Raw genomic sequence first — 57,671 nt, forward strand, 5'->3', positions numbered from 1 at the left:
CACCGAGCACGATATGCGAGTGGCTGTTGATGAACTAAAAGTCGCACTGGTTGATGAAAGTAGTTTTGAATCAACACGTACTGGCACGGCAGGTCTTCCTTTACTTGTTGGTGGCCTAGTCGCTGTCGTTGCGGGTGTAGTGGTATACGCTTCGGTGAATCAATTTAGCCAAGTGCAGCGTGCCTCTGATGCTATTGAAGCACTACCAGAATTAAGCGCAAAATTGGCCAGTGGCAATGGAAGTAATTTAGGGCCTGAAGACGTGGCTAGTTTGGCATTGGCCATTCGTCAACGCCTCCGAGAAGCCCCTGAAGATGATACGGGCTGGTTATATTTGGGGCGGTTGATGTTAAGCCTAGGCCAAGAAGTGCAGGCCATTGAGGCGATAGATAAGGCCGTTGCGATAAAACCTGGGAATACATCTCACCAAATTACGCTAGCACAAGCTTTGATGACTACGGGTGATGTGAATAACCTCAATCGCGCACAAGGTGTGCTTAAGGGGTTACTACGCAGTTCGCCAGAAAATGATAATTTAGCGCTAATGATGGCGGTGGTTTCTGCGCAGCTAGGCGATTTAGAAAACCTAACCCGTTATTACGGGCAAGTTAAAGATAAGCTTCCTGCGGGTAACGATATTGGTCAGCGACTTGCCATGCGAGAGCAAGAACTTCAAGCGCAAGAAGGACTAGTGCTTGTACAAGATAGTAGTCCCAAAGATGAATCATCTGGTACGCAAGCGCCCGCGAATGAAAAGAGGACTAGTACGAAAACAGGTTTTAATATAACCGTTAATGTTTCTGATGAAGCCCGTTCAGCCCTACCGCAATCTGGCTTTCTTATTGTGTTTGCGCAAGATGCGACCTCCGAAAACAGAATGCCGGCGGCCGTGGTTAAGATCCCGTTACAAGATTTTCCTGTCACTATTGCATTAGATACGGATAATGCAATGATGCCACAATACACATTAGACTCACTCAGCAAAGTTACGCTTACCGCTCGAGTATCTTCTGATGGCGATGTATCTGTATCGCCTGGGGAATGGGAAGGTAGTCAAGTTACCGAGGTGGCACCTCAAAACGTGAAAGACATCAACGTGATGATAGAGAAGGAATTATTGTGATTAAATTTTCAAAATGGGTCTCGGTAAGTGCGCTTTTATTAGCGAGTTTGCTAGGCGGGTGCGCAAGTCAGCAAGCGTCTCAACAAGTTGAACAAAATAGTGCATCCGTTCAAGATACCAGTGATCCTAGAGATCCCCTAGAGCCTGTGAACCGCGTGATGTGGGATTTCAACTGGGAAGTATTAGATGCCTATTTACTGAGACCCATCACAGTAGGGTATGTCACGGTTATGCCTCATTTTGCACGTGTTGGATTGTTTAATGCTGCAGAAAACCTTCAAGAACCAGCAAACTTTATGAATAATATGTTTCAAGGCAAGGTAGACGACGGTTTAGATAGCCTTGCTCGTTTTGTGCTTAATTCGACCGTTGGCCTATTCGGTACTATTGATGTTGCTAACCATATAGGTATAACTAAAAAAGAAGAAGAGTTTGGTGAAACCATGGGAACATGGGGTGTAGGAACGGGGCCATTCTTAATGTTACCCGCGCTTGGCCCAAATGACCCACGCAGTTTTTCCGGTAACGTTGTAGACGGCATGGTATATCCGATGGCGATTATCGATGGGCAGTTTGCTATTGCACGGTATTTGGTTTCATTATTGGAAGGGCGAGCTTCATTAATTGACCAAGAGCAACAACTTGAACAGTCAGTCGATGACTATGCATTTGTGAAAAATGCGTACTTCGAAAACCTCGCATTTAAAGTTACCGATGGCAAAAGTGGTGATAAGGCATTAGATGAAGAGCAGCTTGATGATTTTGCTGAGTTCGAAGCCATGCTGGAGTATGAAGAAACGGATGTTGAAGATAACACTTCGACAGATGAGCCAGAAGAAGATGGCCCTCAGGGAAACTAGCTTTAACGAGAAGTTACCCTAAGGGGAAAATAGCTCCTGGAGCTAAAAGGTAATTAGCTCTAACGTAGCTTTTAACTTACACAAAGAATAAAGCCCCTTAACGAAATGCCGTTAAGGGGCTTTTTTAGGTTCAGTATTCGGTGCTTGCACACTTCACTTCACGGAAGCAGCATAATGTCACTAGCCTTTAGGATAGCCTTGAGGGTTTTGTGATTGCCAATTCCATGTATCTGCACACATGGCCTCTAAGCCTTTCTCAGCGTGCCAATTAAGTTCGGTTGCTGCCTTAGTAGGGTCTGCATAACATGCAGCTACATCGCCTCCACGGCGCGGTGCTATAGCGTAAGGGATCGTTTTACCTGATGCTTTTTCAAAGGCTTTGATCATATCTAACACTGAGTAACCTTGACCGGTTCCCAAGTTATATTTATCAAGGCCCATATTCAAAGCAATTCTATCAATCGCTTTTAAGTGCCCGTTAGCCAAGTCTTCAACGTGAATGTAATCACGTACGCCTGTGCCATCATGGGTGTCATAATCATCACCAAATACACTCAGCTTGGCTAATTTTCCGGTAGCGACTTGTGAAATATAAGGCATGAGGTTGTTTGGTATACCGTTTGGATCTTCACCAATGCTGCCTGATGCGTGAGCGCCTACTGGGTTAAAGTAACGAAGTAGCACAATGTTCCATTCGCTGTCTGACACAAACAAATCAGCCAACACATGCTCTACCATTAACTTAGACATACCGTAAGGGTTGGTTGGGTGTCCCGTGGCCATGTCTTCGCGTAAAGGAAGGGCTGCAGGATCGCCATATACTGTAGCAGAAGAGCTAAACACAATATTCTTAACGTTGTGCTTTTGCATTGATTTACACAGGGTAAGGGTGCCATACACATTGTTTTCATAGTAAGACAGGGGCTGCTGAACCGATTCTCCTACGGCTTTTAGGCCCGCAAAGTGAATAACCGCATAAATCGTATGCTCGCTAAATATACCATCAAGCACAGCAGTGTCGCGAATATCACCTTGAACGAATGTGACGGATTTTCCTGAGATAGCCTCAACACGTCTCAGTGACTCTGCGCTCGAGTTCGCCAAGTTGTCCAAGACAACAACGCTGTAATCTTGTTCGAGTAGTTGAAGTACAGTATGACTTCCAATGTATCCTGCGCCACCGGTAACCAAGATGGTTTTCATGCATGCTCCTTGTCTGAATTAGGTGCCAAATATTTAGCACAGATAGAATGTTGTATAGGCTTAACTAAAAGCGGGTACAGAAGAAATACGAGTCCCGCCCACAACAGTGATGTCCAGTTCGATGCGGTTTGTAATATAAGCACAAAAGCGGGTATGAAAACCAGTAGCTTGAGCACGTTCATGAGTGTTTTTTCTGGAACGGTCATTCGTGAAGCTGCTCTGTCTAAACGCTTAACGCGTTCAGTAAGAGGGAGACCTTTTAGCTGAGGAATATTTCGGGTGGAAAAATAAAATTTCATAGCGTACTCAAATAAAAACCGCCGACACATATTGTGTAACGGCGGTTATTGTAGGTGATTGCAGGAAAGGTTCAAACCGTAATTGGTCTAATGAGCTCTTTTCAACAAAAATTTAATCACCTGTTCCTATTTTTACTAATCAACTTAGGCTTGCGACTCAACGCCAGCTTTTTCCCAAAAACGTGATTTTAGGCTAAGTAGGGCAATCACAATACCGATAGCGATACTAAACAACGCGATTTGTAGGTAAAGGTTAGGCATTTCAGCTACATTCTCAGGATCGAAATTACCTGACAATAGGCCGGCAATAATGTTACCGATAGAGTAGGTTAGAACGAAAACCCCCATCATTTGACCGGCAAAACGCTTAGGCGATAGTTTACTTACCGCACTAAGTGCAACGGGGCTTAAACATAACTCACCAACAGTATGTAAGAAGTAAGTTGTGACCAACCACATTGGGGCTACTTTTAAACCTTGTGCAGCGTACTGAGAGGCCATAAACATCACCAAGAAGCCTGTTGCCATAATCACAAGACCAATCGCACACTTAAGGGTATATGAAGGGTCAATCATACGCTTAGCAAGGTTAATCCAAAGCGCAGCGAAGAAAGGCGAAAGGATAATAATAAATAGCGAGTTTGAAAGCTGGAACCATACGGTTGGAATGGTTGATAGCCCGAACCATGATGTGAAAATTGAACCAGCGGATAAAGCTCTGTCGGTATAGTTTTGAGCGAACAAGTTTAAAGATGAGCCGGCTTGCTCAAAGCCTGACCAGAAACAAGCCGAGGCAATACAAACTAAAAATAATGCCCACATGCGTCTTTTTTCATTGTCGCTTAGTGCGCCTTTGAAATAGATAAAACCAAAATAAGCAAAAAATACCACAGTGAAAAATACAGCCACTTGCTGAGCGAGAGCAAGTGGGTCAATAACAATTGTGCCCATGTGGGCAAGCACAATAACAACGACAGCTAACGCTACGGTTGCAATAACGGCTGTCCACGCGGTTTTCTTAGCGCTGCCTGTGTAAGGATTAGTTGGAGCCGTTGAGTCTGACGCTAGCGACGAGTTGGTGAAGTAATATTGAATAAGACCAATAGCCATACCAATCGCTGCCGCACCAAAGGCATAGTCCCAGCCCCAGTTTTCTTGTAGGTAACCCGTTACCAAATAGGCAATTAGAGAGCCGATGTTGATACCCATATAATAAAGGGCATAACCACTGTCCCGGCGAGCATCATCATCGCCATATTGCTGCCCTACCATGGCCGAAATATTAGGTTTTAATAGGCCAGTCCCTGTTGCTACAAGGATTAAACCTACAAAAAATAAGTTTTGTAAGTCGATAGCAAGTACTACATGCCCTAAGAAGATGATAATACCACCGTACCATACGGCTTTTTTACCACCAATGAGACGGTCAGATAACCAACCTCCTGGTAAGCCTAAAAAGTAAACTGCGCCGGTATAAAGGCCGTAAATTGCCCCCGCGGTGGCTACCGTAAAACCAAGCCCTTGCGTTTGTAGGCTGGCTGTCATAAATAAAACAAGAAGGGCACGCATACCGTAATAACTCATGCGTTCCCACATTTCTGTGAAAAACAGCGTTCGAAGGCCCCCTGGATGGCCGAAAAAGCTGGTGTCGTTAGATTTTTTTATAGTCACGTTATCATTCCATATTAATTATGGTTGTTATAGTAGAGCCCTTAATTTACGAACTCTTTTGATATAGGTCCAATAAAGGATAAGCCGTTATACTAAAGCTAAGGTAAAGACACAAGATTTGGGCGACAAACTTCGCTTATAAGGCTGTCAAAAGGGATGTTTGGTGGAAAAGTGAGCGTTGTTTGAGCTACGCATATTGTGCATTAACGCTAATATAATGGGAATATGAGTGTGTTGGTGGTTTTAAAGACTTAAGGTTATCAATCTTAATATCGCCAGGTCGTTTCTCTTTCTTTTGCTACCTTTTTTATTAATGCCTTTCTATTAGTACTAGAGAAGCCGTATTGCAGTAAATTAATTAAAGTGCAATACGGCTGATCTTTTCTCGTTCGCAGCTATCGCTTTCACGATAGTGGTCTCGAACTATAGCTCTCTAATTGTGGCCAATACAATTCGAATGATGCCATATAGTAATAGAAGTACCACGCCAAATAACACCAAATTGTAAACCACTGTTGGGTACTTATTGTCATCTGGCAGGGTAGGAGACTCAATCGTTACCAAGTGCTGTAATTTCTGATAGGTTTCTACTCGGGCATTTTCAAGGGTAATCAGTGAAGAAGAAAATGCTTGTATAGCTAACTGTAACTGAACCTGTAGGTTGCTGTATTGCGCCATCAGTTCACCTACGGAAAGGTCAGTATCAGCGCTATCTGGATCAGTAGTACTAATTTGCTCTTTGCGCTTATTAATTTCACGCTGCAATGCACCGATTTCCCGTTTGATGTTAATCACCTCAGGAGCAGCATCAGACATCATGGTTGAAATGGTGCTCAACTCCGCTTTCTTTTGTGCCAAGGTGGCTTCTAACGAGAAGGCAATTTGCTGGAAAGCCGCGCCTTCTGCGGTGGGGTCAAGCACATTATATCTAGACTGAAAGCCTAAAATTTCTGTCTTGGCTTGTTGAAGTTTCTGCTCAACAATCTCGTGCTCACCCTTAGCAAATGTTAGCTTTGATTTGGCCAGATTGTTGTTAATATTGTTTATAAATTCTTCCGCTTTTACCACAATAGCTTGGTTTATGACTTGCGCGAATTCGGGGTTAAAAGCGCGGGTACGAAGTGAAATAACAGAAGACGCTGAATCTACACTCACCTCAACGTGGTCTAAGTAAAACTGATAGAAGCTTTCTTGCTTATGAGAACTTGGTAAGCCGCTAAATAAGTCGGCCTCGTCAGACATGTAGTGTTCTCTTAAGTTAATGGTTTCGTCTAAGTACTTAATCATATCTGCAGACTTGATATAGGCTTCTACCAACTGACTCTCGTTGCTAAAACCACTTGACCCCATGCCAGCCGACATGAGTAAAGATGAAGGGTCGAAACTGCTACCGCCATCACTTGATTTTACGATTAACTGACTTTGGCTTTCGTATTGAGGTGCAGCCCATACAATGAGATAGAAGGCATATAAAAACCAAGGCAGCACAAGCAAAAGCGTTTTATGCTGTTTCATCAGTTCATTCAGCTTAGTAAGAGTTTTTTCCACGTTTAATAAACCTATTTTAACGATTTTTTGTTAGCTGCATCTTGCGTGTACACGTCAATGCCTTCTTCGAGATCAGCGTAATACGATAATTTGCCGTCATCGATAATAACGGTAGAGGTACAGAACTCTCGAATTTGATCGAGTTCATGACTTACCATGATAACCCCAGCAGTTTCACTTTTTTCTTTAAGTGACGCCCTGGCTTTTTTTCTAAAAAGTGGGTCACCCACGGACGTAGCTTCGTCAATAAGATAAATATCGAAATCAATATTCATACAACAAGCAAATACAAACTTAGCGCGCATACCTGATGAGTAAGTGCGAACGGGTAAATCGAAGCGCTTATCTAGTTCAGCAAAAGCTTGAACCTTCTCTTCGTATTCCGGTAACGACGCCACGTTATTGATACGACCGATGAAACGTGTGTTCTCACGGCCTGTCATTTGGGGATGTACGCCCGTTTGCAGTGCGACTGGCCATGACATCGCTTTATTGGTAAGTACACGCCCTTTATCGGGATATTCACTTTTTGCCAACATGCGAAACAAGGTAGATTTACCCGCACCGTTTTTACCCAATATGGCTACGTTGTTCTCGGTTGGAAAATCAAAGTTGAGATTTTTAAATATATATTGGGGACCCATTTTACTCGGGTAGCTCTTTGTCACGTTCTCTAGTTTGATCATCGTGACAATACCTTTTTCCACGTAATGTGATAAAGAGAAAGACTCAAGAATAAAAATGCAATGGTAATTTCTACCACAAAGCTAAACGATACCCCTTTGTGTCCGTAAGACTCAAAACAAGCATACCGAGCAAGCTCGTTAAAGTGGACTAATGGATTCCAAGTAAAATACGGCCAGAGGTATTCGGGCATATCTTGAAGGCTGAAAAATACACAGGAAATAAACATAAGGGGGCGTGTAAGCATTGATTTTATTTTGTCTACTTCAGGAACGAAAGCAAGCGCAATACCAAACACTAAACCAATTGAAACAGAGAATAACCAAAGTAGGATGTATAGCGTAATCAACAGCAGTGGATCATGAATCTCAAAGCCATCACCTAAAAGATAAAGTGATAAGGCAAGGAGTCCTATCACTACGGTTTTTATCGATAATTCGACAAAACCCGCAGTGACAACAGCGGCAAGCGGTTGTACTTGTCTGAATGCATATAAAGGTTTATTTCGTCGAATGGATGTTGATACTGACTGAAGATTGGTGGTCAGTGTCTGAAGGCCTACTAACCCAATCATCATAAATATGAATAACGGTATAGAGTGCACATCGTCGCCGCTGATCAAGCCCCTCACAAACGAAAGCAGAGCAATGAAAATAAAAGGCTCTATAAAAGCCCAGCTGAGCCCAAATTTATCATTGAACTTGCTTTGAAACTCACGCAGGAAAAGTGCGAAAATCACACTTCTCCAAGCGTAAACTTGTTCTTTGAACGTTACCATAATTAGTCTGTGGCTACGTTCGCAGCAATGGCGATTTGATAGACAATTTGCGTAATATCTTTTACTGCCTGAAGCACCTTGGTATCAATAGCCGGCAGTACAATGATTTGATCGCCAGGTAATAATTTAGCACCACTCCCGTTAGCCGTTAAAATACCATTATCAATATTAGCAAACGCAACGTTGCCATTTTTGCGCACAATCAAGATACGCTCATCTTCAGCCCGTTCGGTAAAACCGCCAGCCCATGCAATATAATCTTCAGTATCTGCATCAGGGTTAAATACAACTGATTGAGGGAGTAAAACTTCGCCACCAATATGAATAAGATCCGTAATTTCTGGGATCACAATTGTATCATTAGGTTCTAAAAGAATGTTCGCAGTGTCGCCATTTTCAGACACAACCACACGGCCTTGGGGTTCAACTTGGCGTGCTCTGGCAATAAAGTCAGCCACAAGTTGAGCTTCCTGTGCGCGAATAGCGCCTTCACCGGTAGAACTGATAGGAGCAGTATACATACTGCGCTCTAATCGCTCTAAGCCTTGCTCGATAATTTCTTTTTGCTTTATAGCAACACTTTCTCGCAGAAGATAAATATTCTGCGTATCGGACAAGGTTGTATCAGCTTCAATATGATCAAGCACATCAAGCAAGCGTGTACCTTTGTCTACCATCAATTGTGATGCACCTGAAAATGCGCCAGCTACATTAATACGATAAATTTGTGCTTCGTTATCAGCCACGTACTCTACTGTATCGCCAGCTTTTAAAGGCAAGCTTTCAAAGTCGGTTAAACTTAAGTATCGCGCGAATTGTTTATTATCTCTTACGCCAGCGACAGAAGCATGAGAAGCAAATTCACCTGGTCGTGCAAAGTAGTTTACTACCTCGCCAGTGAGTTCCTCATCTGAAAACTCAAAGGTGAAACTATTTCTGGCACCGGTTTCCACCACGATAGTATTGCCGATAGGGCGAACTAAGATGGTGTCACCATCTTTAAAAGAAATTTTTGGAAGCTTGCCGTTTCTGAAAAATGCATATAAATCAGCGGTTGCAATAACTTCGTTGTTGCGAATAACATCTATTTTACGGAAGCTACCACGTTGAAAATCGATACCTCCCGCCCGTTTCAAGTAATATAGAACACTATCAGATGCTAAGCCCGCATATTGCCCTGGACGTAAGATTGGACCAGAAACATAGACTGCCACAGGTGTCGAAGTAAGTAGGTTGACGTATACATTCACATCGTTGGTATAAACCTGACGAATTTTACTACTGACTGTCTGGTTTACTGAACCCGCTGGCGTGTTAGCAACCCGAATTGGGCCAATATTGGGTATAAAGATATTGCCTTGGTTATCAACAGTAGAAACATCTGAATAATTGATTGCACCCCAAAGCCATATAGAAATTTTATCCCCAGGGGCAACTAGGTAGTTATCGTTTAAACCTGTGGTTCTCTCTGATTCGAAGCCGCCAAGAAAAAGGTTGGCAGCAAACGGTGGGTTCGCCATTGCTTTTTGTTGGGGGAACACACTTTCAATAGTTGGCTCACCCGGGAGTGAAAGGCCGTCTCTTGGCTGAGTGCTAAATTGCCCCATTGTACTTTGTGCGCTACCTGCGCCGGGCAATGTACGTTGACTCTGAACGCTGAGAGGGGACACGCCAGCTGCAGTACTAGCGCTTGATGACGAGCCTGTTTGTTGGGCGCGTTGTCTTAACTGTTCTATTTGTTCCGCACTCTGCGCGTAAACAGTTTGAGAAAATAAACTGATTGAAAGTACAGCTGCAGCGGTAAAAGAAACTAAATTTAACAACTTCAACTTATTCTCCTCGTGATTGAGCCGAGGCTACTAATGGGCTCAAAACAGACCAAGCTCCGTCGCGTTTACAAACGGTAAGCTTGTCTTTGGTATCTACATTTTTGGACTGGGTGGCAGAAAGCGTAGCTTGGAACCGAATGCAGTCGTTACCGGTTGCCGAGGTGTACAATTTAGTTGCCTCGTAATCAATGCCTTCAAGCATAATTTGAATGCTCTGCCCCTGACTAAACGAAGAATTTAAATCTGGAATGCTTATTGCTACATCTTCTTCGGCAGACAAAGAGTATGCTAGCGAAGCGTGTACTAGTGGAATATCGGCGGTTGTCGATTTAGGCACATTACTGCACGCCGCGAGCAAGCTGGTAAGCGCAACGAGTAAGAAAGCCCTTTTTTGCGTATTTAACATTGACTGTCATATCCATATAGCAATTTGGCGCTAGGATACCATAAGAATAAAAAAAAACATGCTTTCGTCACGGGTTCGGCATGAATTGTATTTTGATGGATGCTTATTTGCTCTAAAGACAATGTTCACAAGGCATTGTGTGTAAAATTTGTTCAAAGCGTTGTGCTAATTAGCCTGGATTCATTCTGTTACAAAAGTTTTTGCTACTAAGGGTGGTTACGACAAGGAATGTTTATTATGATAAGAGGGGTTTTCCTATCCTGTTTAAATAAAAGAATGAAACCCTCGGTAGGTCGTTAAAGGACGTTGTTTTAATATGGACACTAATTTGGTTCACATGTCACACTTTAGAAGAACACCTATCAGTGAAGCACTGATTGTTGGTGGTATGGGCCGTGGTGGCACGAGGTTTTGTTTAATATGTTAGCGTACCTGCAGTTTGTTCCCCTTTTTACTGCGTTTTTTGTGGCACTCATTTTGTTAGTGGTGATGACACCGTTAGCACATCAATTTGGCTTGGTTGATCAACCTAGCGCAAGAAAGCGCCATGCGGGCATTATTCCATTAACTGGCGGCGTCGCCATTTTTATGGCTGTATTAGTTGCGAGTGTTGCTACTGATGTGTGGATGAAGAATAACCCTTTATTCTTTACTGCTTCTGCTTTTGTTGTGCTTCTTGGTATGCTCGACGACCGCTTCGACTTAAGCGCCAAAGGGCGTTTGATGTGTCAATTCGGTGTGGCTTCAATTATGGCGTGGAGTGCGCAAAATTATGTCACCTCGTTAGGTAATATTTTTGGTAATGGCGATATTGCGTTAGATATAAGTGGGTATTTCTTTACTGTTGTTTGCGTTGTGGGTGTTATCAATGCCTTTAATATGATTGATGGTATAGATGGCCTTGCAGGAGGCATGAGTTTGGTCATTCTGCTAACTTTAGCGGGGTTTCTTACTGCTACTGGCAACGGTACTGCCATTATGGAACCGTTAATTATTGTGGCTGCCATCGTGCCTTTTTTAGCCTTTAACTTAAGTTGGAAGGGTTTTAAAGGAAATAAGATATTTATGGGTGATGCGGGCAGTATGTTCGTGGGCCTAACGATAGTATGGTTATTAGTCGACCATACCCAAGGTACTGGTGCTGCATTTAGGCCAATTACCGCCGTGTGGTTGGTTGGATTGCCATTAATGGACATGGCAGCCATCATGTACCGCCGTGCACGCAAAGGGCAGTCTATGCTCCGCCCCGACCGCCAACACTTACATAACATTTTTATGCGTGCTGGGTTATCGAGTCGTCAATCTCTCATCGCGATACTATGTATGGGTGCCTGTTATTGCGTAATTGGGATCTTGGGTGAAATATACCTTGTGCCTGAATACGTCATGTTTTGGGGTTTTATTTGTTTACTTGTCTTGTATAGTATCGTCATTCAGAACATTTGGAGCGTACTTCGCTTTATCAAAAAGCGTTAGAGTAATATTTCTAATGCGTTGATAAATTGAATGCTAGAAACAAATTTCGAACGCCGGTGTAATAAGATTAGAAAGCGCTTTTCTTTTACTTTCCCATGTATCAACGCTTTAAAATTGGTAATTCTGTTTGGACTCAAACCTTTCAATTCTTCACAACAACTATAAGAATAAACGTGTTGAAACCTTAGTCGCCATGGCGGTTTACGGGGGAGACAAGGTTGAGTGGGTAGAGCAAGCAATCGATAGTATCCTCAATCAGACCTATCAAGACTTTGTCTTTATCATCGTAATTGACGGGGAAATCACCGTTAAGATGATGAATAAACTCAAAGATAAAGCCTTTTCTGATCATAGGATTGTACTAGCTCAAAATGTGGCTAAACCGGGTTTGGCTAGCTGCATGAACAAAGCAGCCGAATGGGGATTATCGTTGAACCCTTCCTACTTCGTAAGAATGGATGCGGATGATATCTCGATTTCTACTCGACTCGCACGGCAAATAAGTTATTTGCGAAAGCATGCTTATATATCAGTACTGGGTTCGGCACTGACAGAAATAAACGAGCACGGTGAAAAAGTGGGGGCGCGAGTCATGCCTTCATCTCATAAGCAAATTGTCAGCATATTACCACGGCGGTGCTCACTGAATCATCCAACCGTAGTAATACGTTACACGGTGTTTGAACAGGGTTATAGATACGACAGCAACCTAATGAACACACAAGACTACTTTCTTTGGGTAACCTTGGCTTCTAACGGCTTTGTATTTAGAAACCTTAAAGATCGTTTATTGAACTTCAGACGCGTAAACAACTTTTATAAGCGCAGAGGCTTTAGTAAATCACTCAACGAATTTAGAGCAAGGTTCAATGCCATGCTTAAACTAAAAAAGTTAACGCCTTACAATGCTGCATATGCATGTGGTGTGCTAGCGCTTCGATTGATGCCAGGGAAAGTCGTTAAATTAGCGTATAAACTCGATCGTCATTTATTGGATAGGTTTGGTAAACATTGAACTGTGGAATTGTCGTTGTACTTTATCACCCTGATATTCAACATGTGCAATCACTTATCGATGGGTTCATTCACTGTGAATGGCCGATTGTATTAGTCGACAATTCTTCTGAAAAAACTGTCTTATCGCTTTCTTCTCACTGCCAGTACTTCCATTATCCCGAAAACGTAGGCATTGCCGAGGCTCAGAATGTAGGCCTCAATTATCTATTTGAAAATGGTCTTTCACATGCGGTAGTGCTAGATCAAGATAGTCTATTTTCGGTAAATATGGCAGTAGACTTATTAGCTCAGTACCACGAGCTTGAGCAATCCCATAAAATAGCGGCACTTGGCCCTTCAATACATTGTCAATTTACTGATAAGGTTGCCGTAGGCCGAATTCAAAAGGGACGTCAAATCGATAGCAAGGTTAGAGAAGTAAAACAAATCATTGCTTCAGGTATGATGCTATCTTCTTCAGCATTTTCAACAGTCGGAAACAAAGAAACAGGGTTATTCATAGACGGTGTGGATCATGAGTGGTGCTGGCGCGCCAATAAGCTCGGTTTTTCTATATTTCAGTCTTTATCAGTATGCATGCCGCACCGTCAGGGCGATGACCGTGTAAAGGTGCTAGGCCTAACATTTAAGCAAGGCGCACCTATTCGACTTTACTATCAAATGAGGAACGTATTACTCTTAGCGCGAAGGGGATATGTACCACTTTATTGGAAGTGCCGTCATCTTCCCGCAATACCGCTTCGATATATTGTTAATCGATTCTACTTTCCTGACGGGAAGAAGCGTGGGCATTATTTACTGAAAGGACTGGCCGACGGTATTAGTGCGAAGAAAGGAAAGATTCATGAGCCTAGCATAAAGTAGGCTCTACGTTATTTATGCAATGGTTTTAGTTGGAACTTTAAAGCACTGCTAAATGAATGTAAGGTTTCACTAAATATGTGCAGCTGATAACTTTTGGTGCATTGCGCTGAATTAAAAAGGGGCGTTGATTAGTCAAATTCTTTTATTTCAAAAACATTATTTTTCAATGATGTTGGGCTGATCAGCAGCAGTTATATGTGATACTAATTTAAATATGTGCTTCATGATGAAGCTTTTTATTTTTATAATAGAAATCGTTATGAAGTGAACTTTAAGCTTTATTGAAGCGTAATCGTTTCGAGCCAAAATGAAGTTGTGAGTATGGAATGTGGATTGCATACTTCATTTTAGGTTGAGGATTATCAGTACAAGGACATTAAATTATGAGTCAAGTAAAGAAAGCCGTTATTCCAGTTGCGGGTTTAGGTACCCGAATGCTTCCTGCTACAAAAGCAATTCCTAAGGAAATGCTTCCAGTGGTAGATAAGCCGCTTATTCAATATGTTGTGAAAGAATGTGTCGCAGCAGGGATAAAAGAAATTATATTGGTAACCCACGCTAGTAAGAACAGTATTGAAAACCATTTCGATACGTCTTTTGAGCTTGAAGCCACATTGGAAAAGCGTGTTAAGCGTCAGATACTTGAAGAAGTACAGTCAATTTGTCCGAAAGATGTCACCATCATGCATATACGCCAAGGTGTAGCGAATGGTCTCGGTCACGCTGTATTGTGTGCCCGTCCTATCATTGGTGATGCACCTTTTGCAGTAGTATTACCAGATGTGATTATTGACGATGCAGCAAGTGATCCGAAAAAAGATAATCTTGCAGACATGGTTGCTAAGTTTAACACCACCCGTGTTAGCCAAGTTATGGTAGAGCAAGTTCCTCAAGAAGATGTAACCAAATTTGGTATTGCTGACCTTGATGGCGCAGCCATTGAGCCCGGTGAGTCTGCGAAAATCCACAGAATGGTAGAAAAACCTGCGCTTGATGAAGCTCCGTCTGATTTAGCTGTCGTAGGTCGCTACGTGCTATCTGAGAAGATTTGGGACTTACTAGAGTTCACTCCTCCTGGTGCCGGCGACGAAATTCAACTTACAGATGCTATCGATGCACTAATGAAGGTTGAACAGGTTGACGCTTACTACATGAAAGGTAAGAGCCATGATTGTGGTAGTAAACTAGGTTACATGAAAGCTAACGTAGAGTACGCGCTTAGACACCCTGCGTTAGGCCAAGAATTTAAAGAGTATATTGCTAGCCTTAGCATCTAGGATAACAGTATCTAGGATAACAGTATCTAGGATCACAGTATCTAAAATTATAGCAATTTAAAAGCGCGCTCATGGCGCGCTTTTTTGTGCGTGTTTTCCAAACTGAGTAACACCAATTGTGTTTTTAGTCTTTTACTACAACATAACCTTGTAACTTAGATAGCATCTTTTCACCAATGCCCTTTACTTCAGTTATTTGGGCGACTTCTAAAAACGGCCCAACATCTTGACGGTAAGCGATAATCGCCTTTGCCTTAGAAATACCTACGCCGGGTAATGTTTGAAGCTCTTCAATACTCGCGATATTAAGGTCGATTTTTTCAGCAATACCAACACTTACCATTGATGATGAAGCATCATTATCTAACGGGGCAGCCGATATGGCTGGCGTGTAAATAAATAGCGCAGATAAAACCAGTAAGCTTGTTAATTGTCTTTTCATTGTCATTCCTTATTTGGGGTGTACACCATTTGTACAGCGTTGATGTTACCTACAGAGATAAATATGAAAAGACCAGTTTTGGGACAGTTTTGTCAAACGGCCATCGCTAGGTTAAGGCTTCTTTTTCTTTTTTGTATGGGGGAGGAGTGAAGAGAAGAATGTATGCAGTAAGAGACAGATACAAAAAAGCGGGCTTGAAGCCCGCTTTATCAATGACGTCTATTTAGCCTTAAAGGCGGTCAATTAACGCTTGAGTAAATTCATTTGTACCGGCTTCACCACCAAGGTCGCGAGTAGTGCGGTCGCCAGATTCAATAACATCTTTTAATGCGCTACGAATCTTTTCTGCCTTATCACCCATGTTCAAGTATTCAAGCATTTGAGCCGCTGCAAGAATAACTGATGTTGGGTTAGCCAAGTTCTTACCAGCAATATCAGGAGCAGAACCATGAACAGCTTCGAAAATAGCACAGTCTTCACCAATGTTAGCGCCAGGAGCCATACCAAGGCCGCCAACAAGTCCTGCACATAAGTCAGAAAGGATATCACCGAATAAGTTAGTCGTAACAATTACGTCGAACTGATGTGGGTTCATTACCAATTGCATACAGGTATTATCTACAATCATTTCTGTAGATTCGATATCTGGGTAACGTTCGCCCACTTCACGAGCTACTTTTAAAAACAAACCCGAAGTAGACTTCAAGATATTAGCTTTGTGAACGGCAGTAACTTTCTTACGGCCTTCACGACGCGCTAATTCGTATGCGAAAGTTACGATTTTTTCAGCGCCGTCACGGGTGATTTTACTCATCGCTTCAGCTTCGTTACCGTCTTCTGAAACCACTTGTCCAAGACCCGAATACATACCTTGAGTGTTTTCACGCACGGTAATAATATCAATATCTTCGTAACGCGCTTTAGTGCCTTTGAACGAAATCACAGGGCGTAAGTTTGCGTAAAGTTTAAATTGCTTACGTAAGCTAACGTTAATTGATGTGAAACCTTCGCCAACTGGTGTAGTTAGTGGGCCTTTAAGTGCCACTTTATTTTTAGCAATAAGGTCAAGTGTTGCTTGTGGCAGAAGTTCACCATGCTCTTCAAGGGCAACTAAGCCTGCATCTGCGTAGTCATAGGCAAAATCACAGCCCACTTTATCTAAAATTTTAGTGGTTGCATCAATAATGTCTGGGCCAATGCCGTCACCGCGAATGACTGTAATGTGTTGCTGAGTCATGTGGAAGGATCCTCTGATAATTCTATTGTCAAAATCGTTAGGTTTACTACATTTTAGCTTAGCGAGCGAAACGCGCTAAAGAAGACCGCCTCATCTTATTATTATTATGAAAATTAGGGGGAGCTCGTTGAAGCGGCGCTAAGCGGCGTATTTTATACGATAGCGGGGCTAAGTTATAGCCATTCGTAAAGATTAATTTTACTAGTGCAAATTAAGTGGGCAAAACAGATATTCGCCGAGTCCTTCCATCACGCGGCAAACATCTTCACTTTTCAAGTCTATGGTTCTTCGCAGTGTATCGAAGGTGTTGTCAGTGGCGGCATCTCGTGCATTCAACGGGAATAAGTACTCTCTGGCAAGACCGAAAGATAGTTGTAAAATGGCATGTTCCTTTTTCAAAGAAGCGGCCACTTCTGCGTGGCGCCGACCTGACTGATGGATCAACGCTCGCCATGTCGCACTTTGGTGCCAATTTCCTGCAAGTTCACCTGAAATAGTGTGCCATGAAGAAACCCCTTTAACCTTGAAAGCGTTATCTATCTGAAAGTAGTCCTTGTGATTAACGGGTAGTTGAGTCGCTATTTTTAATCCTGGCAGTGTAAATAAAGGCGCACACAAAAACGTGGTCACTAGAGCGGCTGATTGAGGGGTAAATTTAGTTTTTGTTATTGATGCTAACTGCGCCGCAATACCACACGCCAAAGAGGTAAATTGTTTGCTGATGGCAAGCAATGGATATTGATGTTGGGTTAAGCGTTCTATTAAGGCATGTTGTACCAGCATATCGCCCACTCTTTCTAAACCATAGGTTAGTATTGCTTGTTTAAGGCTCGTAACTGGGAGTTTAAGGCGATTGTCTAGGCTAGCAGTGGAAAGCAAGAACTGCTGGAAGCTGGGTACTTTCTCTACCTTTTGACATAAATTAGGTACATCCACATCAGCTTTTTGCAATTCATCAATAATCTCTATCAAGGCTAAGGGGGGGCGCTGAATAGGGAAGGTTGTGGGTAAAAAAGGCTGCTCTCCTTTCACGCTTAGCGCGTTCTCACAAGCTAGATATTGATTTGTGAAATCTTCGAAGCTCAGATACAGGTCTTTAGGGGCTAAAAGCGTATTACGCTTAACCCATAGTATTTTCTCATCCTCATTCGTACTTGGTGAATGTACAAGCGCATGCTGTTTTTGTATATCTATCACAATAGCGGGGTGCGCTTTTACGTATACCCTAGCTCCAGGCGAAGGTATTGAAATGAGTGATGCAATAGGATTCAAGAAAGTTCGCTGCATGGTGGGTACACGCTGAGCGATAAACGCCAGAAGACTCGACCTCGAGTGACTGTTAGTACAATAAGAAAACACGCTGGTTATCAGGCTTATGCGTTGCAGTGATGTTAATTTTGCTTCGCCAACATGTTTTATGGATTGTGTGCTGAAAAGCACTTTTTGTAACGCGATAATCTGTCGCCACATGGTGAGGTGATGGTCGTTGATGAAGGTAAGCAACGCTTTTTTCTGACTAATTATCTGCTCTTTAGATGTCTTAGCCACATTAGAAGAAGCATGATTTGATGCTACTAAATAATACGTAGCCAAGTGAGCTGCGATTATATGCTGTAAAAAATGGTCGTTATAATTATTAAGCTTGCCATACAGTGCAAGGTTCAATATGTGACGGGTGAGGGTATCAATATCACTCGTGCATTTTTGAAGCGCTAAAGGAATGGCGGGGTGGGCTTGAGTGAATGAGAGGGTAAGCTTAGCGCGTTGAAGACAAGTATTAACGATATTTTGGGGCGTCGATGTCGGTGCAGGTAACGAAAGCAAAGCGTCCGAAAGCTCAGAAGCATCATTAAGCTCCATTTGGCTAGCTTTGCTGGTAGCTTGAATACGCCCCGTCGCCCCACGCAATGAGTTTTTCGTTTTCAAACAATAATGGCGTGCATTCATCTTGAGTGGTTAAACCATCAGCACGAACGTGCTGGGTACGATAAAACATCACTTGAATGGCATTATCATTCTGTCGCTTAGCTTCAGTAATATCAGGCGAACCAAGTAAAGCCAGCACTTCCTCTCGGGTACTACCCAGCTTTAATTTGGTAATTTGTACGCGGTTATACTCTTCGCGGTCTTTCCAGTCCATATTTTCAGGTTTATCGGGATAAACTGAAATTACTAGAAATACAAAAGCAGCATACAATGCTATGCCAGCAAAAATGAGTCGAATTACCTTGGAGTTCATAACCCTAACTTTTCGTTTTTCTGCGCTAAAATAAACAATTTACAACATGTATATAGGTTACAAACTGTAATTTCGCAGTTCCTTTATTTGAATAACTACTTAAGTCTACAGTGTACCGTAAAAAGTTCATCGACGGTAAGTGTTAAACGTAAGGAAATGCGTCGAGCTATTTCTCAATGGTATAGCACGGTGTATATGCAGAGCCGGGAAGCTTCATTCTTTGTTGAGAAACAAAAGATTCTAATAGTGTATCAACCCGCTCCATCAACGTTGCATCACCTGTCAGACTAAATGGCCCATGCTGTTTAATATGCTGAATGCCTTCCGCCTTAACGTTACCAGCCACAATACCTGAGAATGCTTGCCTTAGCGCTATCGCTAGCGAAGCATTATCCTGATCATGATGTAAAGCTAAATCTGACATGGTTTGATGCGTAGGAATAAAGGGGCGCTGAAAGTCTTCTTCTATTTTTAGTGACCAATTAAAGCTGTAGGCATCGCCCATTGCTTCTCGGTACTTTTTCACTCTCCCAAGCCCTGTGCGCATAACCCGAGCAACTTCTTCAGGATCGTCAACGATGATCTGGTATTTATTCTGTGCCTCTTTCCCTATGGTCGCACCGATGAAATCATCAATGGCTTCAAAGTAAGCCTCAGAACCCGCTGGACCGGTGAGGATCACCGGGAAGGGCTGCTGGGCATTTCGTTCATTCATTAATATGCCAAGCAGATAAAGTAACTCCTCAGCGGTGCCAACGCCGCCGGGGAAAATCACAATGCCGTGGGCTAGGCGAACAAAGGCCTCAAGGCGTTTTTCAATATCAGGCATGATGATTAATTCATTAACAATCGCGTTGGGTGGCTCTGCTGCGATAATGCTAGGTTCAGAGATACCAATGTAACGGCCTGCCTTATATCGTTGTTTAGCGTGCCCAATGGTAGCCCCTTTCATGGGGCCTTTCATTGCACCTGGCCCACAACCGGTACAAATATTCATTTCTCTGAGCCCTAACTGGTAGCCCACTTCTTTTGTATATTTATATTCAGTTAGATTAATAGAATGTCCGCCCCAGCACACCACGGTATTAAGGCTATCGTTTCCTTCAAGTGCCTGTGCATGGCGTAACATGTCAAACACCATGTCGGTAATACTTACACTATCGGCTGGTGCACTTTTGTGGGTAAACGCGTACTTATTACCCATATAAAGCAGGTCGCGAAGCACGGCAAAAATATGCTCATGTACACCAGTAACTAAAGTGTCATCCACAAAAGCAACTTCTGGTGGATTTACCAATTCAATTTTAACGCCACGTTCTCTACGTACCAGCTTGATATCGAAATTTTCGTAAGGCGCAAAAAGCACTTCGTAATCATCTTCATCAACTCCACTATTTAGCACCGCTAAACAACAGTTTCGAAACATGCCGTAAAGTGCGCTATTTGTCGTATCTTGCAACTGAGCCACTTCAATCTGCGATAACTGACTCATCCAACCAACAGGATTTAACTGCACTTTCTTCATACTTATTCGTCTCTGTCAGTGATAACGCGGTTGCGCCCGCTATTTTTAGCTTGGTATAGCAAGTTATCAGCACGTTCGAAAACAGCGTCTGGGGTGTCACCTTTATGAAAAAATGAAGCACCAAATGATGCCGTTATAGTGACTTTTTCTTGCTTAAACTTAAACGGTAAAGAGGCCAGTTTAGTTCTCATGGTTTCAAGTAAATTGATGACTTTTTGTTTATTCATACCGGGTAAAAGCAAAACAAATTCTTCACCGCCCCAGCGCGCCATAAAGGTGTTCTCTGTTAATTGTTGTTTAAGGTTTTTTCCTACCACTTGCAGTGTTTTATCGCCTGCAGCATGACCGAAACGGTCGTTGATTGACTTAAAGTGGTCTATATCGATGACGGCCACCGCTAAATCATCGCCGTTATCTTGCCAAGACTGAACTGCTTTCGATAACTTTTCATTGTAAGCTTGGCGATTAGGTAAGCGGGTAAGCGGGTCGGTTTGGCTCAGCATCATTTGTTCAGCCAGTTTCTTTTTATAGGTTAGGGTTTGCTTTTGCAGCTGCTCAATTCTGCTTTGCATTGAGCCAAGTAACCCCATTAACGACGCTTGACCTTGAGAGTCTAATTGCGCTTGTTCATTCAAGGTGCTGGCAATATTTTGAACACAGAATTGTGTGTGTTCTTTTAGTGACTCCAAAGAGTCGCTGTGTGATACCGCTTCCTCAATACTTTCAATATGAGACTGAAGCTGCGCATTACCGACTTGTCGTTGCTCAAACTGAGTCCGGCTATTTTCCATGCTTAGCTGAATGTCTCCTCCCATTTTGCCTATGGAGTTATGCAAACTTTGAATAACCTTGCCAGTTAGGCTGGCCTCAGCCATGGCGTCTTGCACTATCATTCGAAGGATAACAACACAGCTTTTAAGCAATTGGTCTTCCGACATGCCTTCCGTTAGTTTTTTCTGTATATCAACTAATTGACTGTCGTCAGGTTGGCGCTGGGCATAGCTGGCAATAAGTTGGTTTAGTTCCTCTAAAATAGACTTATAAAGCGGGTTTGCCGTAGTGTCTTTATTGTTATCTGCTACAGGTGCTTCACCCTTATTCTGTCCAACTTCAGGCTCACTTACTGCACTACTCGCTAACGCCGCATGATGCAACTCGATAGCCTGCTGGAATAGCTTGTAAATACTAAAAATATCCCCTACCGGCTGGTTCAGGGTTATCAATTGCTGTGTGGCTCGTTTTTGAAGCACTTCATCTTCAAACACTACTTTTTGAAGACGCTTAGTTGCACTTTCAAGCAAAGCAACAGTTTCAATACTGTATTTTTTTAATGTCAGTTCTTGATGTTGAAGCGCGCTATTAAGCTTGTTGATGCTTACCGTAGCAAGAGTAAAGTTTGGCGTGCCGGACAAATGCCCTCTCAATATTTGTAGTTCGCTATCAATTTTGTCGGAAAACCCTTCATAAAAGGCAGACAAGCGAACGATAAATTGCGAAAGTAGCGTATTGTGTTGCTTATAAGTTTGAAGCTGTTTGGCGTCCATAATTGTTGTTTACTCAACCTTAGGTGAAGTCATCCTGCACATTTAGTGATTTTATTAAATCTGTGCGCTAAATTATTGGCGAGCTTGCCTTTTATTTGCATAGGGTGTTTCAAAATTTGAGCGGAAAGGATTAATGTCGAGCCCTCCACGTCTTGTGTAACGCGCGCATACTGTCAACTTTTCAGGTTGGCAGTGTTGCATAATGTCACAGTAAATACGCTCTACACACTGTTCATGAAATTCATTGTGCTGTCTGAAGCTAATTAAATATTTTAGTAAGCCTTCGTGATCTAAGCTTCTCCCTTCATAACGAATCTGCACACTGGCCCAGTCAGGCTGACTGGTAATAAGGCAATTCGATTTAAGTAAGTGGGAAACCAAAGTTTCAGCCTTTTTCTCGTCCGTTACTTTTAACAGCGATGTGTCAGGCTCGTAAGTTTCAACTGAGATATCAAGTTCATCAAGCAGTACACCTTCAAATTCTTTAAAAGTTAATGTATTGAATTGATTGGGAAGCGTTAAGCTGACCATCACGGGCTCACCCGCACATTTTGACAGGTCAGATGCCAGTGTGGCTCGCACATCTTCCGAGCTTTCAAAGGCGGTTTGATTAAAGCTATTTAAATATAACTTGAATGACTTCGACTCTATGAGGTTTACAGAGGTGATAGGTACATTACATTCAAGCAAGGCTACGTGAGGCTTTCCTTTTTTGTTGAGCCAAGACAGTTCGTACCCAGTCCATGTATCAATACCTTTAAAGGGCAGGGCTTCAGCATCCAACGATAACGTATCTCGGCTTAAGCTACGGGGTACGCCTTGAAGTAGGTCGGGGTTGTAATGAAATTCATATTCAACCTGCTTCCCCAATGAAAGATCCTTGGGCGCAGAAATAGAAATTTTATCGTTTACCTTCGAAGTCATATTTACCTATATATTCTAACCGTTTTAGATGTGCCGCCTTACTTGAACTTGGCACCTTATACCTATAGTGTACCTCAAAAATATTGGTGTAACCCCATAATGGCCTTAACAATTAGTAATGAATTAACCCAACTTATCGGTGCTTTCACTTCCCACCACGAGCGCAGTGGTAGTCTGCTGACTATACCTTATGATAGTCAATGGCCCTCACCTTGCTACTTAAAGCAGGGCGATGAGGGGGAATTGGTACCGTGGGAGCCCAAACGCCAAAGTGACAGTCAGCAGTCTGCGCTAAGCTTTAAGAATGTTGAAGAGGCATTGGACATTAAACTCAACGCTGATTTTTGTCAGTTCTTTACCCAATTTTTCAGTAATAATTTACCAGTAGTTGCTGAGCATGGGGCTTGTGAGTTATTGCAAGTTTGGAATGAAGAAGATTTTGAGCGGCTTCAACAAAATTTAATTGGGCACCTATTAATGAAAAAGAGACTGAAACAAGAGCCAACACTCTTTTTTGCATTAACCGATGAAGATGATTTTGTTTTAAGTGTGTTAAATAGCACTGGAGAAGTGGTGTTAGAACAAGTTGGAAGGCCACCCAAAAAAGTTATTTCGCCAAGCCTACCGGCATTTATTGCCACACTACGAGCTGAATGAGTTTTTGTGTTATGCCGTGCTGAAAAAACACGGCATGTAGTCGTTACCAATGAAGGTGGCGCTTAAGGTTAGTGGCGTCAGGGACTTTATTAAGTGTTTAGGCCTACTCAATAGATGCTTCTAGCCGCTTTTGTAGCACCGCCATTTGTTGTTCAAGTAACGCAACCCGTTTTGAAAGCGACGCAATGGTTTCTACTTCCTTCCCGTTAAGAGATGCAGGATCTGATGCGCCATTCGCCGCATTAAAATGTTTGATAGCTTCAATAGCCTCTGTTACCGATGCTTTAAAAGGCGCTTTTGCTCTAAGTAGTGCAACAGAAGGCGATGTGCCTTTTTGCACCATTTGCTGACATACAATCATTAATTTCTGCAGATTATTGTTTTGCAGTGACATTTCTTTGGCCAATAAATTATAAGAGGTCCAGCTTATCCACTTAAGCTTGATTTCGCTAGGGTTTTTAACCAATAAATTGTGTCAAACTGACCACTAATTAATATAATGAACCACGTGTTATGAATTGAATAATCACTGAATTTAACTAAAGCTATTAAAATCATAAGCTTAAATAATTGGTCTCATTCTTGATTACCTATTTGCATATAACAAAACTATAAACGATAAAAATCAGAGGAAATCACATGAAATCGATTATCTTACCACTCGCATTAGCATCATCATTTTTACTTACTGGTTGCGTGGTATCTGTTGGTGGGGGGAGTGATAGCCATTATGGTACTGATGTAGAAGACCGAGAATACAATAATCGCAAACATATCTCGAACCTTGAAACAGGAATGAGCTATGAAAGCGTATTAAGAAAAATGGGTGTGGCTGATTTTAACGAGCTTTATGAAAAGCAAGACGGTACCTATCGCGTATTGTTTTATCGTACTCAAAGAACCATGGGTGATGGCATAACAACGAAAGATGAATGTACGCCAATAGTATTTAAAGATAGTGGCCTAGTAGGGTGGGGTGATAGCGCTTACCACCTAATGAATTAAGAGTAACATTAATTTAACATCTTGGTGTTTTTGCCGTAAAGTGACCATTAATTGGTCACTTTTTGCTTTCTGTGACTATTAATTCGTAGATTATTGAGGGCTGCACCTATGACAAATGACACACTAAACGACGGCCAAGTGATGAATGCACAAGGGGTCAATGAAGCATTAGAGCCACTTGTGTCATCCCTTGAGGCTATCAAAGCCATTTACCTTGGTGTAGATGATTTGAAGGTTGCTGCTTCTATATTATTTAATGCGTACGTAGATGATCCACTTTTTAGCGACATATTTCAGGCTGAAAAAGAAGGTTATGAAAGTCGGTTGCGTTCTGCTATCAGAGAAGAATTGAACGCTTTTTGGGTGGCAGAGCAACCTATTGTAGGGTTGTTCGATGGCGAGCGACTACTCGCGGTCGCATGCCTTACCGCGCCAGACGCTGCTTTTGGTTCTGGTCGTTACTGGCATTGGCGTTTGCGTATGCTACTTACCGCTGGCCTTTTTGGCACAAAGCAAATGCTAGAAAAAGAAGAAAAAGTGCGAGCATTGGTCCCCGCTGTTAACTTTCATATGCTAAGTTTCATTGCCGTTCACCCAGATTATCAACACCACGGACTAGGTCATACACTATTGGGTGCTATTGACAGCGTAGTGGAAGAAGATGCTAAAAGTGAAGGGGTAGCAGTGTTTGTTACATTAGCAAAACATAAGCCCTTTTTTAATGACGATAACTATAATGTGGTAGGAGAGTTAAGCCTATCTCACGTGAAAGGCGATGTAATGTTCAGGGGAAAGCCTGCATAAATTGTCATAAACAATGCGTATACTGGGTGAGGACTTTACGTTGTTTAATAAATAAGGTGGTATGTAAATGCTAAGTGCGCAAGGAAGTTGCCTGTGCGGGGCTATTACCGTAAAGGCGGAGAATATTAATCCTAAATTCACTGTTTGCCATTGTGATTCTTGCAGACAGTGGGGCGGTTCGGCGCTGTTCGCATTACAATGCGGTACGCAGGTCAAATTCGAAGACACAACCTCTACGGGTAATAACGTAAGCATTCACCGGTCGTCAGATTGGGCTTCTCGCGGTTTTTGTGGCAACTGTGGTTCCCATCTGTTTTATAGGCTCAATGAGACCGGCGAATACAATATACCTGTTGGTATATTTCAAGCACTAGATGGGTTAGAAATGGATATGCAGTACTTCAGCGATCAACGCCCAGACTACTATTGCTTTTCAAATAAAACGAAAGAAATGACTAAGGCTGAAATTATGGCGTATTTCGCTCAACAGTCTTGAGTTACCAACAGGCAAAGCAAGCAACGCTATTAACACGCGAAAGAAGCTACCCGACATATCAACACTTAATGCGCGGGATCTCTTCCCATCGGGTAGTGGCTCTTTTCGTTAAGAAGTCTCTTTTCATAGCAAAATTTTGTTGAAAGCCCCTAGCGCCAAAATGCATCGTGTTTCTGCCATATCTAGCATTGGTACTATCAAGCACTGCCATTAATGCCGAGTTGTCCGTATTGGGCGTAAATAAATCGTCTTGGCGATATTTTTCGTCGCAAATGTCCAACAGACCCACCCCCACTTTGTAGTAACGCACGCCTGGAATAAACAATTTATTGAGCGCATCAGACGCTGCGTGAATAATATGTCGAGTATCATTGGAAGGAACAGCAAAGCTGGAAAGCGCCGACTGCTTAACATATCTGCTATCGTCATGAGGCGAGTTTGCCGCAAAGAAGGTGGCGCTGTGAGCGAGTGAGTGTTGAGCGCGTAGTTTTTTAGTGGCTATTTCAGCGTGGGTGGCTAACGCTGCTCTCAATTCATCTTGTGTGGTAACTCTCTTTCCAAAACTACGGGTGCTGTAAATTTCTTTTTTAGCGGGTCTTATCTCATCCCACGTCATTCTTAGTTCACCCTGAAGTTCTCTTACTGTATTTTCTAGCACAATAGAAAAATACTTACGCATTTTAGCGGGGGATTGTTGTGACAGTGTATAGGCATTATTAATACCCATGGCAATCAATCGTTTTTCCAAGCGCCCACCAATACCCCATACATCTGCTACTGCCATGCGGGATAATAATGCCTGCTTTTCTTGCTGCGTATTAATAACCGCTGAACCTCGAAAGCCGTCCAGCTTTTTTGCAGCGTGATTAGCTGCTTTAGCAAGGGTTGGAGTGGGGCCAAATCCAACGCCCACGGGAAGCTTTACCTCACGCCAAATAGTTTTTCTTATCTCATAGCCTAGGGCCAGCCATTCGCTATCATGTAGGCGTGGCGAAAAGCGCATAAAAGCTTCATCAATACTGTATTCGTGCAATTCATCACAGAATTGAGACATGACCGAAAACATTTTTGAAGACACATCGGCATAAAGTTCATAGTTAGACGAGCAAACAACAACCCCTGCTTTTTTTGCTTCCTCTTTCACTTGAAAATAGGGTACGAACTTTTTAAACCCTAATCTTTTGGCAATAGGGCAGGCTGCGACCACGCAGCCATCGTTATTGCTCAACACCATAACGGGTTTGTTTCGCAGGTTAGGGTTGTAGATTTTCTCGACCGATGCATACATAGATGTGACATCTACTAGCGCAAACACTACTCACCTCCTAGTCGACGGGAGAGTTTCTTGTGAAGCCTAATGGAGCGCGTTACCACCCCTTCTATTGAAAATTCATCGCCTTCTTTTAAAAAGTAAGGTTTGTACAAGGGTGATGAAGAACGCAAGCAGCCGTGGCGTTTGTCTACACGCTTACAGACGAACTCACCGTTTAAGGTCGCCACAATAATGCACATGTCAGAAATATCTTCAGCTCTTGAGACAATCAGCAGGTCGCCGTCATGAATGCCATCGTCCATCATCGACTTGCCTTGTGCGTAGCCAATGAAGGTAGCAGCAGGTTTATCAATAAGCAGAGAATCTAGACTCAAGCCTAGTTCGGTATATTCTGCAGCAGGCGACTCGAAGCCTACGATGCCCGCTTGTGCTGTAATAGGGATAAATTTAAGCATACACTTCAAAAATACTGTTTATTTATACAGTATTTTAGTGGGTTCATACTCATCAATCAATCTCAGTACAGAAAATACTCGTCTAAATGGCGACTGTAATGACCGGCAAAATGGCAATCGTCATTCAAAGTGAGAATCTCTGTCAGCAGCTTGTAGAGCTGGCGTAGGGAGGCTGATGGTCGTCAGATTTTTTATTTTCATTCGATAAGAGAATTTTTTTCAAAAATCTCATTTTCATAGGTGCTATATCCATTTTACGAGCCTATTAGTGAGTACGAAGCCAAAGTCTAATCGCGGTGATGGCTTTGGAGGAGCTTTATACTTAACAAATAAGTTCGAACATAGCAAAGTAAATTCTGGACGAGCATCACTTCCAATCTAAACGTAAAATTTTTGCATTTGCAGCGGCAAAGCCGAATAAATACCTCGGGCTACATTACGCTAAAACTGGTCATGCAAGGCTAAGCTAAGGGAACTACCGCAATGTACGTATACCGGACCTTCACGACTTAGTTCTCTAGTTTCAACTATGAGCGAATAGCGGACATCATTACCTTTCACTGGTTAAAATTATTAGTCACTAGGTTTATCGTAATTCAAACGGATTGTCATCGTGAACAGATAATCATTTTTCTACTTTGAGAGCTTCTCCAATTTTGCTTAAGCTTTGTTTGTGTTTTTGATTATTATTGTACTCATTTAAACCGAATGCATTATGAAGGCCATCGAAGGCTTTTTCTTTTTAAGTGTTCATCTACATGTTTTCTCAATGACTTAATCTTCGGGTCGGCCTTTTTCCAAAATCGCATAAACACAGGCTCATCGCTTGAATTCCCTAGAGGGTCTTTCTGAAGCGAAAGTATATTTGCTAGTTTTATGACATGGCTGTGATGCTCACCATCAAGGGCGTCATTTACCATTATCTGAGTATCTAAGATTTCTTTTCGAAATTGAACAAATTGCTCAAATCTATTGATGGTATTGTCTGATTTCCATATCACTAATAGGCTCACTAACTCCATCATATGCAATAAAGATGGGCGATATATGGATTCGTATTCCCATAGGCTCATGGATTCGCTGTTGACTTTCGAGTGTCCATCTTTTAAAGCCTTCCAGAGGCTATAGGGGCGATTGGCACCCTGCAATGAACCACGTACACGAGGAAATTTGCGTTTACACAGAACAACAAATAATACACTTAAGTTATTTGCAGCACTGTCAGATAAGCTAGGTATACGATCGATTAGTAAGGGCTTAAGATGTTTAGCGATTGACCATATTTGTTCATTAAATACGTTGTTCGACAAGGTCTCTTTAATGCTAGGAATCGACTCTATTATCTGACCTGTCAACTCCGCTCTTCCTAGCGGTTTTACGTACCAAGGCATGCTTTTTAGTAGTAAGCGGAAAACTTGCTCACACTCATCATTCTTGTAAATTGTATTCTCAAACTCGCGTTTAGCTAATAGTTTGTTGTAATGGACGTTGCATAGGATGGCAGTTCTTAATACGTCGCAAAAGTGATGATGTGGATCATCATAATTTACTTGTGTCTCGATTTTCTTATGAGTGCTTGTAATGCCTCCAAATGTTTCCTCAACCCTCTCATCACTATCTAAACCCTCACACCATGTTTCAACTAAGCTATCTCGTACTGAAAAATCAATCAGATGAAGAGCCGAGGGAATTACTACTATATTTCTTGATTGTTGAAAGTCATCACCGTCAGGGCTACTTTGGTCTAGTTCATAAAATAAGGTCATGAAGGTAGCTGAAGCTTGTTTTGATACTTCGCTATCTAACCCATTGAAAGCAATTATAGTATCCATATGGTAATGGGGACTATTTGAAAGGGATGCGCGTCGAGCGTGGTCCTTCCATTTTTCATTTACGCGAGACAGCTTGAAATTAAGAGTCATTAATTTGAAAAAGCTAGAGCGGTATTTTTTGTTCTCTTTCGACCCAAAGCTATCTCTATGCTTTTTTGGAAATAGTGATAGAACATCTTTGAAAGCCCGATCAGTTTTGAAGCTGTCAGATTCTTGTGACGTTTTGCCGTATTTGAGGCACAAGTATTGGTTAAGATATTGATATTTTAAATCTTCTTTTGGTATTGGAAGGGGGTAGCTTAGTTCAAACGGAGAGATGTAGTTGGCCATCAAATACCTGTCGAAAGAATTGGTTGAGCTGTAACTCATATCTTCTAAAGTTGATTCAGGTAAAAATGCTATATCGTCAATACTCAGAAATTCTGGTTTATCTCCCTTTAGAAGGGCACTATACAGTCGAATATATAATGGAGAATAAGCTTGAGGGCTCGGGATATACTCTTCACTACCACACTTGATAAATAACTCAGTGTAAGCGGTCAAATCATCTTTTTTCATTAAGTTATTCTTTTCCGTCATAGGAAGGTTAGAATAGTAATATTTGTGGCTATTGCAACATTGAGAAAGAGAGCGCTATCAGCCAGATAGTGCTCACACTTATGTTTATCACTTAAGCCAAGGCTGGGCCTCGCCCTCGATGAGTATTAATTCTGCTTCGCACGAAAGACTCATTGAGATTTAGCTTTTTGGCGATTGTATTGACATCGTGACCTTTATCGTAAAGCCCTTGCATAATGCGTTTCTTCTCTACAGGCGATAAGCTCGCAAAGTTAAGTTCGTGAAGGTCATCACTGAAGGTTCTAAAAAAGGACATTATTTACCTCTACTTTCTGGGGGACGTGTGTCCGTTAGTTGAAGGTTCATTTTGTTCTTGTGATGTCAAAAAGGGAGGGGACAGTTGTTTGTTTAAAATCAATGGATAGAATGAATCGTGTTTTTGAGCCAAAGCAAATTTTTTTTCAAGTATCTATTTTAAGTTTCTCGCTCGATACGAGTTTTAAGTCTGGTCGATTCAAAGAGTATGACTTGGCATCGTAAAGTTGTACTATGTTGATGGTAATATATTGAGGTGCGGTCAATGACTTGCGTTTCAATAGGTTAGAAATGTATTAAAAGTAATGCCAGCGCAGACACGACTAGGGATGGTGAGAGTTAAACCCGTATGATTAAAGTTATAGCAGAAAACGGAAGAAATCCTTCTACCTCATCATTGTTCAAAAATAACGATATTATAAAAAAATATAACGGTGTTGTGGTCTATAGTAGAGGTGATTTATTAAGGCTGATTGAGTTATCAGACAGCGGAGTTAGCAAAAAAGTAGAAGTTATTGTTATTAGGCATGGAACAGAAAAAAACATAACAGTTAACAAAGGTCTACTAGGGCTAATTCTTACTGAATCCCTAGAAAATGATTCAGGATTTGTCAAAAAAACATTACTCGATGAAGCCAATACTACAATTAGGAAAGCAAATATTCGTATAGAAAAGTTAAAGAAAGAACTCAATCAAGCGCTATCGAAAGAGCCTAGTTTTAATGATTTAAGCGCATACGATCTTATGGGGATCTACCCTAACTGCGAGATTGATGTTTTGAAACAGAACTATAAAAAACTATCTTTGATATATCACCCAGATCGTTCCAAGTCGCATGTAATGATGAAGATTATCAATAAAGCTTATGAAGAAACGTATACTGAGTTTGCCGTATAACAATCAAAATAAGCCATGCACAATAGCACTGCTTTTTGTTAGCTGAACGTCTGGTTCTCGCTCATTACAGTCGTAGCGAGAGAGGGGCTAGTCTAGCGCCACTTAAACAAACCTTTCAGCTTGTTGAAAAAACGGCGTGATGTCATCATATTTTTCTTCCGCGTTGTAAGCGTATCTAGCTGCCGACACTGCTTTAAAAAAGCGATCCTCTCGTCGCTGTTTTCTAGGTTGGTATTCATAATAAAAGCTTATAAAAGTGACGCTCGATAGCAATTAAATAAGACTTAAAGGAATCTTTGCTGTCCGCTTTATCAACAATTTTCACGAAGTGGCGACACTCTTTAGCAACAGAGTCTTGGTAAAGCATATTCGTGGCCGCCCAAAAAGCCCGCCTGGTTCCATACTGGCCCAATGCTTCTGTAATGAAAGGCATGCCATCAACCCGACTTTGGAGGACATCAGGCCATGCACGGTCAACGAGTAAGTGGTCCTCATGGATGGTTACCTGATAGACAAATTGAATGTTACCGACTTCGTCAGCCCAACAAGGGGGATGATCGAGTCCATTCCCCTCATCACCCAAACGCTGCCGAAGATTGGCATTTTGTCCTTTCAGCATCTGCATATCATCCATGAGACGCTCTGCTAATTCTTCCGGTGTTTCATCTAAAAATTTCTCGTCTTGTGCATCATTTGCGGCCTGAAGAATTTTGACCACATTGATATAATGGTCGAGCTGCTCAGCACCCATCTCTTTTTCAGGTAATTGCGCTTCTAAGTCTTTTTGGCGCTGAATGTAGTTAATCGCCTTCGAAGTATCTTCGGCTAATCCATCAAACACTGCATCGGGCGAAATCATACTAGGCGAATTAACGGCGTCCCTAATCGATAAGGACGTCGCAATTAAGGTATTGTTATCCTGTTGCACTTTATCCAATTGAGCCTCGAGTTGCTCGTTTTCCTGTAAAGCCTCATCTTCTTTAGCTACCAGTTCCCCAATTTTCAGTGCTGCGAACGCTAGCAAAATGAAAAAAAAGATAAATGCAAGTTCTGTCAGCGATGTCTCAATGATGGATTGAGACTTATCGGGAGAAATATTGCTCATTAATCCACTTTTGCCTCAAATTGTTGCAGGGCAGAAGTCAGACTGTTGTAGAGTTCCCTGAGATCTTTTGCAGCAAGCTCGTTCATGGACTTCAGAGACAGAGACGCTTGTTCAACAGCAGATAATGAGGTCTCCATTTTTTGCGACGACGCCGCCAGCACATCATCCTGTAACTCAATATGTTTTTTCGCACTTGCCAATGAAGCAATGAGGCTTTCATTAAGTTCTCTTAAAGTAGCAATAGAACCGCTCTTCTCATCAAACAGCGCAGCTTCCTTTTCCAGCACCTCATGGTGTTTATTCATGATCTTGGCAGCTGATAGCGATACCACTTTCACGTCCTCAATATTGTTGTTTATTTCCCTAATAACCGCTTTTTGAGCCTCAACCTGTTCAATGTATGCCTGCGTCGCATCCGCCATGGCTTGTTTTGATTCTGTGGTCAGACTCTGTAGCTCACCTTTGTTGCCCGCAACCGCCGCAGCGACACTTTCGAGTGAACGATTCAGGACCTCGACCTGCTCTTTTGCACTTTCGCTGAAAATACCAATGAGTTTATCCTGACGTTTCGACATGGAATCTTCGAACGACTCATACTGCGTGACCAATTGCCCATTCACGGCGGCGACTTTGTCCGTAGCGTCCTTATAGCTCACAGAAAGTGCCGAGGTTTCGGAAGAGAATGTTTCCAATGCATTCGTCACCGATTTCTCGACTAAATGCGGATCGACTTTCACCTGATTGATCCGAGAACACAAGTCATTCACTGACATGTCAATTTTTTCACTGATTGCCTTTGTCGTGGTATTCAGTTCATCTCCTGTGTTCTTAAATGCATCCTTTGTATCAAGTGCCGCCTGACCAATATCTGTGGTAATGGCAACAAAATCGCCAGTGACTTTTTCTGTCATCGTGCGAAGTTGGGCTAGAAACCTGTCAATTTCCCGTTCAATTTCACGGTCCAATCTTTCTCGGCGCTCCGTTGACTCCATAGAAAAGGTCGTAGTTACTAAACGTGCGACTAATCCTATGATTGTCGTCGTCATTGCAGCACCGAATGAGCCGATAATATTTGAAATAGAAACGTCTGCGTCACCTAACGACACCAGAGAAGCAGTTAGCGCCACAAGCGTTAAAATAAAGCCAAGGTAATAGTAGCTGTCCCCAATAATGAGGGCAGGAACGTCTACCTCAGCTCGCACAGTCCAAGCGATATAGCCTGACAATACAAGTACAGGCACGGCAATAGCTACCCAAGGTGAACCGATAATCGTGCCAAACGCTATGCCGATACTGCCTACAATAACAGCTGTAATAAACAGCTTTCTGATTGCGTGCTTCTCAATACTTTTTAAACTTAAACCCGAAAGATACTTTGACTGCATGATACTCTCTGTTACTTAACCATCTCGACGTCTTCAACGACGCCATGACTCTGTCTTACCAAATTATCCCAGAACACTATGTGTTTGTTGGTTTGTAACTGCCGATAGGCTGGACGAACCAGGTACATAAACTTCACCGAAACAGCATCCAGATACGGTAACGAGGATTTAAGGTTCGAATTTAAACTGACTTCATTTTCGCTGTAAGAGCTCGTGTAATGTGAAAATAACGAAGAGTGTTGCAGCAGGTCGGACACAACAATTAGCTCTTTAGACGATGCCTTTGAACTCACAAACGCATCGATGGAGACATATTTTATGCCTTCAATAATTGGGGATTGCTCAGCAGTGGGTACGTTCTCCAAGTCACTGAAAAGAGCTGCAACTTTATCAAAGAACTTTTCACGCCAACGCTCCTTTAACCGACGAGGATTGCTGTCAAACGTACTCTTGTCACGTCCATCTCCTGGATTACAAACACTGATTGCAGCCGCAAGTTTTTCTGATGACGCGTTTAGATAGTAAACGTCAAAGCGCTGATATAACTCCGCCGTCTCAACAATCTCATCGAGTTTTTTCTTAAGATAAAAAGATTGATCACGAGACAATGAATCTGTCGTGTCAATCAAGATCGCTGTACGTTTGTAAGACCCATTTACAGGGCAATTGGTCTCTTTATCAAGCACAATTCTGGCGCTAACCTTGCTGAAATACACATAAGCGCATGCTACAAATGCTGTTAAAACCACAAGTAGTAAGAGGATGCCGATAGCATTCTGCTTTTTCTTTTTTTGTCTTCTCCGAGACATTCTATAGCTCCTCGACTTTTTCTTTATAAATCTGAAGCAACTGATTTTTTATCTCAGGTAACCGATTGGCGATTTCATCGCGACGCTTCCTTACCACAGCACGCTTGTCTTCTACCGCGTCAGGATGAAAATCGTGGGCAAATTCAGACTGGGGTTCTAAATCAAAATATGTAGGAGCTTCGTCTTCACGGTTTTGCTTGTTTATCTGGCGATAAGTAAGTACACAACTTTCGAACACCTGTTTGTGCGCAGCGACGAATCTATCCAAAATTGAAATCTGCTGCTTAATAGTTCGATGACTTCGCTCTAATCGGTCTGCTCGCTCCTGACAAATATGAAAATTATCTTCAACCTTTTCCAGATACTCAGTGTGCAGTTCATTCATGGATTTATGCCAACCACCCAGCACCTCAGCTAAATCATCAATGGCATCTCTAAGCTTTCTATCAATTTTTCCAAATTTCGGATAAGCATCATCTGACTTGTAAGCATCAATGATAACGATCGTCGTGAGAAGTAGCCCGATGCCAAAAAGCATCCAAGATGCTGTCTGAGACAATGCAAAGGGGGATTCTATAAACCTCTCTACAGCAAGTGCGTTAGCATTGTCTGGATCGATGGTCAACGCCGTTCTGAATTGGCCTACGAGAAGATTCCACGCCAAGGCGAGGCAAATTAAAACCAGCCCCCCAAACCCAGCAACAATTTTTTTAACATTATCAGCATGATTTAGATATCTGAGACACATTCCGCCGATAAGCCAACCAATCACAAGATTAATTAGAGAGGCAACCAAGGCTTGTCCTGCCCCCCCGAACAATCCAAGATCGTTACCCTCGGCAAAGAACATAGCATTTAAACAAGTTTCACCAAGTACAATAAAACCTGCAATACCATACACAAGCCATTTACTTTCAGGATAATCCGCTTCCCGCCTCAAATTATTTTGGCGTTTGAATTGCTCGAAATCAGTTTCCAAGCGATCAACTTCCGACTTTGCTTGAGTATGTTCAGTCTTATAGGTCGTGAGCTCTACAGCGGATTCTTTCTCGAACGAGTCAGGGAGTTGTAATAGTTGAGACGCTTCAGCCTCGATAGAAATTGATTCAATCGAACTTGCTACAGTGTCATAAGCTTTCTGTGCGCTTAAACTAGCCTGGTGAATCTTTTTTTCTATCGCGCCCTTTATACTTAATTCGGCTGAATCAGGTGATTTGTCAGAACTAAATGGGAGGTTTTTTTTACCATTTCGCTTGGCTATTCCCTCAACATCAAGTTCATCAAGATACTTAGCTTCCTCTGGTGTTTCCCAGTCGATAGGCTCGAATACGCCAATCATTTTTTTATCTTTATTCAGGATCATGCTCTTCTCAATGCTACAAATCTTGATTCAAAACCCCGACACGCAGGAGCAGTTAGCGACTACATCTTGTGGAATCAGCAATGATGATGAGGAAGATGGCTAAGCATGTCTGAGACAAGCCTATACAGCAGACCGGACCATCCATATCCAGCGGGTTGGAGGATAACTTATTGGTATTAATCTACATTATGTTGCTACTCAAAGCTAGATAGTTAATCTCTTCAGTAATCGTTTCGGCCTAACGCGTGCAAAATAAAAAAACAAATCATCTTTATCGTGGTCCCAATGACACGATAAGAACCTATGATTCATAGGGGGCATCATGTGCATTGAGTATGATTTTGAAAATATTTATAAAAAAGTTATTAAACGGAATCCGTAAACTTCATTGACTATAGATGCGGTATTGGACGACGATATTCTAAAGAATTCCCCTTACTTATTGTGAACACCATTATAAATATCAAAATTGTAGGTTACACGTATTATCATCTTTCATATTTAGCACATTTTTCAATGTGATAACAGTTTATAACTAGTTGTTCCCAAGCTCCCATAGGTAAATTATAATGAAATGAAGCAATAATGCGCAGTAAGCATTTGTCTACGGTCGTCGCAATACCCCTATATTTATCTGCCTGCCCCCCCCGCATCAATTATTGAAAATTCTAATAACTCGATAGTATCGGGCGACCTAAGGCATCTGAAGGCTATATAGCCAAGGTTTTTTCAACAAAGCTGAGAACAAAGATCTGTCTAGTAAAGTCTGGTCGATTCAGTGATTGTTTTATGTTTTCACTTCAGCCTCGCACTCGCGGGGCCTTTTTATGAATAGATCTAAAGGATATGAATTATTTTTTCTTTGGATACGGACGTGTTTATAGGGAGAAGATATGCTGTTGGAAAATCAAAATGAAGGAAACATAAAAATGACATTACCAAAAAGTACCCCGACAGAATTCTGCAAAGCTTTCATTCAACGAGAACTGGAAAGTTACCAATGTGAGCAACCAATTTGGATGAGTTACTTGCCTATCTTGGAGCGAATGATTGAACGTGCAGAAGAGTTAAAACGCCCTTTCAGCGAGTTAATTGATAGATTTGGTTACGCTGACAAATTTGAAGGTTATCCACCTGAGAATTCCTACATATGGCTCATACTCGAACATATCTGGTTTAGTGCAGATTTCAGTAAAAATGATGTTATGAAAGCACGAAGTGACTTTAAGGAGCTAAATGAGCTTGGGGAAGATATTGTTGAATTGGCATCTGTGCTTGCATCTAAGCTCCGTAAACGAGCAGAACTTTTCGAAACTAGTGGCTTCTCTAAGCCAGAATATCAGTTTATTGGCGGCTTATTTGATATGGCTAGCGAGGACAATTATTTATATGAATCTCACGTATCAGAAAAACTGAAGTCACTGACTTATCAATACGATCTGAAATACTGGCCGAGCCTTGCCGACTTGGTATCAGCCATAGGACAGTTCGAAGAAGCGCAACCTTATCCCACGCATTGTCAATTTTCAGAGCATGTAATTAATGGGCGGCAATCTGACTTTAAAGACTATGTAATCGCGTTTGACGAAAAGTTTGATGAGATAAATGATTTACCAACTAACTTTCGATTTAGTAATGAAGCAATGGCAGACATCATTAATGTTGTCCTTGATTTACCAGACACCAAAATTGCAACAGGTGAAGCAATCAGAGTTATAAGAAATCGCTACAGAAACAAAGCAAAATGAAAAAAGCAACAAATATAGTTGTGGCAGTCGCTAAACAATATCTCTATTGCCTTAACCCCAGGATTGCTACTCTAAATTGGCAAGCTCATTAATACTGCCTCCCAATTAGGGTACTCTTCATTGCCAAATTGAATTAATTTCCCCTCAAAGAATTCTTGGCCTCTACCGCTGGCGTGGTCGTCAATTAAAATATCGCCTTTGAGTAAGCCTTTATGACTGCATATTATTAGGTTGTGGGTCATTTCGTAACCAAATTTATCTTCGACCCAAAGCCTTTTTTCTGTGTAAGACAAAGGGTTTTTCGTTGATGGTGCGGTAAGTATGTAGACTTCAACGTTCGTATTTTTTCTTAGAAGTTCTACTGCTGCTAAAGCGCCATCCATTGGTTCTAAGCTTCGAAAAAAGCCAGGTACACTTTGCGGGAAAGCATTGTCAGGATTTTTCTGTTTGTGCACTTTGATCTTTGAAGAGTAATCACACAACACATCGTCCATGTCGATAAAAACCGTCAGCATGTCGTTTACTCCGAACTTATTGAAGGCCCAAAATTATGGGCAAACAGTTTACTTGAACGATAGCTTTTTTTCGCGTTGTTATCATTAGTGAGGTCGAAAGTAGGTCTTCTTAGCTTGATAATGTGGTGCTTTTTTCAATTGCAATACTCACCTTTCAGGAAAGAAAGAGCGTTCAAGTATAGAAACTGAGGTCAATAGTTGTCGATTCACAATAGTGAAAAAAAGCATTATTAGTGACAATATCCGACACTATGGTGCAAAAAAGCAATATTATGGCGAGGCAGAACAGATAAAATTCCCTATGCTTACGCTTAAAAAATACGTATCCGCAACGCGATACTGGTTTATTTTCCTCTCTTTTTATCGAGATAATAAACCACTATAAATTCTTTTTTATTATTACCAGTTAGCTATAACGACCCGTTTGTTACATGGATCTGTACAGTTTCAATGTCTGTTCCAGCCTCATCATCCGCTTGGCTCAGATGAAATTTATTGGGGGTTCTAATAAAAATGCGCAATGGCTCAGGAAGTCCGGAATATAAGACTTTTAAACTATCAATTGCTTGGCGTTGTTATCACGTTTAAAAAATAAGGTCGTCGGAACATCCGCCAAAACCGTCAGAACTTTTTAGAAACTCGTCGGGTATTTTTGGAACGGGAAGCAGGTATCGGGATAGAGTGCATACTACCAATTTACATCATGATTCTTGGTGTTCTATTTATCGCTCACAAAGGCTCTCAAAAGTACGTAAAGCGGACGCCGAATTTAAGTAGCATCACTAGTAATAAAAAGCGAACTTCGTATCTTCACTTTCGTAAGCTTTTATTATCACTTATCGTCCAAAACGGGCGTTCAAGCATCTCTACATATACAGGTTCAGAGTGAGCTTTTATTTTTTCTTCACAATACGCTAATAGAGCCTTTTTTTGTGCTTATCAAGTATGAAGCGAGAAGCACTTTCTCATTATTCGAAACTGCTTCTCGCTTCACAAATCAAAATCTGACAATGCTTAAGCATTGAGATTTTTAGTGCGCGACAGCTCATGAATTTTAAAACTTTTAAAAACTAGCTCGCCGCTTTTTGTTGAGCTTTCTAATACGTGACTGCCGACTTGCTAACTCTTCGTCAGAAAGTGGCGGTTTTTCAATAGTTACTCCGTCGATTTCGCACACAACCGTAGTGTTGTATTTTCGCGCTTGTCGACGAACTTCAAACATCGCGTCGAAGCACGCATCTTCTGCTGCTTTCTGTATTCTTTCAGCTTCTTCTTATTGCATGACAAGATGCCCTCAATTCAAACTGGTCGAATTCGACCAGTTTAAGTACCGAGGTTACAGCCAGCCAGATATTATCAAAAAATGTCTTTGTTTTTATAAACAAAGTAAAAAGCGCCAGCAGGAAACCCACGAGACCAAAAATAACTAAGTAGGGAGCAAAGCTAATGAGCCCCATATTATTCATCACTCATCTGACTTAGGATGTTTTGCAGCATACAAACATCCTAAAATCATGATTGCGAGTGGTAATAAAAAAATCAGTTCTTCAACAAACATACTCAATCCTCTCTCTACTATAAAAGCTCAGGATGTTTTGCAATATAAAGCATCGCTAAAGTAATCCCCGCCACACACGACGCCATGGGCGATATTGTTAGAAGCGCACGCAATGCGTCGCTCTTGATTAACGAGGTGTCGAAAACGTTAGTCAGAGCGTGCATCAAAAAAATCGGAACAATGCCCAACAGCGCAAACGCAAACGCGAACGCAAAAACGAAAATGTGCTTGAGCTTAGTTTTGCTTGGCATAACTCATTTCTTCTCCGATCGATACTTTATACTGCCACTCGCCTCGTTGCGACTAGGTGCATGAACTGACAACAATGAGAGTCATCTATGCGTCAGTATCTTTGTGCACTATGTAATTTTAGCGATTCTTCTCTCAAATAGCGAATGAGCGTAGAATGTTTCGGGGGATATCACTAAGAGAAGGTAAAAAATGTACTTTAATATCGATACCGCTATTTTCATCATTTCAGGCCTTGGAATATTAGCTGTTCTTTTGCCAATGATTTACTCTAAAAGGGATAAGATTCAGAAATGGGTAAAACGACACATTGATTAAGTTCTTCAGTGGGTGGTTCCATTTTGGAACCAGCTGAATCACGATTTTGCGGTTGAATAATTATGCAGTAGCCTTTTTCCTGGTTCGCTCCGCTCAACTGGCAAGAGCCTCAAAAATGCATGCAAACATGCAATATTGAGACAAAATCGGGGGGGAACTGAGTGCGTGTAACATCGTTAACGTTAAATACTTTTCTTCTTCGAGTCTCAACAGCACTGAGTCCGCTAAGTACATGCCTCTGACGCTGTGTGGTTGAAAAGTACGTGAACCGGACGTTGACTCAATAAGGTTTCAATGGCGTCAATGAACGAATTGCGAAAGTTCGCTCAAACACGTTTTTGGACAGAATCGACTCAGATTATTTATTAACCCCAAGTCATACTCTTTGGGTAACCTTTATTTATTTGGGCGCAGCGAACTAGACTCTTGGTACAAGCTTTAACGGCACTGTTTAAGAAACTGCTCTATAGCTCTTTTTTGCCAACAAGTCCCCAGAGTTGAGCAAGATCAACATCATCACTGGCAGGTCGGCTTTCTTTTGTTTCGATGTAATCTACCTGCAATACAATCGGTAAATCAAAAGCAGTACCAGTGACAACACATGCACCTTTAGATAGGTTCGGTATCAAACTTTTAGACATTCGATCTAGCGTGCTAATCGTATTGTCTATCAGAAACAGGTCCTTATCATTGACAAGCCTATGAATAAAGAAGTTGTGAAGCTGAGACATTATCGTTGGTGAAATGTCTGCTGGTCTTTGACTTGATAGTGTCAGGTACATTCCAAACTTGCGCCCCTCTTTAATGATCTCTTCGAACATCTCCAGTCTGTAATCTTTCCAGATCTCGTGCTCACGATTTGACTGTTGCGACAGAATGTTATGTGCTTCATCAATAATGAAGTGCAAAGTATTTTGAGGGTGCGCACCGACATTATCTCTGTGTTCTTGATAAAACATCTTCGCCAGCAGCAAAGGCACAATTTTCTTAGTTGCTTGATTACATCCTCTCAATGAAACTACATTAAGTAGCCTGTACTCATCATTCACATTTTCTTTGATGATAAATATTTTTCTTAGATCATTCACAGCACTTTCAACTCTCTTTAAAAGAGGTTGAATATGTTCAAATTGGATATTCCCGTAAGATAAATCTCTAAGTAACTGAACGTTAATCCTTACGATAAGCTCATCTAGTGCGTCAATTTTCGATATGTCTAAAGCGTTTAATATTGGTCTAAGGTTGCGTTCAAAATCCTCCTTAGTATCGAAAAAGTCCCAGTTTTTTGCTCCTGCAATTTTGCACGCGAACTTTGATTTATTATCATACCAAAATATATTGTTTAACTTATCTTTAAGAGGTGCGTTGGTAACGTGCTCTGTGATTACTCTAAGATGAACCAAAGAGTCTCTATTTTGCGCTGAATTAACAAAACATAAATAAAATGTACCTATAATATAGTCTTTTAAGTCTTCAGCACTTTTTTTATCTTTCTTTCTGCGTTCAATAACTCGGTTGATGAATGGAGTTTGGGTATTGGAAGTTGCCTGAAACAGTAGAGCTAATATTTCTGTGTTCCAAAGCTGCTCACTAGCTAACGGTAACTTTTCACCCTCTTTTTTACCCGTACTTAGGTTGAATGACTTTTTGTTATCAGGTTTTTTGATAAGCTGGTTACCAGTGTATTCACCATTAAAATCAATCAATAGAAACTGACTTTTATCTTTCAGCTTTTCTTCAAAGTTAGAAAATAACTCCGCATACAGCTTTGTGAGCGTGTTTGATTTACCACTACCAGTGTTGCCGAAAATACCAACGTGGCTATTAAAAATCCTGTTCCAAGGTAATGATACAGGTAACTCCTCTTTCAACATTTTTCCTATGTTGAATATACCATCTGTTCCCTGACTGAAAATACTGGTCACTTGGCTATCGTTGAGCAGATAAGCTTTATCTTTTATCATCGGCATTAATTTGATGCCGTCTTTAAACTTACTCTGCTCAAAGTAACCGATGGGCTTAGCTTCTACTTTACGGATATATTGAATTTTCTCGTCTTCTAGTTCAAAACGTTTTTCATCAAGATATTCACCTTCAACAATACAAACAATGAGATAAAAGCCGCGCTTAATGCCAATATATTCACGTATAGCAACCCCCTTGTACTTCTTTCCATCGTGAAACATAGTTTCTAAGCTTGACTCATCAAAGATGCGCAGAGTGACCTGAGTACCACGAACCGCAATGACTTCACCGACATTAATGCTCATTTAATAGTCATCCCTAAGCAAGTCAGCATTGAATACCGCTTTGTTGAACTTAGTGAAGTCTAATTTTTCACCGTCAAAGTTTATTAGTGTGACGTTCTTATAACCACTAAAGTATCCATGCATAGTTTCATGCTCTTTGTCATTAAAGCAACAAACGAATACTTGTAGTTTGTGGTTAGACAGTGAACGTTTAACCAAGTTACGGATGTGCTCGTCAGCGAACGAAAAGGCGAAACTAATTAAAATCGAATTTTTCTCTTCCAAATGATAACTGAGCAAGCGAAGCATTTGATAATAATGCTCCTCGAATACAGTTTCATGAAACTTCCACTTAGTGGGGTTAACAATAGGGAGTTCATTGTAAGAATTCCAAAAGGCAGATCGGATGCCTTCATTAATTTCCACCTTAAGGTCGAGTAAATCTTGTGTTGTTTTGGTTTCATCATTTAGAATTTCAGTTAGCTGCTTAAGGCTTTCGCGAGCTTCTTCTGGAATTGCCACGGCAGTATCAAGGAAATTATATTCCACCTTGATAGTGTCCTTTAATTTACGCCAATAAGCAGAGCCATGTAGATTGATAAAGTTGATTTGTGGTATGTCAGATGAGTTTCGTCCGAATACCCCTGATTGACAAACGTAATTATTGAAGTTGCGTGCTGATAGGGTTCTTTCGAGAAAGCCACTTGTTCCGTCATTGATGTTGAATTCAAGATTCCCCTTCTTTATCATCTTGTCTGCAACTAATGGCACACAGCCATCGTAGTTAGTAGTGAAAAGGTTACAACGTCTTTGAAAGTCACTTTTCTGTTGTAACAGTCTTACGATAGAATCGATAAAAATTTCATAATTTTCGATAGCCTCTTTTCTTAGTTCTATCTTTTCACAGACCTTACACTGATCGTCGTTCGTACATTCTTCATCATGAGGAATATAGATGTCGCCAAGCTGAAACTTACATACGGGCTCGATAATGTTTTCGTAGTAGTACATAAACAGCAAAGCGTGATGACTCTTATACGGCTCACCAAGCTGATCTAGCTTAGTTGCGAGTGTTTCAATCGTTTCGTTCTTTTTTTCATCATCAGAGTCTTTGAGGGGCAGCCATAGAGTTGGAAATAGATCACTGGAAGCTCCGGCACCGATAAGAAAGTTAAGTTTGTGTTGGTAGATTTCGTTTAAAGGTATAGCTGCCATTGAGACTCGTTACTGAATTGATGAACTTGTTGTTTAATAGTAAATCTATTAGATAAATTCAGTCAAAGAGTTGCGTGAATATATGGTGCATATTTCCGATGGAACACGGAATGCGGCAAAAGTGAGTTAGAGCCGAACGTCTGAAAATGGCACAAGGCGGTCGGTTTTAACAACTTGAACGTTTGCTTTTGGCTCTAGATTTAAGAGGTTAACGCGAAATGTTGGATAAATCTCTATCTTGGTAGCTCATAGTTAACGTTGTTTTAGAGCATTCAATTGATTGACAATTCGCTTTCGACCTCTTGTATTTAGTTCTTTTAATTTTTGTAGTGTAAAATTGGGCTTTAACACTATTTCATGTTCCTTTGCATCTCCATCGAACAACACTTGTGAATCATCTATTTCCATTAGGAATATAGGCCTTGACTGAAGTATGGTTTCGGACATGCAAGATGAATAGTAATAGGTGTTTAGACCGTCAATTTCTCTTGCCCAAGAGCAACCTAAATTCTTTTCAGACTCACCTTTTCTGCCTATTTTAAACAAGGTTAAAGATTGATTTTGAGGTATGTAGTTTTGGGGAAACTTTGACAAATCAAAGCGAAAACACTCATAGCTCCCAGATATTACAGGTGAGGTATATAACTCTATTAGTGACCTGCTTTTTTCTCTACCTTCCAATATATCGATTATGTCTTCCTTGTGGACAGTCAGAAACATAAGCAATACTTCCAATCGATCGCCATTTTCATCTGTGTAGAAACTCTTATTGTAATCTTTCTTAGACGTTAAAACTCTATCGATATATTCCAGTTCCTTAGGACTAAGATAAACGCTTATCAAGTAATCAACATCGATTCCGATGGTACAAAGCAATGTAGTTAAGTATTGATTCAAAATAAATGTACCTTATAAAAAATGGGGCCCTCAATGCCAAAGCACTACCCATTAGACGTCTCTTGCCGAAAAGCTAGACCTGCGAAACTATCCCTATATTGTCGCTCTTCTCTTATGACTAAAACTACCTTTAAAAATATTCCCAAAGTTATTCATCCGCTTCAATTTAGGCTCTTTCTGCGAACATTTAATTAGCCCCAATGTATAATGTCTTACTGGGAACTAAATTTCATGTTCACAATGTCTTCCTCACCTACAGAATTACCTACCACGACTAAAACAATAAATCCGCTCATCAGTGTGACTGGTATTGGAGCACCTTGTAGCTGGTACATGTAAAATTTAAGGGCGAGAAGCAGACCACATATTACCTGCTCCCAATCTTCCCTCATACAAGATGCTTACTTCCGTTCTTCCCTCTTAATATTAGCTTCAATGCTTTTAATCCTATCTCTAATGAATGTCAGATTATTCAATGTTACGAACAACTCTTCTTGATTGTAATGGCCCAATTCGCTTTCGGATTGCAACCTAGTAAAACGAGCAGAAAATTCAGCTTCGCTTTCCTTGGCGTCTTCCAGCTGTCGCTTCCAGGCAAGCACTTTTGTTGACTGTTTCACCTCTTTTTGTTGCAGCATTCGTTCTATCACTCTATTTCCTTAATGATGTTTGTCGGAAGTAAATTTCAAATTTCAACTAAGAGCTTAAGAATATAAAGACCTTAATCAAGTCTTTTTTAAATTTATTTTTTTCTTTTCTTATCAGAGGGTTGGGTCTCGCGGGGGCGCGTATTTTAATGATTGAAATCGTAATTTCAATAAGAAAAAAGAATTTTTATTAAAAAATATTTTTTTGGACGATAGATATTTTTGAATAAATTTAAAGCACCGTGGTGTGCTCTAAGTAGAGGGGCGGAATCAACCAGACTTCTCTAGACATTTAATAATTGCGAATAGTTAGAGATAAGTTTGTCATGTGACACTTCAATGACGGAAAAATGCTTTGCGTTGATATCACGTTTGATAGGATATCTTAATTTGCCTCAACGTTATTGCAATGTCCGTCACACTCACTTAGTTAACCCCGTTTTTGTCTCAACATTATATGTTGAGTTATACTTTTGAGCCATTTGCCAAGTAATTGAAGTGAACTAGACGAAAGACTAAGAAATAATTATTCAATCACAAAATGTTGATGCAGCTGCTTCCGCTTTGGAACCAGCCACACCCACTGAGCAACATGCATTATGTGCATATTGCTCTTATCAGATCAGATGTTGTGATTATTGCAACAACTGTTGCAATAATCACAATCGCCTCTTTTCAATTGCCTCAATTTCATTAAGCTATACTCATGCTGTGCATTTGAGAGCGTTATGATGACTTCGTATTTTCTTTATACAAACGCCGCTTTGGCTCTGTTGGTGGCATTGGCGTACCCATTTAACGGAGAAGGGGATGGATAACATTCAATTTTTTGCGCTCGCTGGCTCAATAGTGACGTTCGGTATAGTTATCGTTGCGATTTGTCTCGCCAAATATCAGGCCAAACGCAAGTATTAGCTAACAGAGATGAATTATGAAAAAGCAGAACTAAACTCAAACATATTTTTGTTTTTGCTTAGGGTGGGTGTTGTTCCGCTAATTCTTGTGCACGTCATGACGAACGTGGGCGACACAATGTCAATCAAAAGTGATGCGGTGCGTGCAATGCTGCTGGTATCCTCAATGGGCAGCTGTGTAGGGGGATCCCTATAGCGGTGTTACACGTTGTACGACATCCTGAAATTTTATGAATCACAGCAGAGAGAGTATTGATTGTGTTTATCGAAGAATTTATTTTTTACTGCCACTCGCAATTATGTTTTTAGGCTGTTTGTATGCTGCAAAACACCCTACACCAGATGAGTGATGAATATGGAACTCGTTAGCTTTGTCCCATATCTCGTGATTATCGCGTTGCTTTTGTTTGTCTTAGCTGCGTTCTATGTCGTCTATAAAAAACCTGACATATTTTAAGACGAAAGGCTTTTGAACGAAATTCAGCTATAGGACTTTTCAAATCGCACCTTTGTTTTTAGTTTCACTAATAGTGCCATGTATTCAGCCAATCAGATTAGCAATATTAATTCTCAATGTTGAGGGAATCGCTTTTTTCTCGAACAGTTGGGGAATTGTGTTTGCTAGAAGTGTTCGCGGTATAGACAACAATTTCACCGCATCTTCAACCGTAACGATGAACTCATCAATGTTGCTATGAGGCGTCGTATGACAGTGTACACGCTCTGTTGCCCCATCCACCCACTGCTCTACAGGCCAACTAGCCTTTAAATGTCGAGTCAAAAGACGTAACGGGAAGAGCTGATACGTTATCGGTAAGGAAGAAAAAGGACTTGCGTTACCCATCAATTGCTCGACAAAAGCTTGGAACTTAAGCTTGTCTGTAAGCAATTCCCAGCCCCGTATCAGCGTGTCGGGTAGATTCGTAAATTGGGGATATGATTGATGTGGTAGGTAAGTTGAAAAAGGGTTAGATAAAAATAAATCTGCAAGTAAACAGTCGCATATTTCATCGATGAATAGCTCTGCTATCTCTGCATTAATAGGCGTGCTGGTTAACTGCTTAGCGCAATACACATTTGTACATGTATTACTCAACAGTGCGACAGACCACTGCAACTTTTCACCACAGTGATGGCACACGTCAATCAATGTGAGTTGGTGCCTATCGCAATAAAGATATCCTATAGAGCACCACGCTTTCTTCAAGTAGCCTGTATCATTAATACATTGAGGGCACACTCTGGGTGATTCAGTATCGGTACAGGTAAAGAGAGCCGAGTGCTTTACGTTAGGTTTAATATTGAGGTTAGGCTCAGGTAGCGGAATAAGCTCACTTAAGCAGTTACGCTGCTTATTGCTCAACTTCCCTTTTGTTACCGCATCAAAACTCTTTGCATCCATCCAATCATAAGGGCTGGTAAACCCATTGCGAGCGGTTATTCGAAGTATGAGGCTGATGAAGCTCTCATCAACTATTTGTGATGGCAGAACAGACAGCACTATTGGAACTCTCTGGAATCGAGTAACGCTATGACGTCATCATCGCTGAGCATATCGGTATTAAAAGGATTGAAGGCTGATGAGTTGATACTAGCCAAATAGGCCTCTTCGAGCTTTTTATGAAAATAGGGCTGTTCGATTATTTGAGCGACGGAAAACAATTTATTTAGTAGTCCGATTCTTCCGTCCGTTGCTATATGTAGCCTATTCAACAATTGCTTATCTTCTAGGCTGAACGAGGAAAATTTATACTTTTCAGAAAAGTAGTTGCAGCACGCTAACCAGCATTGGCATCTAGAGGGAATAATGTTGAGCTTTTGTTCTGCCATAAAGCGTCTAGACAGTTGCTCTTCACCCTTGAGTCTTTCCGTTGACTTTCCATACCGGAGTCTCAGTAGCCTCCCTGCGACAGGCGTGCCCAACATCAGCAGGGATATATCCGGATTGTTATCGAGAAGGGCGGCAATTTGCTTCGCCATGCGCTGACTGGTGATGCCATCAATATCAGTTAGGCACTCTTGCACTTCATCTATGATGATGAGCTCTACTTTGTGCTCCCGTAATAAGACTGAAAGCCTGTCTTGAACGATATGTGCTTTATTGACGTTATTTCCCACAACATTCGTAAATGCCTTCACAATTTGTAGGAGCAAATCTACCGCCGTTCGCGTCTCTGTTAGCTTAACATACACGACAGGACGTATTTTTAATTGTGGAGTGTTAATCGACGGGTAATGACTCAGATACGAGCTGGCGAAATAAGACTTTCCTGTGCCGCTCAATCCCGTTATGAGCAGAGAGTAATTTGCATCAAAGCGCTTGTGATGAACGCGCTCAAGAAGCGCAGCACACCGATTAAGTGATGGATGGTCGAACATCTTACTCATCCCACTGCATAGTTTGTTGCTCAGCTCGCAAATCCGTATTGACACGGCGAGACGTTTCGGAACTCTCTTTAATTGCTTCCTGTTTAATGGGGGGCCGGTTTTGTTTAAGGGGTCTATGCGCATACCTCTTATTACTCTCGCTAATCCTATCCGTAACCGATAACCCCTTTGACGCATTTTTCTTGGCGGACTCGACCTCCATCCCGCTTCTTTGGCGTCTCGATTTCTGATTAACTAAACGCTTAATTTTTCGGGTTGCGATGTCTCGTCGCCTCGGTAGTCCGTCTGTTACTGCATTAAGTTCATCAAATGAAATAGGGACTGCAAGTTCATCTTCTGATAACGCTCGATTTTCCACTTTTTGGATGGTTTGGGGTGTGTCCGAACCGCCGAATCTAGCGATAACTGTAACCCAACGTGCATCATCAGGATCATATTTTACTATCACTGACATAGCTTGGTTAGGATTTAGCGTTTTTGCGTCTAAATAACATTGCTTGAGACGCACGTCGGCAAAAACTTGCTTGTTGACTTGCACTGTTCCGCGCTCCATCAACTTTGGCTGGGCCTCAAGATAGTGACAGGCAATGAAGAGTTGTTCTTTATTAACTGGGATCGGCGGTTGCTTCTCTATTGATTCGTTCCACACTTGCTGTGGCGTTTTTCCATGCAATCCCGAGTGAGGTTGATTAACGTAATCTACTAAGAAGTCGTGGAGTAAATCGCCAAATTCCTTTACCTCCAATCTAGCCGCTTTTTTTATCGTCTCATCGGAAGGTGGTTTGGTTTTCTTGGTCGTGCGCTTGCCCTTGTAACCAGGGACACCAATGATAACTTCTCCGTTAGGCCCTTCAAAAGGCGAGCCTTCAAAAAACTCCTTTCGTAATGTACCGATGAACGACTCCACAAAAGGCTTGCGCCATGGTTCATTGGAAGGCGCTTTAATTAGTTCAGCCCCGACCCGTTGGGCGATTTGTTTTAAGGCTTCTGATTTGTAGCCTGAACCATTATCAACCACGATTTTGGCGGGGACACCGTGTGCGGACAATTCGCTACTTGTTTTTTCAAATATCCGTTTGAATGAGCGAACGGTGCCCTCGGTGTCTTCGTTCGTCCCTAGCTCAAATGTTACACTGACTGGGTAGCGTGAATAGCAATCAATGGCGATGTACATACTCACATTCCCACTCGGGATACCATTTTCATCAATCAGTGCTAAGTTAAGCGACACCCTGTCCATCTCTACGCGTTCTAGTACACGCCTCGTCACAATTTTTTTGCATAGCGTTCTCAGGGCTTTTTTTATGGCGCTATAGTTACCAGAGTTCAAGATAACTTCAAATTCGTTAAATTCGCTGACTCGACGCGTAAACGTAGAGAGGCTGAGCAAGGTTATCGCATCGTTTTGCATGCGCGTTTCTCGCACCGCTTTTTCATACAACCGATAGCCTGCGGCAACATTCTCAACACCACTTTTTACCCAGTGGTTAGTGGCGAACGTATTGAGAAAGAGTTCACTAGGTTCATCTATCCGTTTCGGTTGGCTTTTTCGCTCGATAACCGAATTTTCTAAAATAAAATCCGCCTCTTTGTAAGCTTTCCACCATTTGGCGATGGTCGAATGCCCAAACTTACTGAGGCCAATATGGTATTTGTCGTGGACAATCTGCTTTAACCTATTAAGGGTCGCAGCCGTTGTAGGCCCCGCCCCTTGTTTTACAAGCACTTGCAACTCTTCAATATAGGGACGTCTTTTCTCTATTTCTTTTTTCTGTGAGCGCGAGAGTGCGCGAATATCGTGCTGCAAAGAATACTGAGGGGTGAAAGCGCCACTCTCTACCTGCTCATCCAGAGCTTCTTTGGAGAGGTGCAAGCCTAAATCACCAGGTGAGTGAGGGCGGGGGGTAAGCAATACTTGCAGGCCATCGTAGTAAGCCAGGCTAAACGAGCGACGTTCTTGGTCGTAATAAATGTCACCGATGACAGGTTGATGCAACATATTAAGGCCTCATCAACATTGAGTCTGCACTGAAAGGTTTAGATACATCAAAATGGTAGTGCTGCTTAGCCACAAGCGCCCAGGCATGCGCTCTTGTAGTGCCACTTATTTTTCCCATTGCTTTTTCAAGCATTGATAAAGTCAATCGCTTGGGAAGGCGATTAATTTCGTCAATTAAAGCCGTGGTATCAATATCTCGATACTGCCTAAGTAGTTCATAGTTCTCAGACTCAACCTTATTAAAGTCCTCCTCACTAATGAGTACCAAATCAAGCCGAGTCGTCTCGTATATGACGAGCTTTCGTTTCTTATGCTTTAGGAAAAAGTCATCATCCATATACGAAGAATTTTTGACCTCGACGTACTCTGCGAGGCCTGACTTGTATTGAACCAGAAAGTCTGGGGTATAGCGTTTGCCAAAGACGGAAAAGTGTTCGGGTTGCGTACTGTAACACTCAACTGATTCATCGAACTCACAGTGCAGGGCGAACCTGCGCTCTAGAAATGACTCGCACCACATGTGGCAACCATTCTTTTCACTGAAGAAATTAATAGTATGTTTTGAACGGTGCTTGCTGTGCTTTCTTCTACCAATCATATTTCACCCAAAAATTTTCGACGATTTCTTGGCCCTTTTTTCATCCGTGTCTATGATTAAAGGTTGGCTTCGTGAAAAGCGCAAGTTCTACTTATCCTTGCAGAGCGGGTCTGGAAAAGAGTTTATTACAACTTACAGCCCGTAGCTGGTCTAACCAGTCAGCTGTATGAATTTTGAACGATCGTGGTTATTTTATGTGCTAACATTCAACGGGTTAGATTTTTTGAGATGTGAAATTAAAAAAATAAAAGTGAATCTTTAGGGAAGAATTAGAGTAGATTAAGTGTTCTTTCTCAAGTTATATTCAAATTTATATTCAGTTGTACATAAAAAGGAATTTAAAATATTTTTGATATTAAAATCAAAAAATTAAGAGTGTTGAGTTTACACTTTTAAGTAATTATTTTTTTTGGATTTTGATTTTATTGATTTTGCCAGTGATGAGTTACCACTTTACGGCGCGAGTCGAACGAAAGTTTTATTACTGTTCGTTATTGATGCCCCCCGCCTAGTAATCAAGCTTTTATGAAAAGCTTTTTGCAACATCTTCTAACAAGCGAATAGACTAGCTTTCAGTACATAGGTTAATGTTTTCGATATCTATATCGTTAGCATCAAAATGAGCGCCACTTGTAAGTTCAATTGACGCTTCGATGTCCGTGGATATTTCTATAATTTCGGTATCGCCATATGCCCAATAAACCTTCTCCGGCAAAAGTGAATTCATTCTATTTAGTATAATCAGAAATTCTTTGCTAACCATTTAACGACTCCCTCTCAGTGCCGTTATCGTAACGCCAAAAAAGAGCAGAAAAACCTGTCCCTTGGTATAGAATGCTGAAGCATAGGATACAGATGCTAGCCTTTGAGGCGAGTGAAGATAATTAAATTCGAATGTAGGAAGATTATGAAGTATTTCCACAAAGCAGTATTTGCGGTTTCAATTTTATTACTGACATCATGCTTGGATACTACGCCGACGGCTAATGAGCTAGAAACAAATGTTAAGTTGTCCTCATCTGGTATATGTCACGACCATACAAGTAGTTCGTACACACGAACGAAAAATTTTAAAGCATTTGATTCACTTCAGGCCTGTTTGGAAGATGGTGGGCGACTACCTAAGTCCAAAACAACGCAATACGACGCTGCTGAGCAGGAAGCAGTTCAAGAAGGTCGAAGCTTTGTTGCTCTATATAACAGAGACGAATGGCCCCACTGGATAGATGATGATGGTGACTGTCAAAACACGCGACACGAATTATTAATATCTACGTCTAGAGCAGCTGTATCTTTCAAAACGGATAAGTCTTGTAACGTGCTCGACGGTGAATGGTTTGACCCATACTCCGGAGAGGTTTTTCATGATTCTATTGCTCTTGACCTAGACCATATTGTGCCCCTGAAATTTGCACACGGCCACGGCGGCGATAAATGGTCTAGAGAAAAAAGAAAAGCCTTTGCTAACGATAGAGAAAATTTACTATTAGTAAAAGCCTCTTTGAATAGGCAAAAAGGGGCTAAAGGGCCCGATGAATGGCTGCCGCCGAATCATCTTTTCCGATGTGAGTATATTGCAAAGTTCACGTACGTCATGGATAAGCATGGCTTAAAACTCGTATCGAGTGAAAAGAGAATAGTGGATAAAATGCTATTAGCATGCAAAGGCTAAAAGTAGTCAGTAAAGGATTACAACGATAAATGAACAAAAGCGACGACGGGCCTGTATCGCGTTGCCTAAAATACTTGGGCGAGGATGGCGGAAACTCTGTAAGGTTCTGAATTATAATCTTTATATTTAAAGCTTATAATTATAAAAGTTGCATATAATTGGATATAAAAGCTCATGCGGTCAAACTCTATCTAGGGGGAGCTTTTTAAAATCACTGTTTCATTTCATGGGGGTGATGATACTCAAGAGTATCAATTTGAAGGTTATCTAAGCGAGTGCTAGGAACTGCTTAGAGCGAAAGGCGGTAGTTGGCTTGAATACCATCGTGCGACTGCTTCAGACAAAGAGCGGACACTCATCCCTCTCTGATTTTAATTCCGTTATGTGCGTCAAGCGGTCGGTGAGATAATCAGCTTTTCAACTATTAATGCCATATCTTGGCGCTAATACACTGTTCAACACCTTGTTAATACGCAGGGAGTTAGGAAAAGTGCCAGAGGCCAACACTACTGGTCACAATACAAATCAAAATTATCGACAACTAGTGTGTTAGGAAACAGACTTTGCGCCTGCTTTTCTAGCTGGTCGGTAAACTCGGTTAAATAGCGGTAATAGATATCGCTGTGCTTACCTATTTCCTTATCGAGCAACTCTTTCAACTTATCAATAATAATTTTTAATGCTGGACGACATGTACCGTCCCAGTAGCTTTTAACAAGATAGTATTGGTGGGTCCTGAGTAAAAGACCTACAATTACCCATAGCGGTTGTGTCGTTATCAAACTTTTTAAATGCAGAATTTCATTCGCTTTAATCGTAGGGGCTAACGATATATGCAGTCCATCCGTATATTCCAAAATGCATATACTTTCTTTTGTGTCAACAAACCAGGACTGAAAGTGTTTACTATACTCTGCAGGACTTTCCTGCCAAGCCATGAGCAACTTGTAAGTAGAAGACAGATTTATTTTGAATGTGAACGCTGCTTGATTAATTGCATTAGAAGTGACTGCAAGATTAAACTTTTCAATATCGCTCGGCTCGGGGCATGAAAAGTATTTTTTTAAGCTTTTGATGTCTGAGATATTGAGATAGTGTAGCCATTCCGCTTTTTCGGTAAATAACGGCTGATGCAAGGTGCTATAAATAGTTTCTGTGATGCAAGCTAAGTTATGCAATGAGATGCCTTTATGGCTAAAATTCTTATGCAAGTCTAGCCACGGAAGCATTTCTTCAAGTCGGCGCTCTTCCTTGTAAGCCGCTATATCCACAGGTGTATTGCACATCAGCATTATAAATGATTTGGCAATATGCGGCGAAAAACCGAGGTACCAGTCACTGCTTTTTGACAGCGGAATAAGAACTCGCATAGCTCCACCAAAGGGACCTTCCAGTGTCTTTTTTAGCAGATCTCCAGCCCTTTCATTATCACCAACCACCTGTAATACAAACAACTCTTCGCAAATTGAGTAGGCCTCAAATAGGGCTTGGAAATTATAGGTATCTTTCGCCAAGAATGTAGATTGATTTGGTTCTCTTGCCGCTATTTTTGCGTAATTTTTTGATTTATCCAAAAACTCATCGTGATCACCATTTAAAGATAGACCAGCGCGTTCTGCACACCATCCAAAGGCTTCCGAGAGCATTTTTGAAAATTCTTGACGGGTTATCCGAGCACTCGGTATTTCGTTGCTATACAAGTAGTCACGAACTTCTGCAACCAAATTGAGATGCTTAAACACGTGATTCATATAAGATAACCTACCAAAACAGATAGCAGCTGAGGCTTTCACTTTACATTCCCCAGTTTTTTGCCACCAGTCCCACAAATTCACCCCTCGATCTGGAATGAGGTCAAAACTGGCAAGCTCCTTTGATAACCAAGTAATGTCACGAACCCAAGCTTCATTGAGTCTCCAATATAGGACGCCGGCTAGGCTACTTGTCATTAACTGGTGGTGCGCGAATTCATGTTGCTCAGCTAGATATGCACTTTTCTCATCATCTGAAAGTCGTTTCCACTTATCGCGATTATCTCTCAATGATCCGGACAAGGTTTCATTTACTTTAATGGAGGTTGCTAGCGTAGTCCTTATACCAATCAAACTCCCAATGAATAAGTAACTACCTTTATTTCCGGACATCAGTGTCGTTGCCTTTTTCTTTGACTTCGCACTTTTGATTTCTATTTTTAAACTCAGACACAAGATGGCCTACATACATCGTAATTAGTTCATCTTTGACAGTGTTTAGCGTATCCACGCCGAATGACAAAATAAAATTCAGAATTTCGGTCTCAGACTTGTTGCCTACAGCGGCCATAGGGTAAACCTCAACTTCGCCAACAAGGTTTTTATTTTCGTTAATAAATTTTCCAAGATGTGCTTTCATTTCCATATCAACGCAATAAATGGTTACTTTGACTTGCTGATTATCGTTAAGCTTTTCTAATTCGACTACATTTATTGTTTCATTGTGCATTTCGTTATTCCCTATTTCTAAAAAGTTAAATGATTGGAACTTTAAGAATTGACAGTTAATAGTAACACTCGTTTCCAATGTAAAACCATATTGTCTGTCTTCATGAGAAAGGTGAAAAGTCCGCAATACGTACACTAAAGACAGTCGGATTTGAAATGCCTGATGTTGAGTTCGGTCACTTCTTGATTGATGGCAAAGAATTGATTCGTCTTTTGCCATTCTCCCCGATATATTCTTCTATCTGAAATTCTCGTTTTACAATAATGCAACATAGTTCAGCTAACCGCATGACAAAATTATGATTTACTTCCGTGGGTTTTTCTTCTTCAAATATGTAACGCCAAGTCACGAACGAATTGTCCGCATTACTCAATTGAATGTCATAATCGCTCCATTCATTTCTTAGTACCTCTTCAATCTCATTTCTAAAGGATGGTTTCAATTTATGCAGTAATTCTTTGAGTCGATGTTTTTTAAACTTCTGGCCTGATTTATATATCAAAGCTTTCATGGCTAATTCCGCACTGAAGGTTGCTAACATTAGCTCTGAAGAACTGAACATAAAGCCATTTTCACGTGAACAGTGATAGGCAGCTCTATAATGCTCTATTGCTTTGGAGGCCGTCATTTCAATTCGCCATGTATCCACGTCTATTCCTCTCTAACAGGCTGTATCTCTACACCAGCATCTTCAAGTTGAAACCAAGCTTCATTTCTTTCATCAACAGCCTGTTCAAGTTCTAATTTAAGTTTTCCAACATCATTTAGCATGAAAATTCCTTTTCAATTCACCTTAGGTTATTTGGCACCATAGCAAATAATAATTCGAAAAATGCATTCTTAAGGCCTTACAAGTAGCACCTAATGAATCTTGTTCAACCTGCTTTTCTTAGAGGCATGGTAGCTTTTTACTGAGAACACCCGATTCCAATGAAAAATCTTCCTCTGTGTTATCAGTAAAAAAAGCTAGACGTCCACTTAACTTACGGAGCAGCCTAACATCAGGGGAAGCATCAATGGTTATCTTGAGGCAATGAGAGGTCGGACAACACCTAGCCTACCGAAAATTTGAGTGCAGCGATTTGTTGTAAGGAACATCCTAGCTTTACTTTGAAGATTTAACTATTCCGGTGTCACAAGTTTCTGGATATAAATGATCGGCTATTCCATGCAGTAGCACACTAATTCTCGCTTGGTCGACACGTACCATTGCCGCTTCTATTTCTCTATGAGCATGACCGGAGCGATATTTATCTGCTTCTTCACGTAAATCAGAGGCGGTTCTTAAACGAATATCCGACGTAGGGGCACCATCTCTAGAAATATATTCATCAATATCGGCGAATAGCTTCTCATCTTGCAACTCAAGAGTAATATTTAAGCATGCCAAGCCGCAACAAGCTGTTCGTAAGGATGCCCAACCAGTCTGGTATTTACCTACCTTATATGTCCAGCTGAGAAGTAAGTCTCGAATTTCAATCGCTTCCGTATCACAACCGTGTTTATGTGCATCTACTGCGGACTTGAATATGCTATCTGCGAGTTGGTATGTTTCAATGTACTTTATTGTTTCTTCATCATCTGGAATCGATGAAAACGCATGAATTAACCAAAGGGCCGACTTTCTAAGTTTGTCCCTATGATGTTCATCGCAAACATCCAAACACGAAACAGCGAGAAGCAATTTAGTAATGTGTACTATCCAGTGGACTAAATCGGATGTAAGTTGAGATCTTTTCTCAATAGCTAACAACAATAATTCTTTTTCATTTCGATACAACCCATCTGCCCACTCCCCTATGTGACGAACAACTCGTTTAGCTGCTTCATCATCACTATTCGCGTTTGACAAAGCACCCACTAATTTTGTTAAACGTGCCATCAATGAGAGGTGGTTAGTCCCAGAATAGTATGACGCTAAAGTTGTGCTATGTACTCGATTTAGAGAAAAATCAGATGTGTTGAGGTACATTTGTGCAATCAATTTTACATCATCTCGCACCTCTTCGGCTGCAAATCGTATTTCATATGACTTGCTTCGAAGCAATTCAAAAGTGAGATTTGCAAGCTGTTTAACTGCTATAAGAGATACGGGCTGATAGTTTTTATCAACAGTGCCCAAACAAGCTATAGTTGCGATTTTCTTCGAAATTAAAGCTACATGCTCCGGCCTGTCATGTACGACTGTTAATAAAGCTACATCTCCAAGAAGCGATACGCCTTTGATTAACACATCAGCCATGTTATGCGGAATAACACTTTCCACAGCACCTAACAGATAACCTGATACAAGATGTGCATGAGATCTTTCAGAGTTATCAT

51 protein-coding genes (2 of these 51 cut by a window edge) are annotated in these 57,671 nt (G+C 41.3%); 13 read left to right on the forward strand and 38 right to left on the reverse strand.

From position 1 onward, the window contains the following. Both ccmI and ALT761_RS04345 read left to right on the forward strand, forming a co-directional pair. Nucleotides 1-1,123, forward strand: the 3' portion of a protein-coding gene (gene ccmI, locus ALT761_RS04340; RefSeq protein WP_129736843.1) for a c-type cytochrome biogenesis protein CcmI. 176 nt of this gene lie to the left of the window's left edge; the window shows 1,123 of its 1,299 coding nt (coding positions 177-1,299); the start codon falls outside the window, past its left edge; the stop codon is at nt 1,121-1,123. Continuing rightward, nucleotides 1,123-1,983, forward strand: coding sequence for an MlaA family lipoprotein (locus ALT761_RS04345; RefSeq protein WP_232043579.1), 861 nt, complete (start codon nt 1,123-1,125; stop codon nt 1,981-1,983). The genes ccmI and ALT761_RS04345 overlap by 1 nt, the downstream gene beginning before the upstream one ends. Before the next feature lie 180 nt (nt 1,984-2,163). Here ALT761_RS04345 and galE read toward each other — a convergent pair whose 3' ends face one another. The 8 genes from galE to ALT761_RS04385 form a co-directional block, all read right to left on the reverse strand. Then, the gene (galE, locus tag ALT761_RS04350) at nt 2,164-3,186 is read right to left on the reverse strand and encodes a UDP-glucose 4-epimerase GalE (RefSeq protein ID WP_129736847.1); all 1,023 of its coding nucleotides are present in this window, start codon (nt 3,184-3,186) and stop codon (nt 2,164-2,166) included. Next, entirely contained in the window at nt 3,183-3,485 is a 303-nt protein-coding gene (locus ALT761_RS04355; RefSeq protein WP_057796321.1) for a DUF6170 family protein, read from the reverse strand. Before ALT761_RS04355 ends, galE begins: the two co-directional genes overlap by 4 nt. A gap of 144 nt (nt 3,486-3,629) precedes the next feature. Beyond that, a complete protein-coding gene (locus ALT761_RS04360; protein ID WP_129740561.1) occupies nt 3,630-5,150 on the reverse strand; it encodes a peptide MFS transporter in 1,521 nt (506 codons plus the stop codon). A gap of 429 nt (nt 5,151-5,579) precedes the next feature. After that, nucleotides 5,580-6,704, reverse strand: coding sequence for a capsule biosynthesis protein (locus ALT761_RS04365; protein ID WP_129736849.1), 1,125 nt, complete (start codon nt 6,702-6,704; stop codon nt 5,580-5,582). Between the two features lie 11 nt (nt 6,705-6,715). After that, nucleotides 6,716-7,390, reverse strand: coding sequence for an ABC transporter ATP-binding protein (locus ALT761_RS04370; RefSeq protein ID WP_129736851.1), 675 nt, complete (start codon nt 7,388-7,390; stop codon nt 6,716-6,718). Beyond that, nucleotides 7,387-8,127, reverse strand: coding sequence for an ABC transporter permease (locus tag ALT761_RS04375; RefSeq protein ID WP_232043532.1), 741 nt, complete (start codon nt 8,125-8,127; stop codon nt 7,387-7,389). The genes ALT761_RS04370 and ALT761_RS04375 overlap by 4 nt, the downstream gene beginning before the upstream one ends. Nucleotides 8,128-8,168: 41 nt before the next feature. Then, complete coding sequence (locus ALT761_RS04380) at nt 8,169-9,989, reverse strand: polysaccharide biosynthesis/export family protein (protein WP_442858142.1); 1,821 nt, start codon at nt 9,987-9,989, stop codon at nt 8,169-8,171. A gap of 7 nt (nt 9,990-9,996) precedes the next feature. Next, nucleotides 9,997-10,401, reverse strand: coding sequence for a hypothetical protein (locus ALT761_RS04385; protein ID WP_129736857.1), 405 nt, complete (start codon nt 10,399-10,401; stop codon nt 9,997-9,999). Between the two features lie 420 nt (nt 10,402-10,821). Here ALT761_RS04385 and wecA point away from each other — a divergent pair, with 420 nt between their 5' ends. From wecA to galU, 4 genes are all read left to right on the forward strand, one after another. Continuing rightward, nucleotides 10,822-11,877 (forward strand): UDP-N-acetylglucosamine--undecaprenyl-phosphate N-acetylglucosaminephosphotransferase, encoded by a 1,056-nt coding sequence (gene wecA, locus ALT761_RS04390; RefSeq protein WP_129736859.1) that lies wholly within the window; start codon nt 10,822-10,824, stop codon nt 11,875-11,877. Between the two features lie 127 nt (nt 11,878-12,004). Further along, nucleotides 12,005-12,892, forward strand: a complete 888-nt coding sequence (locus ALT761_RS04395) for a glycosyltransferase (protein ID WP_129736861.1) — start codon at nt 12,005-12,007, stop codon at nt 12,890-12,892. Further along, nucleotides 12,889-13,758: a glycosyltransferase family 2 protein gene (locus ALT761_RS04400; RefSeq protein WP_129736863.1), complete on the forward strand. Its 870-nt coding sequence runs from the start codon at nt 12,889-12,891 to the stop codon at nt 13,756-13,758. The genes ALT761_RS04395 and ALT761_RS04400 overlap by 4 nt, the downstream gene beginning before the upstream one ends. A 383-nt stretch (nt 13,759-14,141) precedes the next feature. Beyond that, a complete protein-coding gene (gene galU / locus ALT761_RS04405) occupies nt 14,142-15,035 on the forward strand; it encodes a UTP--glucose-1-phosphate uridylyltransferase GalU (protein ID WP_129736865.1) in 894 nt (297 codons plus the stop codon). Nucleotides 15,036-15,159: 124 nt separating this feature from the next. Here galU and ALT761_RS04410 read toward each other — a convergent pair whose 3' ends face one another. From ALT761_RS04410 to queF, 7 genes are all read right to left on the reverse strand, one after another. After that, nucleotides 15,160-15,477 carry a ComEA family DNA-binding protein gene (locus ALT761_RS04410; RefSeq protein WP_129736867.1) on the reverse strand — a complete coding sequence of 106 codons (318 nt, stop codon included), beginning with the start codon at nt 15,475-15,477 and terminating at the stop codon, nt 15,160-15,162. A 229-nt stretch (nt 15,478-15,706) separates the two neighbouring features. Then, the gene (locus ALT761_RS04415; RefSeq protein WP_129736869.1) at nt 15,707-16,714 is read right to left on the reverse strand and encodes an isocitrate dehydrogenase; all 1,008 of its coding nucleotides are present in this window, start codon (nt 16,712-16,714) and stop codon (nt 15,707-15,709) included. Between the two features lie 201 nt (nt 16,715-16,915). After that, a complete protein-coding gene (locus ALT761_RS04420; RefSeq protein WP_172602846.1) occupies nt 16,916-18,622 on the reverse strand; it encodes a histidine kinase in 1,707 nt (568 codons plus the stop codon). Next, nucleotides 18,579-18,953: a DUF3192 domain-containing protein gene (locus ALT761_RS04425; RefSeq protein ID WP_129736873.1), complete on the reverse strand. Its 375-nt coding sequence runs from the start codon at nt 18,951-18,953 to the stop codon at nt 18,579-18,581. The genes ALT761_RS04420 and ALT761_RS04425 overlap by 44 nt, the downstream gene beginning before the upstream one ends. 166 nt (nt 18,954-19,119) lie before the next feature. Then, nucleotides 19,120-20,478: a nucleotide 5'-monophosphate nucleosidase PpnN gene (gene ppnN, locus ALT761_RS04430; protein ID WP_129736875.1), complete on the reverse strand. Its 1,359-nt coding sequence runs from the start codon at nt 20,476-20,478 to the stop codon at nt 19,120-19,122. A gap of 2 nt (nt 20,479-20,480) precedes the next feature. Beyond that, the gene (locus ALT761_RS04435; RefSeq protein ID WP_129736877.1) at nt 20,481-22,022 is read right to left on the reverse strand and encodes a GGDEF domain-containing protein; all 1,542 of its coding nucleotides are present in this window, start codon (nt 22,020-22,022) and stop codon (nt 20,481-20,483) included. A 72-nt stretch (nt 22,023-22,094) separates the two neighbouring features. Beyond that, the gene (gene queF, locus ALT761_RS04440) at nt 22,095-22,946 is read right to left on the reverse strand and encodes an NADPH-dependent 7-cyano-7-deazaguanine reductase QueF (protein ID WP_129736879.1); all 852 of its coding nucleotides are present in this window, start codon (nt 22,944-22,946) and stop codon (nt 22,095-22,097) included. 99 nt (nt 22,947-23,045) lie between these two features. Between queF and syd the strand changes: the two genes are divergently transcribed. Further along, a complete protein-coding gene (gene syd / locus ALT761_RS04445; RefSeq protein ID WP_129736880.1) occupies nt 23,046-23,603 on the forward strand; it encodes a SecY-interacting protein in 558 nt (185 codons plus the stop codon). 103 nt (nt 23,604-23,706) lie between these two features. Here the strand turns inward: syd and ALT761_RS04450 are convergent, their stop codons facing one another. Beyond that, on the reverse strand, nt 23,707-23,997 hold the full coding sequence (locus tag ALT761_RS04450; RefSeq protein ID WP_129736882.1) for a hypothetical protein: 291 nt from the start codon (nt 23,995-23,997) through the stop codon (nt 23,707-23,709). Between the two features lie 245 nt (nt 23,998-24,242). Between ALT761_RS04450 and ALT761_RS04455 the strand changes: the two genes are divergently transcribed. The 3 genes from ALT761_RS04455 (at nt 24,243) to ALT761_RS04465 (ending at nt 25,908) form a co-directional block, all read left to right on the forward strand. Next, complete coding sequence (locus tag ALT761_RS04455; RefSeq protein ID WP_013785204.1) at nt 24,243-24,608, forward strand: DUF3192 domain-containing protein; 366 nt, start codon at nt 24,243-24,245, stop codon at nt 24,606-24,608. Nucleotides 24,609-24,749: 141 nt separating this feature from the next. Beyond that, complete coding sequence (locus ALT761_RS04460; protein ID WP_129740562.1) at nt 24,750-25,412, forward strand: GNAT family N-acetyltransferase; 663 nt, start codon at nt 24,750-24,752, stop codon at nt 25,410-25,412. A 67-nt stretch (nt 25,413-25,479) separates the two neighbouring features. Beyond that, nucleotides 25,480-25,908, forward strand: coding sequence for a GFA family protein (locus ALT761_RS04465; protein ID WP_129736884.1), 429 nt, complete (start codon nt 25,480-25,482; stop codon nt 25,906-25,908). A gap of 58 nt (nt 25,909-25,966) precedes the next feature. Here ALT761_RS04465 and ALT761_RS04470 read toward each other — a convergent pair whose 3' ends face one another. From ALT761_RS04470 to ALT761_RS04485, 4 genes are all read right to left on the reverse strand, one after another. After that, the gene (locus tag ALT761_RS04470; protein ID WP_129736886.1) at nt 25,967-27,223 is read right to left on the reverse strand and encodes a Y-family DNA polymerase; all 1,257 of its coding nucleotides are present in this window, start codon (nt 27,221-27,223) and stop codon (nt 25,967-25,969) included. Further along, entirely contained in the window at nt 27,223-27,636 is a 414-nt protein-coding gene (locus tag ALT761_RS04475) for a LexA family protein (protein ID WP_013785200.1), read from the reverse strand. The genes ALT761_RS04470 and ALT761_RS04475 overlap by 1 nt, the downstream gene beginning before the upstream one ends. A gap of 713 nt (nt 27,637-28,349) precedes the next feature. Continuing rightward, complete coding sequence (locus ALT761_RS04480) at nt 28,350-30,026, reverse strand: hypothetical protein (RefSeq protein WP_129736888.1); 1,677 nt, start codon at nt 30,024-30,026, stop codon at nt 28,350-28,352. A 112-nt stretch (nt 30,027-30,138) separates the two neighbouring features. Further along, entirely contained in the window at nt 30,139-30,342 is a 204-nt protein-coding gene (locus tag ALT761_RS04485; RefSeq protein ID WP_129736889.1) for a hypothetical protein, read from the reverse strand. Between the two features lie 348 nt (nt 30,343-30,690). Here ALT761_RS04485 and ALT761_RS04490 point away from each other — a divergent pair, with 348 nt between their 5' ends. Beyond that, on the forward strand, nt 30,691-31,239 hold the full coding sequence (locus ALT761_RS04490; RefSeq protein ID WP_129736891.1) for a J domain-containing protein: 549 nt from the start codon (nt 30,691-30,693) through the stop codon (nt 31,237-31,239). A gap of 235 nt (nt 31,240-31,474) precedes the next feature. Here ALT761_RS04490 and ALT761_RS04495 read toward each other — a convergent pair whose 3' ends face one another. From ALT761_RS04495 to ALT761_RS04510, 4 genes are read right to left on the reverse strand one after another with little or no spacing between them, the layout of a single operon-like run. After that, nucleotides 31,475-32,344 (reverse strand): hypothetical protein, encoded by an 870-nt coding sequence (locus tag ALT761_RS04495; protein WP_129736893.1) that lies wholly within the window; start codon nt 32,342-32,344, stop codon nt 31,475-31,477. Beyond that, a complete protein-coding gene (locus ALT761_RS04500; RefSeq protein WP_129736895.1) occupies nt 32,344-33,729 on the reverse strand; it encodes a hypothetical protein in 1,386 nt (461 codons plus the stop codon). Before ALT761_RS04500 ends, ALT761_RS04495 begins: the two co-directional genes overlap by 1 nt. A gap of 11 nt (nt 33,730-33,740) precedes the next feature. Further along, entirely contained in the window at nt 33,741-34,538 is a 798-nt protein-coding gene (locus ALT761_RS04505) for a hypothetical protein (RefSeq protein ID WP_129736897.1), read from the reverse strand. A gap of 1 nt (nt 34,539) precedes the next feature. Continuing rightward, nucleotides 34,540-35,901, reverse strand: coding sequence for a hypothetical protein (locus ALT761_RS04510; protein ID WP_129736899.1), 1,362 nt, complete (start codon nt 35,899-35,901; stop codon nt 34,540-34,542). Nucleotides 35,902-36,794: 893 nt separating this feature from the next. Between ALT761_RS04510 and ALT761_RS04515 the strand changes: the two genes are divergently transcribed. Next, nucleotides 36,795-37,649 carry a hypothetical protein gene (locus tag ALT761_RS04515; protein WP_232043533.1) on the forward strand — a complete coding sequence of 285 codons (855 nt, stop codon included), beginning with the start codon at nt 36,795-36,797 and terminating at the stop codon, nt 37,647-37,649. A 71-nt stretch (nt 37,650-37,720) separates the two neighbouring features. Here the strand turns inward: ALT761_RS04515 and ALT761_RS04520 are convergent, their stop codons facing one another. The 10 genes from ALT761_RS04520 to ALT761_RS20570 all read right to left on the reverse strand — a co-directional run bounded on the left by ALT761_RS04520 (nt 37,721) and on the right by ALT761_RS20570 (nt 51,959). Then, on the reverse strand, nt 37,721-38,164 hold the full coding sequence (locus ALT761_RS04520) for a 5' nucleotidase, NT5C type (protein ID WP_197724985.1): 444 nt from the start codon (nt 38,162-38,164) through the stop codon (nt 37,721-37,723). Nucleotides 38,165-40,753: 2,589 nt separating this feature from the next. Then, the gene (locus ALT761_RS04525; RefSeq protein ID WP_129736901.1) at nt 40,754-42,559 is read right to left on the reverse strand and encodes an ATP-binding protein; all 1,806 of its coding nucleotides are present in this window, start codon (nt 42,557-42,559) and stop codon (nt 40,754-40,756) included. Next, entirely contained in the window at nt 42,560-43,753 is a 1,194-nt protein-coding gene (locus ALT761_RS04530) for a hypothetical protein (RefSeq protein ID WP_129736903.1), read from the reverse strand. Between the two features lie 252 nt (nt 43,754-44,005). Next, entirely contained in the window at nt 44,006-44,650 is a 645-nt protein-coding gene (locus tag ALT761_RS04535; RefSeq protein WP_197724986.1) for a hypothetical protein, read from the reverse strand. Between the two features lie 401 nt (nt 44,651-45,051). Then, on the reverse strand, nt 45,052-45,300 hold the full coding sequence (locus ALT761_RS04540) for a hypothetical protein (protein ID WP_129736905.1): 249 nt from the start codon (nt 45,298-45,300) through the stop codon (nt 45,052-45,054). A gap of 1,452 nt (nt 45,301-46,752) precedes the next feature. Beyond that, on the reverse strand, nt 46,753-47,712 hold the full coding sequence (locus ALT761_RS04545) for a TniQ family protein (RefSeq protein WP_172602847.1): 960 nt from the start codon (nt 47,710-47,712) through the stop codon (nt 46,753-46,755). Further along, nucleotides 47,712-48,599 (reverse strand): TniB family NTP-binding protein, encoded by an 888-nt coding sequence (locus ALT761_RS04550; protein WP_331903089.1) that lies wholly within the window; start codon nt 48,597-48,599, stop codon nt 47,712-47,714. Before ALT761_RS04550 ends, ALT761_RS04545 begins: the two co-directional genes overlap by 1 nt. Then, on the reverse strand, nt 48,592-50,598 hold the full coding sequence (locus ALT761_RS04555) for a DDE-type integrase/transposase/recombinase (protein WP_129736911.1): 2,007 nt from the start codon (nt 50,596-50,598) through the stop codon (nt 48,592-48,594). Before ALT761_RS04555 ends, ALT761_RS04550 begins: the two co-directional genes overlap by 8 nt. A 1-nt stretch (nt 50,599) precedes the next feature. Next, entirely contained in the window at nt 50,600-51,196 is a 597-nt protein-coding gene (locus tag ALT761_RS04560; protein WP_129736913.1) for a hypothetical protein, read from the reverse strand. Nucleotides 51,197-51,761: 565 nt separating this feature from the next. Next, nucleotides 51,762-51,959: a hypothetical protein gene (locus tag ALT761_RS20570; RefSeq protein ID WP_232043534.1), complete on the reverse strand. Its 198-nt coding sequence runs from the start codon at nt 51,957-51,959 to the stop codon at nt 51,762-51,764. A 144-nt stretch (nt 51,960-52,103) separates the two neighbouring features. On the opposite strand from ALT761_RS20570, the gene ALT761_RS04565 reads away from it, so the two are divergent. After that, nucleotides 52,104-52,868 (forward strand): HNH endonuclease family protein, encoded by a 765-nt coding sequence (locus ALT761_RS04565; protein WP_129736915.1) that lies wholly within the window; start codon nt 52,104-52,106, stop codon nt 52,866-52,868. A gap of 506 nt (nt 52,869-53,374) precedes the next feature. Here ALT761_RS04565 and ALT761_RS04570 read toward each other — a convergent pair. From ALT761_RS04570 to ALT761_RS04585, 4 genes are all read right to left on the reverse strand, one after another. Beyond that, entirely contained in the window at nt 53,375-55,012 is a 1,638-nt protein-coding gene (locus tag ALT761_RS04570) for a hypothetical protein (RefSeq protein ID WP_129736917.1), read from the reverse strand. Next, nucleotides 54,999-55,349 (reverse strand): hypothetical protein, encoded by a 351-nt coding sequence (locus ALT761_RS04575; RefSeq protein WP_129736919.1) that lies wholly within the window; start codon nt 55,347-55,349, stop codon nt 54,999-55,001. The genes ALT761_RS04570 and ALT761_RS04575 overlap by 14 nt, the downstream gene beginning before the upstream one ends. Before the next feature lie 175 nt (nt 55,350-55,524). Continuing rightward, nucleotides 55,525-55,998, reverse strand: coding sequence for a HEPN domain-containing protein (locus ALT761_RS04580; protein ID WP_129736921.1), 474 nt, complete (start codon nt 55,996-55,998; stop codon nt 55,525-55,527). Nucleotides 55,999-56,454: 456 nt separating this feature from the next. Beyond that, nucleotides 56,455-57,671, reverse strand: the 3' portion of a protein-coding gene (locus tag ALT761_RS04585; protein ID WP_129736923.1) for a hypothetical protein. The gene runs 1,096 nt beyond the window's last position; only the last 1,217 of its 2,313 coding nucleotides appear in the window; its start codon lies off the right edge, out of view; it ends in the stop codon at nt 56,455-56,457.

Origin of the sequence: Alteromonas sp. 76-1 (genome assembly GCF_900654235.1) — a bacterium.
Classification (GTDB): Bacteria; Pseudomonadota; Gammaproteobacteria; order Enterobacterales; family Alteromonadaceae; genus Alteromonas; species Alteromonas naphthalenivorans.

What these genes read in the sequence shown, in the direction of transcription:
- galE (WP_129736847.1), bottom strand. Translation starts at nt 3,186, where the DNA reads ATGAAAACCATCTTGGTTACCGGTGGCGCAGGATACATTGGAAGTCAT.
- ALT761_RS04355 (WP_057796321.1), bottom strand. Translation starts at nt 3,485, where the DNA reads ATGAAATTTTATTTTTCCACCCGAAATATTCCTCAGCTAAAAGGTCTC.
- ALT761_RS04370 (WP_129736851.1), bottom strand. Translation starts at nt 7,390, where the DNA reads ATGATCAAACTAGAGAACGTGACAAAGAGCTACCCGAGTAAAATGGGT.
- ALT761_RS04385 (WP_129736857.1), bottom strand. Translation starts at nt 10,401, where the DNA reads ATGTTAAATACGCAAAAAAGGGCTTTCTTACTCGTTGCGCTTACCAGC.
- wecA (WP_129736859.1), top strand. Translation starts at nt 10,822, where the DNA reads ATGTTAGCGTACCTGCAGTTTGTTCCCCTTTTTACTGCGTTTTTTGTG.
- galU (WP_129736865.1), top strand. Translation starts at nt 14,142, where the DNA reads ATGAGTCAAGTAAAGAAAGCCGTTATTCCAGTTGCGGGTTTAGGTACC.
- ALT761_RS04410 (WP_129736867.1), bottom strand. Translation starts at nt 15,477, where the DNA reads ATGAAAAGACAATTAACAAGCTTACTGGTTTTATCTGCGCTATTTATT.
- ALT761_RS04415 (WP_129736869.1), bottom strand. Translation starts at nt 16,714, where the DNA reads ATGACTCAGCAACACATTACAGTCATTCGCGGTGACGGCATTGGCCCA.
- ALT761_RS04425 (WP_129736873.1), bottom strand. Translation starts at nt 18,953, where the DNA reads ATGAACTCCAAGGTAATTCGACTCATTTTTGCTGGCATAGCATTGTAT.
- ppnN (WP_129736875.1), bottom strand. Translation starts at nt 20,478, where the DNA reads ATGAAGAAAGTGCAGTTAAATCCTGTTGGTTGGATGAGTCAGTTATCG.
- ALT761_RS04435 (WP_129736877.1), bottom strand. Translation starts at nt 22,022, where the DNA reads ATGGACGCCAAACAGCTTCAAACTTATAAGCAACACAATACGCTACTT.
- queF (WP_129736879.1), bottom strand. Translation starts at nt 22,946, where the DNA reads ATGACTTCGAAGGTAAACGATAAAATTTCTATTTCTGCGCCCAAGGAT.
- syd (WP_129736880.1), top strand. Translation starts at nt 23,046, where the DNA reads ATGGCCTTAACAATTAGTAATGAATTAACCCAACTTATCGGTGCTTTC.
- ALT761_RS04450 (WP_129736882.1), bottom strand. Translation starts at nt 23,997, where the DNA reads ATGTCACTGCAAAACAATAATCTGCAGAAATTAATGATTGTATGTCAG.
- ALT761_RS04455 (WP_013785204.1), top strand. Translation starts at nt 24,243, where the DNA reads ATGAAATCGATTATCTTACCACTCGCATTAGCATCATCATTTTTACTT.
- ALT761_RS04460 (WP_129740562.1), top strand. Translation starts at nt 24,750, where the DNA reads ATGAATGCACAAGGGGTCAATGAAGCATTAGAGCCACTTGTGTCATCC.
- ALT761_RS04465 (WP_129736884.1), top strand. Translation starts at nt 25,480, where the DNA reads ATGCTAAGTGCGCAAGGAAGTTGCCTGTGCGGGGCTATTACCGTAAAG.
- ALT761_RS04475 (WP_013785200.1), bottom strand. Translation starts at nt 27,636, where the DNA reads ATGCTTAAATTTATCCCTATTACAGCACAAGCGGGCATCGTAGGCTTC.
- ALT761_RS04480 (WP_129736888.1), bottom strand. Translation starts at nt 30,026, where the DNA reads ATGAAAAAAGATGATTTGACCGCTTACACTGAGTTATTTATCAAGTGT.
- ALT761_RS04485 (WP_129736889.1), bottom strand. Translation starts at nt 30,342, where the DNA reads ATGTCCTTTTTTAGAACCTTCAGTGATGACCTTCACGAACTTAACTTT.
- ALT761_RS04490 (WP_129736891.1), top strand. Translation starts at nt 30,691, where the DNA reads ATGATTAAAGTTATAGCAGAAAACGGAAGAAATCCTTCTACCTCATCA.
- ALT761_RS04495 (WP_129736893.1), bottom strand. Translation starts at nt 32,344, where the DNA reads ATGAGCAATATTTCTCCCGATAAGTCTCAATCCATCATTGAGACATCG.
- ALT761_RS04500 (WP_129736895.1), bottom strand. Translation starts at nt 33,729, where the DNA reads ATGCAGTCAAAGTATCTTTCGGGTTTAAGTTTAAAAAGTATTGAGAAG.
- ALT761_RS04505 (WP_129736897.1), bottom strand. Translation starts at nt 34,538, where the DNA reads ATGTCTCGGAGAAGACAAAAAAAGAAAAAGCAGAATGCTATCGGCATC.
- ALT761_RS04510 (WP_129736899.1), bottom strand. Translation starts at nt 35,901, where the DNA reads ATGATCCTGAATAAAGATAAAAAAATGATTGGCGTATTCGAGCCTATC.
- ALT761_RS04515 (WP_232043533.1), top strand. Translation starts at nt 36,795, where the DNA reads ATGCTGTTGGAAAATCAAAATGAAGGAAACATAAAAATGACATTACCA.
- ALT761_RS04520 (WP_197724985.1), bottom strand. Translation starts at nt 38,164, where the DNA reads ATGCTGACGGTTTTTATCGACATGGACGATGTGTTGTGTGATTACTCT.
- ALT761_RS04525 (WP_129736901.1), bottom strand. Translation starts at nt 42,559, where the DNA reads ATGAGCATTAATGTCGGTGAAGTCATTGCGGTTCGTGGTACTCAGGTC.
- ALT761_RS04530 (WP_129736903.1), bottom strand. Translation starts at nt 43,753, where the DNA reads ATGGCAGCTATACCTTTAAACGAAATCTACCAACACAAACTTAACTTT.
- ALT761_RS04550 (WP_331903089.1), bottom strand. Translation starts at nt 48,599, where the DNA reads ATGAGTAAGATGTTCGACCATCCATCACTTAATCGGTGTGCTGCGCTT.
- ALT761_RS04555 (WP_129736911.1), bottom strand. Translation starts at nt 50,598, where the DNA reads ATGTTGCATCAACCTGTCATCGGTGACATTTATTACGACCAAGAACGT.
- ALT761_RS04560 (WP_129736913.1), bottom strand. Translation starts at nt 51,196, where the DNA reads ATGATTGGTAGAAGAAAGCACAGCAAGCACCGTTCAAAACATACTATT.
- ALT761_RS20570 (WP_232043534.1), bottom strand. Translation starts at nt 51,959, where the DNA reads ATGGTTAGCAAAGAATTTCTGATTATACTAAATAGAATGAATTCACTT.
- ALT761_RS04565 (WP_129736915.1), top strand. Translation starts at nt 52,104, where the DNA reads ATGAAGTATTTCCACAAAGCAGTATTTGCGGTTTCAATTTTATTACTG.
- ALT761_RS04570 (WP_129736917.1), bottom strand. Translation starts at nt 55,012, where the DNA reads ATGTCCGGAAATAAAGGTAGTTACTTATTCATTGGGAGTTTGATTGGT.
- ALT761_RS04575 (WP_129736919.1), bottom strand. Translation starts at nt 55,349, where the DNA reads ATGCACAATGAAACAATAAATGTAGTCGAATTAGAAAAGCTTAACGAT.